The organism is Microbacterium enclense, assembly GCA_038182865.1.
Lineage (GTDB): Bacteria > Actinomycetota > Actinomycetes > Actinomycetales > Microbacteriaceae > Microbacterium > Microbacterium enclense_B.
In genome coordinates this window covers 2,624,879-2,682,549 of the sequence record CP116226.1, presented here as the reverse complement: position 1 = coordinate 2,682,549, position 57,671 = coordinate 2,624,879, and the positions used below count along the sequence as shown (strand labels likewise).

The 57,671-nt window shown below is 61.4% G+C and carries 51 protein-coding genes (2 of these 51 running past the window's edge); 35 read left to right on the top strand and 16 right to left on the bottom strand.

From position 1 onward, the window contains the following. Positions 1-294, bottom strand: the 5' portion of a protein-coding gene (locus PIR02_12605) for a hypothetical protein (GenBank protein WZH35615.1). 15 nt of this gene lie to the left of the window's left edge; the window shows 294 of its 309 coding nt (coding positions 1-294); the start codon lies at positions 292-294; the stop codon falls past the left edge of the window. A gap of 132 nt (positions 295-426) precedes the next feature. Between PIR02_12605 and PIR02_12600 the strand changes: the two genes are divergently transcribed. From PIR02_12600 to PIR02_12590, 3 genes are all read left to right on the top strand, one after another. Beyond that, positions 427-1,398 carry a hypothetical protein gene (locus PIR02_12600; protein WZH35614.1) on the top strand — a complete coding sequence of 324 codons (972 nt, stop codon included), beginning with the start codon at positions 427-429 and terminating at the stop codon, positions 1,396-1,398. A gap of 147 nt (positions 1,399-1,545) precedes the next feature. Continuing rightward, entirely contained in the window at positions 1,546-2,265 is a 720-nt protein-coding gene (locus tag PIR02_12595; protein ID WZH35613.1) for a hypothetical protein, read from the top strand. Next, positions 2,265-3,206 carry a ThiF family adenylyltransferase gene (locus PIR02_12590; GenBank protein WZH35612.1) on the top strand — a complete coding sequence of 314 codons (942 nt, stop codon included), beginning with the start codon at positions 2,265-2,267 and terminating at the stop codon, positions 3,204-3,206. The genes PIR02_12595 and PIR02_12590 overlap by 1 nt, the downstream gene beginning before the upstream one ends. A gap of 30 nt (positions 3,207-3,236) precedes the next feature. Here the strand turns inward: PIR02_12590 and PIR02_12585 are convergent, their stop codons facing one another. Further along, entirely contained in the window at positions 3,237-4,040 is an 804-nt protein-coding gene (locus tag PIR02_12585) for a hypothetical protein (protein WZH35611.1), read from the bottom strand. 234 nt (positions 4,041-4,274) lie between these two features. On the opposite strand from PIR02_12585, the gene PIR02_12580 reads away from it, so the two are divergent. The 4 genes from PIR02_12580 to PIR02_12565 all read left to right on the top strand — a co-directional run bounded on the left by PIR02_12580 (position 4,275) and on the right by PIR02_12565 (position 7,602). Then, positions 4,275-5,165: a radical SAM protein gene (locus PIR02_12580; protein ID WZH35610.1), complete on the top strand. Its 891-nt coding sequence runs from the start codon at positions 4,275-4,277 to the stop codon at positions 5,163-5,165. Between the two features lie 546 nt (positions 5,166-5,711). Continuing rightward, positions 5,712-6,299, top strand: a complete 588-nt coding sequence (locus PIR02_12575; GenBank protein ID WZH35609.1) for a methyltransferase domain-containing protein — start codon at positions 5,712-5,714, stop codon at positions 6,297-6,299. Positions 6,300-6,334: 35 nt separating this feature from the next. Beyond that, complete coding sequence (locus PIR02_12570) at positions 6,335-6,763, top strand: GreA/GreB family elongation factor (protein ID WZH35608.1); 429 nt, start codon at positions 6,335-6,337, stop codon at positions 6,761-6,763. Continuing rightward, positions 6,760-7,602 carry a class I SAM-dependent methyltransferase gene (locus PIR02_12565; protein WZH35607.1) on the top strand — a complete coding sequence of 281 codons (843 nt, stop codon included), beginning with the start codon at positions 6,760-6,762 and terminating at the stop codon, positions 7,600-7,602. Before PIR02_12570 ends, PIR02_12565 begins: the two co-directional genes overlap by 4 nt. A 376-nt stretch (positions 7,603-7,978) precedes the next feature. Here PIR02_12565 and PIR02_12560 read toward each other — a convergent pair whose 3' ends face one another. Continuing rightward, on the bottom strand, positions 7,979-8,545 hold the full coding sequence (locus tag PIR02_12560) for a CYTH domain-containing protein (GenBank protein ID WZH35606.1): 567 nt from the start codon (positions 8,543-8,545) through the stop codon (positions 7,979-7,981). Positions 8,546-9,557: 1,012 nt separating this feature from the next. On the opposite strand from PIR02_12560, the gene PIR02_12555 reads away from it, so the two are divergent. Together PIR02_12555 and PIR02_12550 are read left to right on the top strand one after the other, a co-directional pair. Then, entirely contained in the window at positions 9,558-10,703 is a 1,146-nt protein-coding gene (locus PIR02_12555; protein WZH35605.1) for a hypothetical protein, read from the top strand. Between the two features lie 356 nt (positions 10,704-11,059). Next, positions 11,060-11,407, top strand: coding sequence for an Lsr2 family protein (locus tag PIR02_12550; protein ID WZH35604.1), 348 nt, complete (start codon positions 11,060-11,062; stop codon positions 11,405-11,407). A gap of 150 nt (positions 11,408-11,557) precedes the next feature. Here PIR02_12550 and PIR02_12545 read toward each other — a convergent pair whose 3' ends face one another. Further along, complete coding sequence (locus tag PIR02_12545; GenBank protein WZH35603.1) at positions 11,558-11,740, bottom strand: hypothetical protein; 183 nt, start codon at positions 11,738-11,740, stop codon at positions 11,558-11,560. Positions 11,741-12,179: 439 nt separating this feature from the next. Between PIR02_12545 and PIR02_12540 the strand changes: the two genes are divergently transcribed. Further along, entirely contained in the window at positions 12,180-12,530 is a 351-nt protein-coding gene (locus tag PIR02_12540) for a hypothetical protein (GenBank protein ID WZH35602.1), read from the top strand. A gap of 1,571 nt (positions 12,531-14,101) precedes the next feature. After that, positions 14,102-14,365: a hypothetical protein gene (locus PIR02_12535; GenBank protein ID WZH35601.1), complete on the top strand. Its 264-nt coding sequence runs from the start codon at positions 14,102-14,104 to the stop codon at positions 14,363-14,365. A gap of 105 nt (positions 14,366-14,470) precedes the next feature. Here PIR02_12535 and PIR02_12530 read toward each other — a convergent pair whose 3' ends face one another. Both PIR02_12530 and PIR02_12525 read right to left on the bottom strand, forming a co-directional pair. Beyond that, entirely contained in the window at positions 14,471-14,677 is a 207-nt protein-coding gene (locus tag PIR02_12530) for a hypothetical protein (protein WZH35600.1), read from the bottom strand. After that, positions 14,674-15,402, bottom strand: coding sequence for a hypothetical protein (locus PIR02_12525; protein WZH35599.1), 729 nt, complete (start codon positions 15,400-15,402; stop codon positions 14,674-14,676). The genes PIR02_12530 and PIR02_12525 overlap by 4 nt, the downstream gene beginning before the upstream one ends. Before the next feature lie 145 nt (positions 15,403-15,547). On the opposite strand from PIR02_12525, the gene PIR02_12520 reads away from it, so the two are divergent. The 4 genes from PIR02_12520 (at position 15,548) to PIR02_12505 (ending at position 18,600) form a co-directional block, all read left to right on the top strand. Then, positions 15,548-16,099 (top strand): TetR/AcrR family transcriptional regulator, encoded by a 552-nt coding sequence (locus PIR02_12520; protein ID WZH35598.1) that lies wholly within the window; start codon positions 15,548-15,550, stop codon positions 16,097-16,099. Further along, positions 16,096-16,656 carry a dihydrofolate reductase family protein gene (locus PIR02_12515; GenBank protein ID WZH35597.1) on the top strand — a complete coding sequence of 187 codons (561 nt, stop codon included), beginning with the start codon at positions 16,096-16,098 and terminating at the stop codon, positions 16,654-16,656. Before PIR02_12520 ends, PIR02_12515 begins: the two co-directional genes overlap by 4 nt. A gap of 693 nt (positions 16,657-17,349) precedes the next feature. Beyond that, a complete protein-coding gene (locus PIR02_12510; protein WZH35596.1) occupies positions 17,350-18,030 on the top strand; it encodes a GNAT family N-acetyltransferase in 681 nt (226 codons plus the stop codon). 108 nt (positions 18,031-18,138) lie between these two features. Continuing rightward, positions 18,139-18,600 (top strand): SRPBCC family protein, encoded by a 462-nt coding sequence (locus PIR02_12505; GenBank protein ID WZH35595.1) that lies wholly within the window; start codon positions 18,139-18,141, stop codon positions 18,598-18,600. 735 nt (positions 18,601-19,335) lie between these two features. Here PIR02_12505 and PIR02_12500 read toward each other — a convergent pair. Continuing rightward, the gene (locus tag PIR02_12500) at positions 19,336-19,668 is read right to left on the bottom strand and encodes an META domain-containing protein (protein ID WZH35594.1); all 333 of its coding nucleotides are present in this window, start codon (positions 19,666-19,668) and stop codon (positions 19,336-19,338) included. A 68-nt stretch (positions 19,669-19,736) separates the two neighbouring features. Beyond that, positions 19,737-20,027, bottom strand: a complete 291-nt coding sequence (locus PIR02_12495) for a hypothetical protein (protein WZH35593.1) — start codon at positions 20,025-20,027, stop codon at positions 19,737-19,739. A 656-nt stretch (positions 20,028-20,683) separates the two neighbouring features. Here PIR02_12495 and PIR02_12490 point away from each other — a divergent pair. The 7 genes from PIR02_12490 (at position 20,684) to PIR02_12460 (ending at position 28,837) form a co-directional block, all read left to right on the top strand. Next, entirely contained in the window at positions 20,684-21,514 is an 831-nt protein-coding gene (locus PIR02_12490; protein WZH35592.1) for a hypothetical protein, read from the top strand. A 2-nt stretch (positions 21,515-21,516) separates the two neighbouring features. Further along, positions 21,517-23,862 (top strand): DUF1906 domain-containing protein, encoded by a 2,346-nt coding sequence (locus tag PIR02_12485; protein ID WZH35591.1) that lies wholly within the window; start codon positions 21,517-21,519, stop codon positions 23,860-23,862. A gap of 1,220 nt (positions 23,863-25,082) precedes the next feature. Continuing rightward, entirely contained in the window at positions 25,083-25,442 is a 360-nt protein-coding gene (locus PIR02_12480; protein ID WZH35590.1) for a hypothetical protein, read from the top strand. Between the two features lie 205 nt (positions 25,443-25,647). Continuing rightward, complete coding sequence (locus PIR02_12475; protein ID WZH35589.1) at positions 25,648-26,007, top strand: hypothetical protein; 360 nt, start codon at positions 25,648-25,650, stop codon at positions 26,005-26,007. A gap of 297 nt (positions 26,008-26,304) precedes the next feature. Beyond that, positions 26,305-26,652 carry a hypothetical protein gene (locus PIR02_12470; protein WZH35588.1) on the top strand — a complete coding sequence of 116 codons (348 nt, stop codon included), beginning with the start codon at positions 26,305-26,307 and terminating at the stop codon, positions 26,650-26,652. A 171-nt stretch (positions 26,653-26,823) separates the two neighbouring features. Then, entirely contained in the window at positions 26,824-27,330 is a 507-nt protein-coding gene (locus tag PIR02_12465) for a DUF3846 domain-containing protein (protein ID WZH35587.1), read from the top strand. Positions 27,331-28,234: 904 nt separating this feature from the next. Further along, positions 28,235-28,837, top strand: a complete 603-nt coding sequence (locus PIR02_12460) for a hypothetical protein (GenBank protein ID WZH35586.1) — start codon at positions 28,235-28,237, stop codon at positions 28,835-28,837. Positions 28,838-29,667: 830 nt separating this feature from the next. Here the strand turns inward: PIR02_12460 and PIR02_12455 are convergent. Next, positions 29,668-29,925, bottom strand: coding sequence for a hypothetical protein (locus PIR02_12455; GenBank protein WZH35585.1), 258 nt, complete (start codon positions 29,923-29,925; stop codon positions 29,668-29,670). 109 nt (positions 29,926-30,034) lie between these two features. Here PIR02_12455 and PIR02_12450 point away from each other — a divergent pair, with 109 nt between their 5' ends. The 5 genes from PIR02_12450 (at position 30,035) to PIR02_12430 (ending at position 36,155) form a co-directional block, all read left to right on the top strand. Further along, positions 30,035-31,702 carry an N-6 DNA methylase gene (locus PIR02_12450; GenBank protein ID WZH35584.1) on the top strand — a complete coding sequence of 556 codons (1,668 nt, stop codon included), beginning with the start codon at positions 30,035-30,037 and terminating at the stop codon, positions 31,700-31,702. Between the two features lie 4 nt (positions 31,703-31,706). Beyond that, positions 31,707-32,636, top strand: coding sequence for a hypothetical protein (locus PIR02_12445; protein WZH35583.1), 930 nt, complete (start codon positions 31,707-31,709; stop codon positions 32,634-32,636). Between the two features lie 8 nt (positions 32,637-32,644). After that, on the top strand, positions 32,645-33,796 hold the full coding sequence (locus PIR02_12440) for a DUF262 domain-containing protein (protein ID WZH35582.1): 1,152 nt from the start codon (positions 32,645-32,647) through the stop codon (positions 33,794-33,796). 233 nt (positions 33,797-34,029) lie between these two features. After that, the gene (locus PIR02_12435) at positions 34,030-35,124 is read left to right on the top strand and encodes a hypothetical protein (protein WZH35581.1); all 1,095 of its coding nucleotides are present in this window, start codon (positions 34,030-34,032) and stop codon (positions 35,122-35,124) included. A gap of 80 nt (positions 35,125-35,204) precedes the next feature. Then, positions 35,205-36,155: a hypothetical protein gene (locus tag PIR02_12430; GenBank protein ID WZH35580.1), complete on the top strand. Its 951-nt coding sequence runs from the start codon at positions 35,205-35,207 to the stop codon at positions 36,153-36,155. A 168-nt stretch (positions 36,156-36,323) separates the two neighbouring features. Here PIR02_12430 and PIR02_12425 read toward each other — a convergent pair whose 3' ends face one another. Both PIR02_12425 and PIR02_12420 read right to left on the bottom strand, forming a co-directional pair. Next, positions 36,324-36,611 carry a helix-turn-helix domain-containing protein gene (locus PIR02_12425; GenBank protein WZH35579.1) on the bottom strand — a complete coding sequence of 96 codons (288 nt, stop codon included), beginning with the start codon at positions 36,609-36,611 and terminating at the stop codon, positions 36,324-36,326. 148 nt (positions 36,612-36,759) lie between these two features. Beyond that, the gene (locus PIR02_12420) at positions 36,760-37,191 is read right to left on the bottom strand and encodes a hypothetical protein (protein WZH35578.1); all 432 of its coding nucleotides are present in this window, start codon (positions 37,189-37,191) and stop codon (positions 36,760-36,762) included. Between the two features lie 412 nt (positions 37,192-37,603). On the opposite strand from PIR02_12420, the gene PIR02_12415 reads away from it, so the two are divergent. The 3 genes from PIR02_12415 (at position 37,604) to PIR02_12405 (ending at position 43,837) form a co-directional block, all read left to right on the top strand. Beyond that, positions 37,604-41,749, top strand: a complete 4,146-nt coding sequence (locus tag PIR02_12415; protein WZH35577.1) for a DUF5695 domain-containing protein — start codon at positions 37,604-37,606, stop codon at positions 41,747-41,749. A gap of 64 nt (positions 41,750-41,813) precedes the next feature. After that, positions 41,814-42,437, top strand: coding sequence for a hypothetical protein (locus PIR02_12410; protein WZH35576.1), 624 nt, complete (start codon positions 41,814-41,816; stop codon positions 42,435-42,437). Between the two features lie 56 nt (positions 42,438-42,493). Continuing rightward, a complete protein-coding gene (locus PIR02_12405; protein ID WZH35575.1) occupies positions 42,494-43,837 on the top strand; it encodes a hypothetical protein in 1,344 nt (447 codons plus the stop codon). A gap of 672 nt (positions 43,838-44,509) precedes the next feature. Here the strand turns inward: PIR02_12405 and PIR02_12400 are convergent. The 4 genes from PIR02_12400 to PIR02_12385 form a co-directional block, all read right to left on the bottom strand. Next, entirely contained in the window at positions 44,510-45,322 is an 813-nt protein-coding gene (locus tag PIR02_12400; protein WZH35574.1) for a hypothetical protein, read from the bottom strand. Positions 45,323-46,162: 840 nt separating this feature from the next. Then, a complete protein-coding gene (locus tag PIR02_12395) occupies positions 46,163-46,987 on the bottom strand; it encodes a carbohydrate ABC transporter permease (protein WZH35573.1) in 825 nt (274 codons plus the stop codon). 5 nt (positions 46,988-46,992) lie between these two features. Next, a complete protein-coding gene (locus PIR02_12390) occupies positions 46,993-47,769 on the bottom strand; it encodes a sugar ABC transporter permease (GenBank protein WZH35572.1) in 777 nt (258 codons plus the stop codon). Between the two features lie 200 nt (positions 47,770-47,969). Next, a complete protein-coding gene (locus tag PIR02_12385; protein ID WZH35571.1) occupies positions 47,970-49,229 on the bottom strand; it encodes an extracellular solute-binding protein in 1,260 nt (419 codons plus the stop codon). A 217-nt stretch (positions 49,230-49,446) separates the two neighbouring features. Here PIR02_12385 and PIR02_12380 point away from each other — a divergent pair, with 217 nt between their 5' ends. The 3 genes from PIR02_12380 (at position 49,447) to PIR02_12370 (ending at position 54,033) form a co-directional block, all read left to right on the top strand. Beyond that, positions 49,447-50,949: an alpha-L-arabinofuranosidase C-terminal domain-containing protein gene (locus tag PIR02_12380; GenBank protein ID WZH35570.1), complete on the top strand. Its 1,503-nt coding sequence runs from the start codon at positions 49,447-49,449 to the stop codon at positions 50,947-50,949. After that, on the top strand, positions 50,946-51,959 hold the full coding sequence (locus PIR02_12375) for a LacI family DNA-binding transcriptional regulator (GenBank protein ID WZH35569.1): 1,014 nt from the start codon (positions 50,946-50,948) through the stop codon (positions 51,957-51,959). Before PIR02_12380 ends, PIR02_12375 begins: the two co-directional genes overlap by 4 nt. A gap of 160 nt (positions 51,960-52,119) precedes the next feature. Then, a complete protein-coding gene (locus PIR02_12370) occupies positions 52,120-54,033 on the top strand; it encodes a glycoside hydrolase family 127 protein (GenBank protein WZH35568.1) in 1,914 nt (637 codons plus the stop codon). A gap of 349 nt (positions 54,034-54,382) precedes the next feature. Here PIR02_12370 and PIR02_12365 read toward each other — a convergent pair whose 3' ends face one another. Next, positions 54,383-55,300: an ROK family protein gene (locus PIR02_12365; GenBank protein ID WZH35567.1), complete on the bottom strand. Its 918-nt coding sequence runs from the start codon at positions 55,298-55,300 to the stop codon at positions 54,383-54,385. Between the two features lie 231 nt (positions 55,301-55,531). On the opposite strand from PIR02_12365, the gene PIR02_12360 reads away from it, so the two are divergent. Together PIR02_12360 and PIR02_12355 are read left to right on the top strand one after the other, a co-directional pair. Beyond that, entirely contained in the window at positions 55,532-56,314 is a 783-nt protein-coding gene (locus PIR02_12360; protein WZH35566.1) for a hypothetical protein, read from the top strand. Between the two features lie 41 nt (positions 56,315-56,355). Continuing rightward, on the top strand, positions 56,356-57,671 hold the beginning of the coding sequence (locus PIR02_12355; protein ID WZH35565.1) for a discoidin domain-containing protein. 1,780 nt of this gene lie beyond the right edge of the window; the window shows 1,316 of its 3,096 coding nt (coding positions 1-1,316); it begins with the start codon at positions 56,356-56,358; its stop codon lies beyond the right edge, outside the window.

Here is a 57,671-nt window from a genome sequence, read left to right as displayed (position 1 = left end):
CTTCGCGGCCGCGCCCATGGCGTAGGCGTCGACGATGTGCTTGTAGCGGGCTTCGCCGAGCGGGGCGACCTGGATGAGGTGCTGCTCCAGCGACGTCAGGGCACCGACGTTCTGCAGCATCGTGTGCGCGATGAAGCCGCGGGCCTGCTCGTGCACCTCGGCCACGATCGCCTGACCCTGCACGCGCTCCACCTCGCGGCTCGTCTGACGCTGCGCACCAGCGCCCATCCGAGCCAACCCGGTGGAGCTGAACGCGCCGCCGAGCGGTGCCAGCTCCTTCTTGTTATCGAACATGGTGTGTTCGTCCTTTCTCCTGAGACACTCCCGGCGAGTGTCGGTGAGATGACGGTAAGAGCGGACGTGGCCCGTAGCTGAAAGTGGGAATAAAGTAGGAGTTGCAGCCCATCCGAAGGACGAGGTGCCGCTATGGGCGACGAGATCAGCCCCGCCGACCTTTACGCCGACCTGGAACTGCTGCGCAAGAACGAGGGTTTCGTTGCCCATCGTCTCGACCGTGTTGATACTGTTGCTGAACTTCTCCGCGGCGCTGACATCGACTCCTTTGATCGCATGCGGCATCGCTTTGCCTCGGCGATTTACGCGTTATCCGAGAACGATGCGAGTCTCCTTCTCGACGTCTTCGCGCTCAGCGGCGACACTGTCGGTGTAAACACCCTGCGAGAACGACGGCGAATCCATGGAGAGAAGATTGGGCGAAAAATCGACACGGTCGCTGACCGCGAACCGGCCGCACTGAACCAGCTCGCATCGCGTCTGATCCGCGGGACCTACCCTCAGTCCCCGCTCAGGCTCGACGTCGCCGAGATGCACAACGGCATCATCTACGAGAGCATCAGCACCCTGGTCGTCGTCGAGGACCGCCGATGGAAGAGAACCTTCGAACACTACAGATTCATCGCGACGTTCGATGAGATGGATTACCTCACTGTCACCCGTTCGTACGACGGAACGGTGTATCCCGACCCGCGCGGTGCTTTCAAGGTCAATACCCGTCGCGTAGAGGGCGCTGGGTGGAATGACCACTTCTGGCACCTCAACAGCGCGCGCACCGCCACGGCACCTATGAGGCGCAACGAAACCTACGATCTGAAGTTTGCGATCCACGCCCCCGCTGCCGATGAGCTTCCTCCGATGACCTTGGCGAGCAGGGCTTTTCATGAGCGCGCGTTGCTCGCGAACATCCAGGTTCAGTTCGTAGGTGAGGTACCAGTGGACGTTTGGAAGTTCGAGCGCGTGAGCGGGTACGCCAGACCATCAGTCCCGGCCGACGACGATCGTGTTCCGTGTGATGACCGAGGGTGTGTCGGCGTTCGGCTTCGCGACGTGCACGGCGGGCTGTTCAGTGGATTCGGGTGGAAATGGGAACCGCGGGACTGATCTGACTACCTCGGAGAGTTTGCGCGAGAGCCATATCGCGGGGCGTTCGCCATGCCCGGCGTTGGCGTGGACTCCAACTTTGTTCCGACTTTCTAAGTGAGCCGTTGGCCGTTCCTAACGTCGAATCATCCCGACGAAAGGACCACCATGGCAACCTCAAACCTGAGAGTCCCCAACGCTGACGTCATTCCCGCGGTCCGTGCGCAGCCGTTTTCTCAGAGCCCCGACAGCCGTTTCGCGATCATTGCTCTCGGGCGCGGTCTGCGAGCTAATCCGCTCTACACGGCATATCTCGAGCTCCGTACGCGTGTGTACACCACTCAGACCGGCATGCTCGACGCGGATGCACTTGAGTACGGGGTCGACATTGACGATGATGACGACCGGTCCGTGGCGTTCCTCGTCGTGAAGAACCGTTTCCCTGAGTCGGTGGCGGTCGCTTGCGTGCGTGTCATCGAAAGGCTCGGTTCTGATAACCGGCCGCTGCCTGCCGATGTCCTTTATGGCCTGGATACTGGAGGCGGCAGCGTCGAGGTGTCGCGCTACATCGGGCGTCTAGATGATGCCAAGGAGCAGGCGCGTGCGTTGGCAGAGCTCCTGCGCTCGACGATCGCTCACATCCGACAGGTTGGTGCCGACGACAACGTCTACGCGATTGTCGAACGCCCGCTGGAACGCGTCCTGCGCATTATGGGCGTGGGAGTCGCGCGTATCGCTGAGCCGGCCTGGTTGGAGGAGTACCAGGGAGTTAATGTGGCCATCCAACTTGATCCCGTCGCATCGTCCCAGAGCCTCGGCGGGCTTGACGAGATCGACGAGCTCGACGTCTCCGAAGGCGCTGTCCGCTTCTGGGGAACGGCGAAGTGATGGTGCGTGAGCAGAGTGCGGATCGGGAGCCGATGCCCGCGGAGTTCAGTAGGAACCTTGGTTTTTGGCGACGCAGTGAACAAGAGCTCCTTCGGGAGTCGACGATTGCGATTGCTGGCGCAGGCGGAGACGGCTTCGACCTGGCGGTCGCGTTGGCCATGATGACCGGGGCTGCCGAGGTGCGCATCGCCGATCCGGAGACCTTCGTGCCCGAGAACTCCAATCGGGTCGCCTGGGCGAATGCGGACACATACGGACGACTGAAGATCGATGCCCTGCGGGAAACGATTGGGAAGATTCGCCCGGAGACGCGAGTGGTGTCGTTCGCCGAGGGGGTCATGACCGAGAATGCGGACGAGTTCGTCGCGGGGGCTGATCTTGTGCTCGACGAGTCAGAGTTGCGTTACCTTCACGTCGGAACGGCCCTGGCTCGCGCTGCTCGTCGACACGGCGTTCCCAATCTCCTTGTGATGAACATCGGGTTCGGCGCGATCGCCACCTCTTTCGCACCGCGAAGCCCCTTCACGTTCGAGCGGATGATGGGACTGCCTGCCGACATCACGCTGGACGATGCCGCAGCTCGTGAAGTGGATTTGACGCGCTGCGTGCCATACATCCCGAGGTACGGCGACTTGGGAACATTCCGGGCGACGGTCGCAGGCTCACCCCTGCCGTCTGTCGTCCAGGGCGTGAAGGCCGCCGTCAGCCTCGGCACGACGGAGGCGCTCCTTCACCTCACTCGAACAGACCAAAATCGGCGGCGCTCACCCGTCTTCGCTCCCCGATGGGCGTACACCGACCCAATGGCCCTCGTGTCGGGGCGCATCCGTTACGCGCGAGCTCGTCATCGGATCGGCGCAACCGTCTTGGCGACCCGATCGGTCCTCGGCTGGAACCCCCAGGCCTCTTACGCCGAGGAGCTCGCGGCCGACCCAGAGTGACCAGTCGCGGCACGACAGATGCGCCGGGGTTCAGTCTGCTGAATCTCGGCGCATCTCCAGGTCGACAAGCGCCTCGAGGATCCCCCAGAACCCAAGCGAAGCGGGATGCCATTCGACGAGCTCACCGTCAATACCCGGCTTCATGATGATCGTGTCGACGAGGTCAGGGTTTACGAGACGCCGCTGCGCGAGACCCTCGACCACAGCGGCGCCGAGTCCTGCGAGGAGCTCCGCCGAGGCCCCCGGGTAGAACGAAAACCCCAAGCCCGCAAGAGCAGTCCCATAGAACCCGGCAGTTCGCTCGATAAAACGGCGCTCCGTCTCCTGCAGCGCAGCAGCCACGCGGTCTCGATGTTCCGCGTCAGCAAGACTGTTTGCGGTGGCAACGAGAGTTACGTGACTCCTCCACGACACGGACTCGCTGAAGTGCTCGAAGTTGACGCGGGTAGCCACTCGCGCCACCTCACGCAGCACAGCCACACGCCCATCGTGCGTTGCGAGAAGACGCTCGTACTTCTCGATGACCCCGTAGGCGACATCCTGTGTCCCCGGATAGAACATCGCGTCGTTCGACTCGGACGTGGTGGCCAACTCGACCAGCAAGTCCGCAAAGAACCGGTCCTTCGCTGGCCACAGCCTGTAGAAAGCACTGCGAGGCACATCCGCCGCACGGATCAGATCCTCCAGATTCAGATGCTCCAAGCTGACCGTCAGGCCAGTGCGCTCCAGCATCCCAACTGCGGTGCCCATCACGCGTCGCCTGGATTCCTCACTCGAGAGCCTTGGGGCCCGGGCGACGGAACCCCAGGTCTTGTCTTCAGAGTGCTCCGGCATGAAAACCATCCTCGCTTCTCCTGGCGGGCATGTCGCTACGAGACACGCACACCCTTAGCGATCGATACGCGCCGCTGGCTACTTGCGACTGCAAGTTGCATGTAGCTAGTCTCGATCTATAGGCAACCCGAAGCGTGCGCGCAGGTCGTGCACGGTGCCGGGTCACGGACGACGGCGGCCACATCGCTGAGACCTCGCCTAGATGGTGCGCGCAGCGCTGAAGGAGGAGTAACCGTGATCGGGCAGGAACTGGGCATTCGACGTATTGACACGCTCTATATCCAACTGCTGTATCGATGCAACTTCAGTTGTGGCCACTGCTTCCACGGCGAGAAGCTTCAGGACCCATCAACAATCGGCCGCGAGGACGTTCGAGAGGTGATGGACCATTTTCGCGAGAACTATGCCACGTCGCACGTCGTTCTCCTTGGTGGGGAGCCGTTTCTCCATCCAGATCTTCACGACACGCTGCAGTACGCGCGAGAAAATGGAATGACCACAGAGATTTGCACGAATGGTCATCGCTTCACTCAGGCGAAGATCCGAAGTATGAGCCAGAACATCGACGACTTGCGCGTATCGATCGACGGTTTGGAAGATGTTCACGATCGGCTCCGGCGACGGGGATCGTTTCGGCACGCGCTCGAAACCGTACAAATCAGTGCGCGAGAAGGTATCCGAACGGGCGTGACCTCGACCGTGACGAGCGAGAACATACGTGAGATTCCTGAGCTCGCGCGCACCGCTGCGGAGAACGGGGCGACCTTGATGAAGCTTCACCAGCTTCGGGCCGTTGGGAATGCCGCAGGTCGGCCTGGTCTCGTATGCGACGATCTGGGTCTGTTGGAATCCCTCGTTGCATGGGCACGTGAAACCGAGATCATCCAGGTTGCGTTCGACGACGATCTCGATCCGAGCAAAACTGTGGGCTGCGCCCCGCGTGGTGCGTCGTCGATCGACCGGATCGAGATGGACCCAGAGTTCGGTCTCACCATGTCGTGTAAGGCCGTAGGCACCGGAGCTCAGGCCTTCCGTTGGAGCCGTGTAAACAACAACGTTGTCCGCGTTTCAAACGATCGGAACGAGGTCGTTCTGGGCATTCCGGATGTTCGCTATGAAAACTGAGGTTCATCCGTCACGATTCCTAGTCGTCGAAGGAATGTCCGCGACCGGGAAAACAACCGTTGCTCCGCTGTTAGCAAATCGAATCCGCGCAAAGTTCATGCCGTCAATCCCATCTGAATTCACGCCAGCAAGGAGGGTTGCGGAGGCCGCGAAGGACGTCAACGTGAGGCATTTAGTGTACTTAGCCGCCTTGGGCGTGTCGCAACTGAGAGTCAAAGACGAGCTACAGCAAGGATATTCTGTGGTGCTAGAAAGCTACTTCGATCGCGCCAACGCGTATCACCGAGCGATGGGCTCGACTCTGGAAGATTCCTCGAATCTGTTTCTCCGACCTGACGTCGTCGTGGTACTACATTGCGACCAAGACGCTCGGCTCCGTCGAATGCGCGGACGAGGTCGAACCGACTCGCACTGGATGAAAAAATCGGAGGAAGTGTACGAGAAGATTGAAGCGTACTACGAGCAACTTCCTGGGATCCATATCGATACGAGTCATCTTGCCCCTGCCGAGGTCGTTGAAGCGATTGCGAGCCGACTATCATGAGGATGAACGCCGATAATAGAACATCATGGGCCGGAACAAGGACATTTTTCCCGCTCGTACGAGAACTCGCGTTATCAAACGGCGTTCGCAACGCGTTAGTTGCAGGCGCATCGGATGGAAAGTTTGTATACCCACTCCTTGAGGCCGGCATGAACGTCACCGCCCTCGATATCGATGCAGAAGCCCTGGCCCGCATCCGGCCTGAGCTGGAAGCCTCCGGCACCCTAACAATTCTTGTTTCAGACATCGCGGATCTACATCAGGATGGACGGTTCGACCTCGCTTGGACAAGTTGCTCGTGGCACTATTCACGAAATTTTGCTACTCCTCTTTCGACAATCATCGGAAATCTAGCAAATTCCGTGACACCCCGGGGAATCTTCGCTGCCGAGTACATGATGCCCGTAGACGTGAAGCATGTAGATCACGAGCATTACCTTGAGCCCGGCGAGGTCTGGGCGCATCTGCCGGGCTGGAAAAAAGTGTGGGAAGCATACACACCTACGTTCGTCGAAGACCCGCATCCCGGCCAGCCGTACCGACATGTCCACCGGATGGGCTTAGCCATCGCAGCAAGGGACGAGAGTTAGATCGTGTCACAAGTTTTTTTCTTAGCGAAGATCTCGTGGCCCTCGACGAAGCGATCCGAGACGCAGACGAGAAATACCGAGCGGCCCTATCTGGAACGCACGAATCTACGACGCAGACGTCGGAGACTTGGCACGATAATCCTGCTTTTGATGCCGTCCAGCAAGACGCGAAGATGTGGTATCGACAGAAGATGGAACTCGAAGAGATCCGGAAAAACGCGATCAGAATCCTGCCCGGAGCGACGGAAGGCGAAGTACAGATTGGATCAACGGTCGTTATCGAATGGGAGAAGTCAGAAGAGCAAGAAACGGTAGTGATCGGTAGCTACATAGTGCTCGGCGCGAGAGAGGGACGCATCTCCTATGTTTCACCTCTCGCATCTGTGCTGCTCGGCGCAAACGTCGGCTCTCGGCGCGAAGTTGGCGAGCGACGGACCCGTATAAAGGTGATTTCGATAGCATGAATCCACTGGAGTTGATCCGCATGTCCGAGCCAGCAAGCGGAACGCTAACCATCGAAGTGCCCGACGATCCGCTCGCGCGAGCACTCCGGGCCTGGCCTGACCGCCCAGCTCTCGCGCTACTCCGCGCGATCGAGGCGGCGCTTTACGACGCTCCCCCTGAGGGTGTGCTTGACATTGGGTGTGGCAATGGAAAGTTCGCCGCCGTTATCAATTTGAGCAAAGCAGTGGGAGTGGATCTCCTAGCGCGAGACATAGCTTTAGCACGTGACACGGGACTCTACCGGGATCTTTTGCACACCGACGCACGACGCATGCCATTTGCGGATAACTCGATACAGTACGCAATCTGCAACTCGACGCTTGAGCACATTGCCTGCGACGGAGATGTTGTCAAGGAGGTGTCTCGAGTACTGAGGCCGGGAGGTACGTTTGCTTTCACTGTTCCATCTGAGAACAAGGAGAAGACGCTTCTTTATGGTCGTGAAAGCGTATCAGTAACCGCCGATGAAGCTCGACGCTACAGGGAGTGGTTCACTGACCGCTGGCATCATTGTCATTACCGCGCTCAAAGCGAGTGGAAGAATCTCCTGCGCGACAACCGTCTTGAGGTGGTTGAGCTGCGACGATACGAGACACTCCGATCAGGTTTTATAGGCGACGCACTGGGTTACACGCGGATCGTTCGAGAACCAATACCTGAGCTGCGAAAAGAACAGTCAACGGCGGACGAGGTCCGTTTGGCAATCTTGTATCAAGCGCTTGTCGACTATTGGCGGGATGATGTTGCTTCGCCTGACGATGGTGTGGGCGGATACTACGTGCGTGCTCGCAGAATGTAGAAGTGAACTTTGGTGTTGACCTCGTCTGAGATTGCGACCCAAGCCCTCCGCGATATTTTAATCGGAACCAGTGTCACCTCGGCGCCGACGGAATCGGTGCGCAACGCGGCGGCGCGTCCGAGGAATGAACCGGTCGGCTACCTGCCATTTGGTCGCTCGTTATCGGCGGGATAGCGGCATACGCTCCGAACAAGTCACTCGCCCTCGAAGACGCTCGCGGGACCGGATGGCCCGCGCACGAGAGCCGAGAACGGAGTGTTTCCCTCGACTGAGACACTCAGCTGGACCCATCAGGCCTCCCGGTCTGGGAGAATCAACGGACGAGACATCTCACAAATTTCGGCGAATTTCTGGGGTACCGAACCTTCGCGGCAGGTCAGCGCACCGACGTATGGAAATCCAGGTTCGATATTGCCAGAACGTCAACTCCAACAACGTCATCATATAATTGTACGACACCTTTGTCTGAAAAGCGATCTACAGGCACTCCCAACTCCGATATAACGTCGTGAACGCGAGTCAAGCTAAGAGTTGACTCTACTTCTACGATAGTTCCCAAGAGAGGCCAGGTGTCGAACGTTACAACAACCTCGTCGAGACTCCACTTTTCTCGCAGAGTCAGTTGGTGACGCTCAGTGGGTAAACCAGCGCGATTGAGAAGTTCGACGGCGGAGCTAGCGTCCGACACCTTCACACTCACTTCGGTCGATTCTCCAGGCGCGGCGTCAGATTTCAATGTCATCTCATCGCCGTCTGGGTTCGATCTTATCCTTAACCATTGATTGTTTGCCTTCTCAAGACTTGAGTCGCGGGTCTTCAAGATCCAACGCTCGATGCGCGCCTCGTCGTGAATTTTCCGAGCATGCAAATTAATTAGAGATAATCTAACTTCCTCGATCTCGTCTTCTGATAGAACGGTCCGCAATTCGTATTCGATAGTCATTCTCTCATTAAATCATGCAACAATTGTTTCATCAAGCGAAAGCCATCTGTTACGTTTCTATCCGCGCAATTGTTCAGAGAGTGATCGACTCCACTCATGCTGGATCGCGTGAGATGTTCTGAGGTCGCATCTCCATGCTAGTCGCGGACTCCTGCGCGGCTTATGGTTTCATGCGAAGTTCAGCTACTAGCCCTCCGCAGGCGAAACTCTGCGAGTTTCTCGCGCGACCGGCTTGTCAACCTAATCCCAGATGGATGATCTTCGCGCGCTCGATAAATGCGCGAAGACGTCGCCGACCTGAATAGAGAATTTGAGGACGATCGTCGCTTCAGTGCTCTCGGCTCAGAACGCGCATTTCTCCTCCATGACCCGTTCTGTGGCGCAGGGCTCACTTCTACTGCGAATGAAGCCGCAGCGCTGAAGGTAGGAGGTCCTGGATAGACACATCCAGCACGCCGCAGATCACCATTACCGTCGCCAAACGCGGATTCGTCGCGGCTCCGCCGCGCGTAACCGCCCCGCGCTCATACTGCTGGTACGCGTACAGCGAGATGCCCGCCCTTTCAGCGACCGCCTCCTGCGTCAGACCAAGCGCGTTCCGTCGACGTCTGAGATTCATCCCGAGCTCCCGCGCGAACTCGGCCCACTCGGGCGTGCTCGCGGGGTTGGTACTCACTACTCAACCCTGAAACCAAGAAGAGTTGGCTGTAACCAATAGAAATTGGTAATCTGCGAACGTACCCTGCCTGCCGTCCTAAGCAGGCGCTCGCCGGCCAGCCCGCCCGGCGCTCACTCACACCCTGGGAGAACCGCCTTGACCCGACCCGCACTCACTCGCCGCGCCAGACGGGCAGGCCACGCATTGGCCGCCGTCCTCATCACGTCTGGGCTGGTCGTCCTCGGCCTGGGGGGAGCTGCCCAGGCATCGACAACCTCGACAACCAACGCCGAGGCGCAGTCGCAAGACCAGGCTCGCCTACCGAACGGAACCCCGTGGTCGTCCATCTCCCGCGTGGGAGTCGACATCGACACGCCACTGACGGCCACGATCAGCTTCGACTACGAGATCACACCGGGCGTGGACGAGACCAACCTGTTCGTTCAAATCCCCACGGCTGACGGCCCGCCCCTGAAGTCCTGGGATGTCCACTTCGCGAAGGACGGCACCTTCTCCGAAACAGTGTCCCTGCCCGCCGGAACGTACCCCTTGAAGATTGAGGGTTCGTTTGAATGTGGCGTGGACTGCTCCGACGTCCTGCCCCTCTACGAAGGGGCTTTCACAGTCATCGCCGTACCTTACGGCGACACGTTCGTCATGATCACGAGCGGTCCCGAGCAGACCGTGAACGACAACGGCGACGTCACCCTCACCCTTGGATACGACCTCCGGCCCGACGTTGAACAAACGGGAGCCAGCGCGCTCCTGGAGTCCTACGTCGATGACGAAGCCGGTAACCGCACCTGGTTCCACCCGCCGAGCGGTTCGCAGTGGACGAACGTCGACGGCCCCGGAATCTTCACGGACACCATCACCCTCGCCCCCGGCACCTACACGCGCCACATCACCAGCTCGTTCGTCCAGCACTGCGACTGCTTCGGCACCAAAGACATCATCGAGCCGTACACCTTCACGGTGCCCGAGAAGGTCGACCCCACCCCCACCCCGACACCAACGGTGACTCCGACACCTGAGCCCACGGCCACGCCGACAGCAACACCGACACCGCAGCCGACTGACGCCCCTTCCCCCTCGCCCACCGCTACCTCGACGCCGATCGCTATCTCGCTCTCGCCGAGTACGGTCGTGCGGGGGAATCAGGTCACGGTCAACGCAGCTGGCCTCGCGCCCGGCGAGTCCGTCGAAATCTGGCTGCATTCCACGCCGGTCAAGCTGCTGTCGACTGCGGCCAGCGCAGAAGGCACGATCTCAAAGACCGTGACCATCCCATCCGCGACGACAGTCGGTGCACACAATGTCGAGGTACGCGGCGCGACAAGCGGTTCCGCGTACGCGGCACTGACCGTCAGCGACGGTCTGGCAATCACCGGCTTCGACAACACCAGTACCGCGGCTACCGGGGTCGGAGCGAGCATCCTTATCCTCGGTGGCATCGCTGCACTCATCATCGCCCGTCGAACGCATCGACAGCAGGTCTGACGCTCTTTACCGCGCGAAAGGCCAGCCCCTTCCTAAGGGAGGGGCTGGCCTTTCGTTCTGCCAGGTTTTCAGCGCCTCATGGGGAGTGGGACTGGCACCGTAATACTCCCGTTCGCCGGGACGGGCGCGCGTATGTCTCGTGCCGCCCCCAGACGCTGGTAAGCACCTCGCGCCGGGTCGCCCCCACCTCCGGTCTGAGGTGAGGGCGTCCTCCGTCTCAGCGCACCGACTGCACGAGAACAGAAGACGCGCAATATTTCGGTTTCGCTCCCGAACGAAAGACCTGGTACTCGATCGGTATGAGCTAACGCGTGCGCAACTAACGATGTGGGTCATAGCGGTACAGCGTTTCCTACATGGCAATTCGACGCGTTACACAATTGGTCGACGATCTCGACGGCACCGTCCTCGACACCGGAGAGGGCAAGCAGATCACCTTCTGCGTCGAGGGACGTGCATACGAAATTGACCTTTCCGAAGAAAATGCCGACACGTTCTACAAGGCACTCGCCCCGTTCGTGAATGTTGCCCGCTCCGCCGGATCCGCCGCCGCGCCGCGCACGGGGCGTCGGGCCACCCGGGTCAAGAGCGACGTGGATCTCGGAGCGGTCCGGCAATGGGCCCGCGAGAACGGACACACCGTGAGCGACCGGGGACGCGTGCCTGTCTCCATCGTAGAAAAGTACAAGGCCGAGACTGCGTAACATCTGTATGCGAAGAGGTCGACGTTACCGCTCGAGTGCGGGGACACCGACCTCTTTCTTTCACAGTGTGACTTACGACTTAGATGCCGAGCTCGCGGCTCGATCCCGTCTCGGATCGTCGCTGTTGCAACTGGCGGCGCCGACACCGCATCACTTTTCGAGGCCCAGTTCGGTGCGAAGTTTTTCGACGGTGGTCTCGTGCGCTGGATGGACGTAGAGGGCGTGAGGTCGCTGGAAGTAGCTGTCCACCGTGACGGCTGTGCTGTAGTGGATCTGTGTGTGCGGTGCGGTTTGCAGGGTGCGGCGGATGACTGCGTCGACGCGTTCGGGCATGGTCTCCTCACCGCCTCGTGGTTGGCCTCGGATTACACGTTGTCGCGCAGGTCACGAATGAGGACGTCGACGTGCGGATGATCCTTTGTGCTGACCCACAGCACGCCGCGCTGCACCGAATACTCACCCGGACGAATGGCGCTACTCCCCCGCGCGACGAGTCCCCGGTTTACTTTCAGCAGTCGCTGCACTGCGGTCGCAAATTCTCGCGAGATTCCCACATCGCTCCCGTCTGACCACACCTCGCTCTTTCACAGGCGTACGCTCGGAGTGAGGCTCTCACATCTCCCCGCGCACGCGCAGTATTCAGTCCGAGGTGGACATTCCACTCCTGGTATGCGTCCGGCCCCAATGCCGTCGTTCCTAACTCGCGTCGGGGAGCTAGTGAGGAAAGCTACGGCGGGTGGCGCAAACCTCGTAGCAGGTAACGACGAACAGAGTGGAGTTGGTGGTGTGCGATAGGGAGACGCTGCAGGGCTGGGTCGATGAATTCCTCTCAGCGGGGTATGTCGTGGCGGGGTCGATCCGCGTGCTTCCCCACGACGCCGAAGACGGTGACACGGGACTCATCAAGCTGGAACTCCGCAACGCCCACACCACCACCGTGCTGCATCCGTCGGATGACGATTCCGGCCGATGGCACGTTGTTTTCGAGGCCCGGGAGACGGACCTTTCTCTCACCGCCGCGCAGGCCCTACAGCTCGGTTGCGAACTCACGATTGCAGGCGTGCTGTGCACCTTCCTAGAGACCAAAGCCGTCGTCAAACTCAGCCTCGACGCCCAGAAGTAGTCTCTTTCTCGAACGTCCGTAGCAAGGTCTACTTCCTCGACGCCCCCGACGAAGAGACCGCATCGGCTATCGCCGCCACCAACCCCGCCAGCAAGAGAGCGGGTGGCGTCGAAGTGCACCTTGTCCACAGCCGCGGAACTGTTGAGTGAAACAGAGGCCGCCGGGGGTGTTCGTCCCCACGTCGATACCCGTTAGAACAAGCCCGATACGTCTGGCCTCGGACTGTGGCCTGCGTCGGGATGGTGCTCAGGGGTAGGAGCGGTGCTCTGACAACGCGATCTCGACCTGATGCGCGGGTGTTGTCCGAACTATCTGGGGTGCTGGTGGCAGCACCCTCTCGCCGCGCCTTCGGACAGCGATGCGCACCGCGGCCGCAATGGCACATAGCGCGAACACAACCAGCAACGCCGCGACCGTCACCCCAACGACCGGGACCACCACCCCTCCAGGGCGTTCCGCGTAGTTGTACGAGGCGAACTCAGGATCCCACTCGAGAGACTCCACCCCGTATGTCGTGGCTCCCCAACAAATCATCGGGGCGACCATGAGAGCGACCGCTGCTGCGCAACCCCATCTCCACGCGGTATTCATGCGGGCAGGATAGCCGTCCTGGAAGACGAGAAGATGAACAGCCCCGGCTACGCCCGGCCTCTGGGGCCGCTGCGGCGTAACGCTAATCAGACGTCGTCAGTCGCTCGCCGCCACTGCCTCGCCCGTTCCACCGGTCTCGACCAATGGTTGTTCCATCAAACGCACGCCGTGGTCGCAATACGATAGCGGCGTGGGCCAACTCCAGTACGAAACCAAGACAACCTTCGACATCGACGACCGTGAGCTCGCGCACCTCCGCGTCGTCGTCATGAACAAATTACGCCGCGGCGAATCATTCATGCTGCAAGTCCCAGACCCCGGCCACGGATACCGCTCCGTCTGGCTACACCCAGCCGTCCCCCTCATGTTCAGGTTCTACGGCAGCCGTCCCGCAAAGCTAGAGCACGCCATCATTGAAGAATGGCTCACCCAAGCCAGCAGCCCTGACGGACTGTCCCTCACAACCCGTCACTAGACGGAATGCCTCGACGCGAGAAAGTCGCATCGCTGAAAGACACGCCTGAGCCGATCCCCGTCCACCGAGCGAGGCCCAGTCACTCAATCGGGTCGCCGAGGCGTCCTCTCCTATGTCTTGGCACCCCCTCGATTAGGTAAGATCCTTCTGTTCATGAACGCTGCGGCGGAGTTCTTGCAACGTCCAGATGAGCTGCGCTGACTGGAATATCAGCACAATTCCAAAGCCGATAGCAAGCGCCGTCTGTCCCGCGACAACTGACATGACGATTGCCAGAATCGATGTAGCAGCAGCTACCCCAAGGACGATTGCCGATCGCCGGCGCGTGCGGGCTTTGGCCATTCACGACGTTTATCGTGGAGCTGACCGCCGGATAAGTGGACTGAGGTTTCACGCCTTCATTCCCATCCGCCCCGCTGACAGACTTTCAGCCGGGCCCACCGCCGTCTGGTGCGGAATATCGCCGCAGCCGAGAGGGCCAGATGCGGAAGGCTAGGCTGATACCGTGGCCAACCAGCTCTACGGGATGACGAAGCGAAGGCATGAAGTGTTCGTGGCCTTCTACAGCGTTCTCCTCTTGCTCTTTATTGCTCTCGGTGTGGTCAGTGTGTTCGTCGCGGATTACACACCGGGGCAGTGGGCTGTCGCGGGGTTTCTCATCCTCACGACAGCGCTAAGTCTCGTGTGGGAGATACACGTCGTCCGACTGTTTCGCAGACGCCACAAGTCGGTCGACGAGCCAGGAGAATCACCGAAGGGATCGGAGTGACCCCAAATTGCCGTAGGAGGGCACGGTCAGGCGAACGCGGACATAGGCGATCGTCGCCCTGGCCCCCATCATCAGCAGATCGGGTATACAGCTTGAGCGACGCGACTACGGCAGGGGTCGTTCGAGGTGGGCTCGCGCTTCGCGCTCGATGAAGAGGGGCACGAAGTCCTTGATCCTTGCACGGGAGAAGTGATCCCTGGCCGCGTCAACCGCGGCTCGTACGGTCTGCGGCGAGATACCAGGGAACTGCTCTTTGAGGCGTTCCACTATTTCGCTGATGGCCGATTCCTGGCCGCTCGACGCGTTCATCATGCGCCGATCATATTCTGCTGCACGAACCGCGCAGTGCCTTCACGTCGGCGTCGCCTACGCAGGGCTGAGACCATCGCGGCGGTCATCAGGACGAAGGCGGCAGCGGCCGTACTCGTGGCGACGACCGTCTCCGTGTGCGGGGTGGTGTCGTAGGACTGCGTGCCGATCACGGCGGGAGCGACACCCATGGACGCGAAGAGGTACCCCGGCACAGTGGTGATCAGCAGCAGGATGCAGGCGAGAGCCGTGAGCGGTGATGATCGGGCGTACACCAATGCGGTACCGAGAAGCGCGACGGGCCCGACAACGGCGGACAGAGCGAGAGGTCCCTGCAGGAATGTCGGCTGACCCAGCACTCCTGACAGAAACGCATGCACACCGATCAGACCGGAAGACATGGCCGCCACCACGGCGGACACTTTCGAAAGCTGGTTCCCGGACCCGCCTCCAGTGCCTGCGAGAGCCAGGACCCCCAGCGCGAGCATGACGTACCCCACTCCGAACCACTGGGCGGCAGCTCCGATGTTCTCCCAGGGGTCAGCTGGGTAGGAGTAGTCGAACAGATGGTCCTCCACCCACCGGTCGGAGCGCGTCCACGACGCCGGAGCGACCAGCCACCTCTCAGCCGCCGCAACATACTGCAGGATTGCGGATCCCAGAAGAAGCGCGGCTGCGACTACCTGTCGACGCGGGCTGACGGCCGGTGACGTGTGAAGAGTGGGCATGAGGTCAGGCTACGAGCCGCAACCCACCACGCAATGAACATTGAGGGACGCTTCAGCCGTGCTCACGCGCGTCGCACACCGGCCTGCAGCATATAGATCGTCCGCGCACCAGACCGACGTTTGTAAACTGTGGTTTACTAACGACATGGTTCGTCCTCGCCGTTTCGCCGACGAAGAGCTACTAGCGCGCATCGTGACCGCGTTGGAGCAGCGCACCGAACTGACGCCCTGGACGTTGGCCGAGGTGGCACCAGCTGCGGGTATCAGTCCGGCTGGTCTCATCAAGCGCTTCGGGTCGAAGGCCGGTCTGCTGCAGTCTCTGGTGCAGCGTTGGGTTGAGCGCGCCTCGAAGGAGTTGCTCGATGTCAGCGACGACGCCGGGTGGGCCCTCGCTGAGTACGTCGGTCGCGAGTTTGGTGCCAGTTCAGCAGCTGGTGCGGTCTACGCGTTGTCGGAGGTGCTCAGCGAATTGGAGGATCCTGCACTCGCTTCGCTTCTGGCTAAAGGATGGACTCTGCAGGCTCAGAGGATCACGCAGTTACTCCAAGCGATGGACCTCCCCCGACTTCACGACCCGACGGTGGGCGGCATGCTGCTCCTCGACGCCTTGCACGGGTCGTTGTTTCGGTCAGCGGTCGGTCTCGATAACACGTCGCCGCTGATCACCCTCGAACGATTCCTGGAGATGTGGAAATGACAATGAGAACCTGGCGCGGACGCGTGTTCATCGGCACGAGTGTCGACGGCAAGATTGCCCGCGAGGACGGCACCCTCGACTGGTTGACCAACCTACCCACAACCGGTCACACAGTCGACGAGTCGAACGCTCATCCCGCGCTCATCTGGGAAACGTTCTACGACACAGTCGACGCAATTGTGATGGGTCGCGCCACCTACGACACCGTCCTTCGCTTCGACACGTGGCCGTTCGACGGCACACACGTCATCGTCCTCACCACCGGTGGCACCATCGACGACCCGCGCGTTCGCGCCGCGGCATCAGTCGACGATGCCTCTCGACTCCTCGGTTCTCTCGACGTTCGCGAGGTGTACATCGACGGCGGGCAAACCATTCAGGCATTCCTTCGGGCGGATCTCGTCGACGAGCTCACGATCTCCACCGCGCCGATTGTGCTCGGATCGGGGCGCTCACTCTTCGGCACGCTCGACACCGAGTTGCGCCTCACGGTGCGAGGCAACCACGCAACAGACAACGGACTCATCCGCACCACCTACGACGTCGTCCGTGCGTAAGGCTGGCCCATCACGGCTCAAGGCATGTTGCGTCGGCACCGTGATCGAGGACCACCCACAGCCGGACAAGTGGGGACGAGGGCTTGCTGTCACGACGGAGGACCTGCAGTCATACGGGGCGAAGGCCGCCGTCTAAACTCACCGGGTGAACGCACTTCCTGGGAGACAGCCCCATGCCCCGTTGTATTGCAATCAGAAGTGAACTGGCGCGCGTTGATCGGCCCGGAGTGGCTTTCGCACTGGGATGTGCGTCAGGCAGTATCGTGTCCCCGGAGCGGTGTCACCCCTGCTCCTCGCCGGCCACTGCCTCCCCTCAATCGCAGTGGTCGGCGATTCCCTCTTCGCAAACCCAGCGACAGCAATTTGAGCCGGTGCGCGAACAGAAGATGCCCGGCGCGATAGCACTTGTTCCTGCGCGCGGTAACGCCGATGGTGCGCGTCGGGTGGGTCTGGTTGACTGCTGCGCAAGCCCATCTCGGCGCTGGATCTTCGCAGTGCTGAGTTTGTTCGCGACGCGTTGCGTCTTGCGAGATCACAACGTAGCCAGACTACGAGCACGGGGATTCACAATGGTGAGAGCTGGACGCGGACCTTTGACACCCACCAAATTTTTCTGAGATGGTCTTTGCCGAACGCATGATCTTCCGAGCGTGAGGAAGAGGCCCCGACGACAACCAACCAGCTGAAGGCACCGTGACGAATACGACGACGGAACTCTCCCTCCGCCTGTTCGCTCGACAGGACTGGGCCTGGGTCCAGGCATGGTTTGGTGACGAGACGTTGAGCGCGACGCTCGGCCCGCTCGAGGAGGAGTGGTTGCACGCCGCTGTCAGCGGCATAGACGGGCCGCAGCTCGTGGTGCACGACCACAACGGCCCGGTCGGTCTGGTCGGTGTGGTGTGGGATCCGGACGGCCGACGACACGTCGTCACGGACCTTGCTGTCGACCCTCGTCGTCGCCGGACCGGTCTTGGACACAGGGTGCTGACCGCGGCGCTCAGCTGGTCGGGGCATCCGCCGGCCCGGGGGTGGGCTGCGTTCGTTGACGTGGACAACCGTCCCGCCAAAGCCTTCTTCCAGTCTGCGGGGTGGCGCAACAACGGACTCGACGACGGAATGAACCGCTACACGCGCCCCTGCGCGACGAACACCTCACCCCACAGCAAGCGGCGAAACACCCACACCGGATCCCCTGCACCCGACGAGGCCGAGTCGAGCGAACTACGGGGAAGACCGCGGCGCAAAATTTCACCGGAACAGATGGCGCACATTCGGGAGCTGATCCGCAAACAGGGCCGGACAGCACGAGAAGTGGCAGCGCAGTACGGGGTTACTGAGAAGACAATCCACCGCCGGATGCGGCAGGGGGATTGAACGTGACGCGCGTCGTCCGCAACGTCGTCACAATAGCTGGTTACCCGAGCAGACGTCAGAAGCCATCACGATGGTGGAAGCGCGAAGACGACTGCTCTAAGGGCTTTCGTGAGTGAGGTCACGGTCGTCACGTGCATTCCCGCTAGTCCCGAACGCGCATTCCTCCTCGCGACGGACATCGGATTGCACCAGCGGTCGATGGTCGGTACCGAAGAGCGAGCTGTGTCGGGCGTGACGTCGGGGAGTATTGCCCTCGGTGAGCATGTGCAGTGGAAGGCGAAGCACTTCGGCATCTGGTGGGCGCTGACAAGCGAGATTACCGAGATGGTCGAACCCGTCTTCTCCCAAGACGAGCAGACCTCTGGCCCGTTGGCCTACTTCCGGCACTGGCACATCTTCGAACCCTGCGAGGGCGTCACGCGTATGACGGATGTCGTATCTTTGTCCGCACTGGTCTGCGGTTTCATCGTCGACCGTGTCCTGCTCGTTCCCTGCATAAAGCGTCTCCTCACCCGTCGTGGTCTAGCCCTCGCACAGATGTGCAACGAGCCTGACGTGACACCGGAGTGAACACCTGCAGGCTCAAGGACCGGTGTCGTCTCGATACGCGGCGGATGCGATCTGCGACGGAACGGCGTCTGGTGCCGCTGGACGAGCAGCAGGTACGTCCCGACATACTGGATCGGTGGGGAGTGAGTTCGTTCTTGTTGGGGCCGATCACCGTCTGATTCTGCTGGGTGATGTCGATGCTGCGGAGTGGCCCGAACTGACACTTGCGCGGGAGGTGCTCGAACCCCACCCGCCGCTCGGGTTATGGCTCAGCACCGGGACACACACCGGACTTGTCGGGATCTGCCTCCGGTACCGCTCAACGGAGCCGCCGCTCGACTCTTTGGTGTGGCCCCACCACGATGTGGTCCGCGTGTACCTTGCGAGCACGACGCTGCAAGCGATTCCACCCGGCGGGCTCGGGGACGTTGCCGGAGTGACCTTGCCGCGACCGGGTGAATACGTCGTCCGCGCTGCGTGGTCACGGCGGCCGCGCGAAGACCACAACGACTCCGCCGACGACGGCGAAGAGCGGTACCTCATCGACGTCTGGCCCGCCTAGGCGCGATCCCCACGCGCCGAACGAACGGCGCCGCCTGTCCTCTTGCGTCTGCCGCACATCACGGGCCTGAGACCCGTTGGAACTTCCTCGACACCAACGCGACACGATCACAGGTTCGGCTGGATTATCCCCGAGTGTCGGCCGCGGTTCGTCAGATCACGGCAACATCATCGCCGTTGCCGCCAATGAGCGCGTCACGGCCTCGAGAGAGCCCCAAGTTCAACGCCGACATCATCGAAGAAGACGAGTCGATCGCCATCTACTTTGGCTGTGCGCGCGGAGCCAAGCCATTGGGGAGGTCCGCCCAGGCATCCCACCAGGGTGGTGGATACCTCGGAGAACACCGCCACGTCGCCCTCGTCCTCCCACGTGCCGGAGAACGAATTGCACCCGTCATAGCCGACCAGCTGACCGCCGACGCGCAGATCCACGTACGGTTCATCTCTTTGCTCGCTGCCCCACCGCCCGGAAGCTGCCGGGGCGGCACAGCCGCTGAGAAACAGCGCCCCCGCCAGAACAGTGACCACTCCCGCGCGTCCAGCTCTCCCTACGCAGGGAGCGCAACTCGTGCCCCCGCGCACCTGTCCGCCGCCGCTCACCAGCGTTGAGCGGGTGGTGCGATGAACTCGTTGAACTCACGTGCCAGTTGTTCGCAGTCGCCCGCGGTGACATCCACGTCGTAGGCGACGGTAAGAAGCGAATGAAGATCCGCACGCAGGTCTGAGAGGGTGGCGCCGTGCAGGAGTGCGGTGACGACGCACCCGCTCATCTCATCTGCGACACGTATCCGGGCATCCGCAGGGAGATCACCGAGCACCCGCGCGTTGACAAGAACGCGTCGAACATCGTCCAGCCTCGCAACAGATCGATTGGCGTCGAAGTGCATACGCGCAGTATGCCCGACTCGGATGGACAGGAGGTTTCATAATGACGGTAGCTGGCCGCACGTCTCCCCAGCCAAGGCATGCCGAGAGATGATGGCCTTCAGCCACTCGGGCGGAGGTATCAACCCAGCGACTGCGTCCAGACGTGTCGACGCAACTGGGCTTCACACGACAGCCGCGGCCCTCCTGAACGCGACGCTGTTGAATGCGACTTGTGAATGGTCAGTCATTGACGCCGCGCCCGCGCATCCCTCCAGAGACACTGAGGCCGGTACAACTGAGGTGACAGCACCGTATGGGCAGTCATGCGACGCTGTGTATGACGAAACATGCCTCGGGTCTTTAAAAAGCGGAGTTCTGAGGCTCAGGTGTCAACGGGGTTGACATTCGCGAAATCCACCCGTTTGGGGGACAGACGCATGTTGGTGCGGCCGATAATGTCGAATCAACTCCCGCAGGATCACCGCATCATCCCGAGCCGGAACCCGGGAGCCAGTCAACGGGGGTGACTATGGTCAGGGCTACCCCGCGCAAAATTTCAAGGCGCGCAGCTCTGCAATTGCTGGGTATAGGCGCTGCGGTGCCGACACTGCAGGTGTCCGAAGCTGCGATGGCTGCGAGCGATTCGCCGACGGCTGCGCCCTCACCCTCCCCGTCAGTGCGTATCGACGTTTTGGAACGTGTTACTGCCACCGTCTTCGGCACGGCCGGCGACTCTAGGTCAGACGTTGACTTTCCATGCTTGATCAAGATTGACGCAACGGGAGGACCCACGACCCTCACGGTGTCCTGGGATGGACGGATCTGGACCGCTTCCGACCGAGCAGTGATCGAAGACCGGAATGGCCAACTAAGCGTGCTGACTGCTTCCAACAGCACTGCCTCATCCGTGACCTTCACGATCCCCGCCGAAACAGTCCGACTCGCGCCTCAGGCACGGGTGGCGGCCATCTATCCCTCGGACACGTTCGACGACCCAGTGGCAACACGCATCGAATTTGGAACAGTCGAGACGACGCTGGAGGTCCGCGCGGTCTCGGTCCAGGCATGGGGAGCGGAACTGGTCGTTGCATGGACGCTTCTTGATAGCCAGTACGTACCTTCGATCGTTCAGCTTCGGAACGTCGGGCCCGGCAGTGTCCCAGAAGGGGTAGAGGTTGAATACTCTCTGACTCCGTCGGGCGCAGACCTTGTCGAAGCCACGCCTGACATCACCTCTGACGCAAAACAAGGCGTTGGAGCCTCCGAACGACGATCATGCCGCTTCGGCGTCCCGTCGTCGACGCCCGTAGGCGATGTTTACGAAGTGAGCTTCGCGCTCGCTGACGTCGATTCGACACGGCCGAGCCTCACCCAAAGTCCGACAGTGACCGTGGTGATCCCCGACAATGGCTTGCCTGGGTGTCGAGCAACTGGTCTCTACTCTTCCGCTCCGGTCAGCAGCTCCGGTACGGCTCTCTCCGACTTCTCTGAACCCGAAACTGCGTAACTATGGCGAATCCGAAAGTCCTTGAGTTTCAGAAATGGCTGAATGCCACATACAAGACGAACTCACAGTGGATCAAGGTCCCGGAGAACGAGCAACCGGGATGGCCGACGATGTACGCGGCTACAAGGGCGCTGCAGATAGAACTCGGCATCACCTCCCTCTCGGATAGCTTCGGCCCCGCAACCCAAGCGCGTTTCACGTCTCAGTTTGGATCCCTCAGCCCAACCACAACGGCAGGGAAGACACGGGTCATACGAATCCTCCAGGGTGCGCTGTGGACGAAGGGGTATACCGGCGGTTGGGAGAACGGAAAGTTCGACGCCGCCGTTAGCTCAAGCATCTCTACCGTCAACGCCGACCTCGGCTTGTCATCCGCGGTGATGACAGTGAACGCGAAGCTCATGAAGTCGCTGCTCACCATGGACGCGTACATCTTGATCGGCGCAGGTACGGAGGCAAAGCGAGCCGCTCAGCAGTGGCTCAATGCGCGATACTCGTCGCGGGCTGACTTTCCGTTACTACCCACGGACGGTCTGTATTCGCGCAACACCCAGATCGGCCTCATGTACGGCATCCAGTACGAACTGGACATGAAAGACGGCGTCGCGAACGGAAACTTCGGACCTGGAACACAGTCCGGCCTGAAGGCAAACGCTACCGTTCAGCTCAACTCTGTGGATAGCGGCAAACGATGGGTGCGGTTGTTCCAATGCGCCTTACGATTCAACGATTATCCAGCGCCGCTGTCGGGAAAATTTGACAGTGCGACCCAGGAATTCACCAAGTCATTTCAGAGGTACGCAGAGCTTCCGCAAACCGGCGTAGGCAACTACACCACGTGGGCTGGTCTCCTTGTGAGCACTGGAGATGAAAATCGCGCTGGCGCGGCAAGCGATATGAGCACGCAACTCAGCGCGGCACAGTGCGCGCTCATATACCAAAAGGGGTACCGCACTGTTGGGCGTTACCTGACCGTCGACGGCAAGAGATACGCGCCCGGAGAGTTGGAGCGGATTTTCGCGGCGGGACTGAAGACGTTCCCCATCATGCAGGAAGACAACACGAACGAGAATGAGTTCAGTCGTCCCAAAGGGCTCGACCATGGATTCCAAGCCGCGAGACGACTTCGACAACTCGGCTTCAAGGAAGGGACAACGGTATTCTTCGCCGTTGATTTCGACGCAATCGATGATCAAATAACCTCGCGTATCCTCCCGTACTTCCGCGGCGTGAAGTACTACCTCGACCGACTGTCCGTGAAGTACAAGATTGGCGTCTACGGAACAAGGAACGTCTGCACGAGAGTCATCAAAGAAGGTCTTGCGTCAGAGGCCTTCATTGCCTCAATGTCCTGGGGGTGGAGCGGAAATCTCGGCTTCAGCCTCCCTCCATCTTGGTCATATGACCAGATCGCTGGGTTAACGTTGAGCGATTCCTCCGCTTCGGTGGAGATTGACAAGAACGTTCAGTCAAGTCGAGCCACACCAGCTGGGAGCGACAGCGTGTACCCGACGGCGTTGCGGACCACGTCAGCCGGTACACAGTTCGACGAAGACTACCTCTGGTACTTTGCGGAGAACATCGTCAAAGCCGAGGCAGCCGATCCCGACGGTTTCCCCGTCGACTACGTTCTTCGCTACATACAGAGGCTCGAGCCAAACTACCAAGCTCCGGTCTGGACGTTGTACGCCCCGGCGTCAGAGAACGACCCCATCTACCTAGACCGGCCGGTTGGCTGGGCGCAAGCGCGACGAGACGCCCGCGCTGCATTTGAGGCGATCGCCACTGCGCCCGCCGACTCGCAGATCCCGCGTATGACACATTTCGCAGCATCCCTGCGTGGCTACCTACGGTGGGTCTGGGAAGAACCCACAGTGTGGGCCCGAACAGCAGACCTCGCCGGGTGGGCAGGTGACCTCGTCAACGCGTGGAACGACTATTACGCAAACTATAGAGCGTCGTCGCCCTCTATTCGCGATTGGTTCAAGAAGAACGTTGGGGGTCCATCCTCGGGGCGGTTCTCTCAGGAGGATCTACTCTGCGATGTCGACGCTTACTTGACGCGGTCGCTGATGGCGTCAGGGATGAGTTTCTTAGAGAGTGTTCGTCAAATTGAGTATGAGTGCTCTCGGGACTCGACGTGGCGCTACCGAGAGTTTGCGGCCCGTCGCTTCGGTGGTTCGAAGGCGAACGCAGCAGAGGGCGGGGCGAGCCTGTTCGTGCACTGGATTTGGGTCGAACGTGCCTTGAAGGAGTTTTTGGACGAAGGGGTTCCTGCGCCGTCGGATGCTGAGTCGAAACAAATCGGTCTGGGTTTCGCAGATGCACTTTTCGCTCGATTCAAGTGAGAGTAGCGCCATGAGCCCTCGCAACTCTGATGTGCAGGGCAGAGCCTCGAAGGCGCTGGGATGGCTCTTCACCGCACTATCGCTCCCGATATCAGTGGCAGTGTGGTGGAGCGGACTAGTTTTTTGGCAACAGCTTCACTCTTGCCCGAGCGGGCTGGCAGCGAGCGTCTTGCTGATTGGTGCGATTCTGGCGTCAATCGCGGTATCAGCTATCAGTCTGTTTGCGTACGTCGACTTGCGTACTTCTGCACTATCACGCGTCGTAGCCACTATCCTGCCCGGCGTCGTCTTGCTCCTGTATGCGTTCGTGCTGACCGCTTCGCTTGCGTACCCGGCGATACCACCCGGAACCCGCCTACCCGGGGCGATAGTGGAGTCAGTCCTCACGTTGTTGCCATCCGTCGCGCTCTTTGGAGCTACATGCATTGTCGCGTGGTTCTCTCATACTCGCACGGCGCGGCTAACCATGCTCGGTGTGTGGTCCGGCGTAGTCGCGCTAGCCGGCCTCGTATCACTCGCGCTTTATTACCGGATTATTTGTTGACCTGGATGTTTGCAACAATCAATGACCATCCACTTCACGTCATGGAGGAAAGTATGCACAACAAGCGAGGGCGTGCCGTTTCTCGACGCACGCTGATGATAGGCGTCGCTAGTGGTGTCGGGATGCTCGGTTTGTCGACCGGATCCGCATTCGCGGCTGACGCGAACACCAGTGCCGAGCCCGAGCTTCGAAGCTCTGAGGAGTTCCTTCGGGCGATGCCCAGTGCCGGAGTGACAGATCTGGAGGGCATCCACGCGGAGTATGTTGAGGCGGTGGCAGCATTCCCCTTCCCGCTCCCGCCCGGATTTGCATTTTCCTGCAAAATCTGGCCTGGAAAACATCGCGCCGAATTTCATGCCGAACGATGTTCCCGTGGTGTGGCGCCGAGGGAATGGGTACGCCGAAGTCTTCATGTACTGGCAGAGTGCCATGGCGACGGCAGCGCTGAATGCGCATTCGCGGGATGACGAAGAGGAGGTGCGTCGGATCCTTGACTCTCTTGAGAATGGATGCAATTCTGCGGTTCGGCGTGCTGTTCTTGAGGATCCGGACAACGCGTTCATAAAGAACCACCTTGCTCCTGCTCGCGGCGGTGACTTCAGTGAGCTCGAAAGTTTTCGCCTGGCGTAACTGTTCGAATCTCAGGCAAAAGCGGATCATCTAGAAAGGCAATATAATGGCGTGGACTACGTACCGTGTTCCAGCACAGAACGAGCAGTGGCAAGGCAGTGGGTACGAAGAGGGCTTCGATACGTACCGCTATATGAAGGGGAACGTCCAGGCTCGGCTCATAAGCGTGACTTTGCCAGGAGATGCGTATTGGGAGCACGCCCAGTTGTTCGTGCGGCTGCTCGACGCTGGTGGCACCCAGTACGGCGCCCACTGGATCAACAAGACCTACGGGGTCATGCCGGGGTTCGCCCGCATTGGGGTCGTGACGGGGGGCAGGAATATCCGATTGCGGACGCAGGCCAACTTTGTTGCTCCGTCGTGGTGGGTCATGGAGTTGCGCTATGACGGTCTCAATGTCTCCTAAGCTTCGTCACACCAGAGTGACACCGACCCTCCTGGTTATCCTCTTCAGCGTCGGCGCACTCGCAGGCTGTACATCGTCGGATGGCGTTGACGTCACGGAGTCGGTGGTGCCTACGCAGTCGAGTCCGCCGACTCATTCCGCTTCTCCGTCGAGTGAAGGCTCGTCGACCACGCAGGGTCGAGACCGCTGTGATCCTGATAGCACCATGGTGGCTCACGCGAACCCCGGACGGATCGAGGCCGAATCGTTTGTAGGTATGCGAGATCTCGGTCCGCGGCCGGGCGCGATGGGAACGGCTGCGTCGGGCGAGGAGGGCAGACCCGCTGCCTACGTCGTCGCAGCGAATGACTCCCAGATCGCGGTTGCCGAACGTTTCTGCCTGATTTCCGGCGAACTGTCGCTGCTCAACGAAGTGCGGCGGTTCGACCCGACCGCATTGGAGCCAGACGTCCTTTATGCCGGTGACACGCTCAACCTCGATCCATGCACCATCGCCACGGTGGGCGATGTGAACGGGAAAATCAACGACAACGAACCAGCGTTCCCTCTGCCGCAAGACTGCTGAGCGGGTCTTTCGCGGCAATCGCGCCGGTCGGTCGGGCAACACGGGCTCTTCCGCAGCTTGCTGGCACAATGCGGCCTAGGTGGCGGCCGACTCATATCGGCCGCGCCGCGCCTGGTCTTCGATAGAAAGTCCGCTCGATCGGACGGTTGGCCTCGGGCATGTTCTGTCGTTCACTGGGGACAGCGGGTGTTGCAGTTCAGTCCTGGCACCCGCTCCATAGCTTCGTTGCCGGTATGCGGTCTTGGAGAGAACCATCCGAGTTCTCGGGCCGCACCCGTCAAGGAAGGTGACCCGCCCATGAGCGAGTCCAACACCACCGCCCCGCCCGCCTCGGTCTCGTCCGCTAACGGACTCGGCTACGGCCCTATCAAACCCCTCGCGGTCAGACTCAACGAGTCCACCCGCATCCAGCTGGACATCATCGCCCAGCTCAACGACCGGACTGTCACCGACGAAGTCCGCCTCGCCATCGAAGCCTGGATCGACAAGGCCCGAACTGATCCGCACATCCAACGCCGCGCAGAAGACGTCCGCGATGAGATCGAACGCGAGGCAGCGGGCAAACGCGACGCCATCGCCGCTATCTTCGACGCGACACCGGCGCCGAAGACGCCGCGGACGCCGCCGAAGCCCCAGGGCACCTGACGGCTCCACCTCACCCGGGCGGTCGGCTCGAGCTTTCGTTCATCCGGACGCTTGCTCGCCGGCCGCCCGCCTCACCCTCGCCGCGAGCGATGAACGTGCCTCGTTGGTGCTCTGCGATTCCACGAGAACCATCCCGGTTCCCGGTCGCACGCACAAAGGAGGAACACCACCATGGTGCAGGGCATCATCATCCCGGCAGACAACACCGCATCGCTCAGAGCCGTCAGGTTGGATTCGCTTGAGGACTTTCAGCGGGCCGTCGGCGGCTGGATTGAAGCGGTCGACATCCCCGACCTCGGCGTCACGATGTACGTCAACGAGGAGGGGCTCATCCGCGACTTACCGTTCAACCGGCGCGCCACGTTTCTATGGCGATTCCACGTCCCGCAGGCCAGCGACGCCCGCCTCGTCGGCGACGTCGCAGTGGTCGGACTTACCGACGATGAGGGCGAGAACGGCGAGCTACCCGAGGAGCTCCGGAGCAGGCTGATCGAACCGGGGATCTATCGAGTCCGCACGCGCGAGCAAGGCAAAACCCGGTGGCACGAGGAGCCGATCGACCGAGACGATTACGTCGAAACGATGGTCTGGGCGGCGCTTCTGCAAGAGATGTCACCCGCGCTGGAGGTGCGGATCGAGCGCGTTGACGGCAGCGGTGACGTGAATAGTCGACCTTGACGAAGGGCGGTGGTCATCCGAACCACCGCCCTTCTTCCGTCGGCGTTCTTGGCTCTTGCGAGCGAGACGAGTAGGTCTCGCTGAGGCCCTGGCGATGCCGCCAGACGGCCTAACTTGCGGTGGACAGCTTGGCAGGGGGATGGTTGTACGACGACGGTCGCCCTCATCAAATGGTGCGCCACGTCCGGCATAGCAAGCGCCCGATGCCTGTCGGATGATGCAGGAGGAGTTAGCACGATGAGCGTGACAGCGGACGTCAACGAACCTGACACCATGCAAGTGGTCGCTGAGGGCCTGGTGCCGTACGTGACGCGGTTCATCCTCAATGACTGGGACTGGCGGCGATGGATGACAGAGCCGCCAACCATTCGCCCAGGCGTCGATGAGCCAAGGGCGTTGCCGCCAGGCTACGTGTCGAATTCAGCTTGGTCGATCGCCTTCGAGGGTGCGTATCCTTGGGCTATATCTTTCGCTGCCCTCCAGTTCGAAGATGGCCCAATTAAGGACTACGTGGGTCCCCATCAGGTGTTCCTCGAATGCGAAACGGGGTACGCAATTAGCGTTCATTACGACAGTCGCGAGTAACGGGGCTGTGCCCGTCTCTTTCGGCGGCGGTGTCCGGGGGAGCAAGCTGCTATGGCTACGGGTAGCCCTTCTTGGGCGAGTGCTAGCCCTTCGCGCTTGTCTATTTTTTGCGGTCTACGGTGGTCACTGAGCGAGGTTACCCGTTATCTATAAGGGGAAGAAGTCCCCGGGGGAGGTGAATGCCGTGGCGGAGTCGCGTGTATCCGTTCAACCAAGGCCACTGTCAGTGCGTCGACTGGAAGCAAGGGTAAAAGCAGTCCTACGGTGTCGGATCGAAGATCTCCCGGCAACCCCCGCAACGCAATTGGCGGTGGGCTGGTTGCGTGCCCTGCACCACCAGATCCTTGCTCTGCTTTGCCTCGCTCGCACCGGTCTCGACGGATCTGCATCACCAAACGCGCGAACCCTGGCCGAGCTTTCCGGGCGCCTGGTGTGGCTGCACGAGCTAGAGGATCGCTCCGCCGCGATGCCCAGCCTCGTGGCGGAAGCAAAGCGGCTCGACACGCGCCGCGTATCGCATCTGGCCGCGATGGGAGCCGACGCTGAGCTTGACCCACTTCTCGCAACCTTGGATGTATCGATGCTTGGCGTCGTCGATTCCTCGATCGACAACGAAGCTCGGGCGTTCGTCGCCGCTTTGAAGAGGACGAAAGGCCCTGCGCTCTATGAGATGTGGCAGGAGGCATCTCAGTTCACTCATGCCACCGCCCGACTGGCCATCGACTGGGCACCGATCGAGAACGGCGGATTTTCCGAGTCCAAGCCTTCCTACGACTGGACCAGCGTTCTCCATATCACCTCGCTCTACCTGTGCGGCATTACAGGGAGCATTGTGCGAGACGAGGGTGCAGAGCTAAAGGATGCGATGCGCTTTGCCCGGGCGATGCGGTGCAGGCAACGAGGAACTGGATTGCTCTTATGAACTGCCGGCGGCGTCACGGTCTCGCGGACGAGTGGCGAGCTTCGCCCGGCGCCTGTCCTGCCACACGGCCCTGCCGTAACGCCACGCGGTGTCAGCCGCTATGTTGGCCCCGATCGCGATAAACGGCACAGTCAGCTCCGCGGCAAGGGAGGCCTGACCACCCGTGCGGCTCAAGGCAATCCGGCCACCAGCTATACCGAGACCGCCCTGACGTTTCGGTCCACCCCCGAGGTTCGAATAGATTGCGTTGGTACGCGGAGGACCGTGGAGGGTGGGAATCGGGGTGCCGGTGCTCGCGAAGCCCTTGGCCGCACGGTCGAACATCCACTGCTGCGCAGCGCGGTTGGCGGCGTCGCCCGTACCCGCAGCTGCAGCTACCGATGGAAGGCAGCCGACCAACGACTCCTTGAAGGCTGCGACCAGGCGGGGATCCAACATGGCGCAAAACATACCAGTTCGACGTCGGATCTACTTAGACAGTGCGAGATGTCTATCGCTCTTCGATCCGAACGTCCGCAAACTCGTCTGACCACCACGCTGTGTACTTGATGCCGTTTTGGTCTCGCCACCGCACCCCATGCTCGGCAGCGCCGGGAATGGGTAGGCGCGCGTGATCTGCAGGCAACGAGCAAGCGAAGTCGCCGTTACGAGCGCCACATGCCGGTGTCGATGTGCTCATGCGAGCAACTCTGCCAAACCCTTGGACATAGGGCCACCCTGCTGGGGCGACAGCACGTATCAGCCGCACTTCGCGACCCCCGTGACGACTGCTTGCGCCGAGAGTGCTGCTTGGGGCGGGCTGCATCGACCTGAGTCGTAACGCCGACCCTTCAGCTAGCGAAAACTGCAACCAAGCGCTCTTGCAGAGCGGCCTCCGCAGCGGCGCCTGCAGCTTGCTTGGAGGGGAAGGCCTGATCGAGCTTGATCACAGTCACGCCGAATAACGTCACCCTGACGCGCCAGCGTTCGGGGGTCAACGAATCGAGGGTGGCGATGATTTCGAACTTCGGGGTTGCAGAGTTGTGTTGGATTGTCCGCCGTACCCCCGGTTCCAGTCTGCCGTGCTCGTCATAGAACTCCTGGATCATGCGTCCAGGGTACGTCGGCACCCCGATCGTGAGGGAGTTCTACCGTAACTATGTTCGATTCGGCGTGCCGACTCGATCAACGTCCGAGGCCCCCCGTAGAGTGTCCAGCGTGGACCTCCTACCCGGCGACAGCGCGACTTTGCGCAAGGCTCGTGGGGCGTTCTTCACACCAGAACCGATCGCCGAGCATCTTGCTGCATGGGCGATCCAGGACGATCCCAACGCTAGGGTCATGGACCCCACGTGTGGTGACGGCGTCTTCTTGCTCGCCGCGGGTCGGAGGCTTCGTGCACTCGGCCAGGCAGATGACCTGGATAGCCAGCTATTCGGTGTCGATCTCCACGCGGCATCCCTCGGCGAGGCGGAGCGTCTCCTTGCGGAAGAGTCCCTCGAAGCACATCTGATTGCCTCGGACTTCTTTGAGTTGCAGACGCCCGATGTGCTGGATGCGCCAGTGCCCTACCTCGACGCGGTGATTGGCAACCCGCCATTCATCCGGTACCAAGAGCACACTGGAACGTCCCGGCGTCTCAGCGCCGAGGCCGCGCTTAAGCAGGGCGTTCGCCTGAGTGGGCTCGCGTCGTCGTGGGCGGCGAGCCTTGCTCATGCGGCGGGCTTCCTGAAGCCCGAGGGTCGCTTAGCGATGGTGTTGCCTGCGGAACTTCTTACTGTTGGGTACGCTGAGCCAATTCGCGCCTGGCTGCGATCGCGCTTCGAGCGCGTGAACCTCGTTCTGTTTGAGCGACTGCAGTTTCAGGACGCCCTCGCGGACGTGGTGCTTTTGCTCGCAGAGGGGCGCGGAGGCTGCGACTCCTTCTCGCTGTGGCATGTCGAGACTGCCGATGACCTTGCCAAGGTGCGGCCTTACATGCAACTCAACGTCACACCGCCCGAGTCGGGTAAGTGGACGGACATTCTCGTGCCGAAGGCTGCGCGCGGTCTCTACCGCGAGGTGCTGGCGCGTTCATTCAGCCCGCTGAGTGAGTACGGAACATCCGAACTTGGTGCGGTGACGGGCGCTAACAAGTTCTTCGTCATTTCAGAGTCGACGCGTCTGCAGTACAAGCTGTCTGAATCGCAGCTTGTTGCGGTCAGCCCGCCAGGTACGCGGCATCTTAGGAACCCGGCGTTCACTCGTGCGCAGTGGAACCAGCTTCGTGATGCCGATGAGCCTGTGTGGCTCTTCAGGCCTGAGGCGACTGACACATCAGAGGGTCGGATTGCGTACACCGCTTACGGTGAATCGCTTTCTATCGACCAAGGGTACAAGTGCCAGATTCGCACGCCCTGGTGGAGGCCGCCTGCGCCAGCAACGCCCGATCTCTTCTTTACCTACATGAGTCACAACTACCCGCGGCTAATCACGAACTCCGCCAAGGTTGGTTTCCTCAACTCGATGCACGGCGTCCGCTTGCACGCGTCGGCGCCGACCATCGCCGCCGCCGCACTCCCTTACATGTGCCTCAACTCGGTCACCATGCTTGGCGCTGAAATCAACGGACGTTCCTACGGTGGAGGAATCCTCAAAATGGAGCCCAGGGAGGCGGCTCTGCTTCCGTTGCCGTCACCGGAGGTGATGGCGAAGGCATGGCAAGCGCTCGAGCCGCAGCGACGCTCGCTCGATACTCAGCTTCGCAACGGCCAATGGACCGAAGTCGCCAAGCGAGTCGACGAGGCTGTACTCGGTGCTGGGGCGGGTCTGTCTACAGATGAGATTGCGCTACTGCTCGATGCGGCACGTCAACGGAGAGAACGGCGACTCCGTCGGGCAGAATGAGGCCATGGCTTCATCTGCTGATCCCAATGATCAAGCGCGCGTAGAAGCGCTCGTGGGCAATCCTTGGGACAAGGTGGAAACGCTCCGGGACCGTATCCAGGATCAGCTCGTCAAGAGCTTCCGGGAGGTCGAGTCTGACTTTCTAGATCTGCTCTGGACGATCGATACGTACCGCGTCGAGCAGGTCACGCCGCGCGCGGCGTCAGGGAGCAAGCTCAAGAAAGGTTCTGAGGGTGGCGAGGGAATCTATCGGAGCAAAGGCAACTTCTTCTCGGAAATCATCACTCTGATCTTGAGCAACAAGACCTCGAGCCCACTCGCATCTCGAAGCAACGTTCAGGGTTTCTCCCAGCTGCATCAGATCGACATCGCTTGGCCGGCGCGCCCGGGCAAGGCGCTGCAAGACCCCCTCATCTGCTGCGAAGCCAAATTGACCGGTGCGCCAGGCTTTGGTTCCACACCGGATCGCAAGGGACGTGCAGATTGGAGCAACCGTCGCAAGGAATTGAAGTTTCAGGCCACTGACCTGAAGCTCTATCGACAGCAGGAGAATACTCGCATCCAGCACTGGGATCAGTGGCGTCGTAAGGCTCCTCCTCTTGTCTACACGCTCTGGGCTGCGCGGCTATCGACACCCGAAGAATTTGCGAAGATGATCCAAGATGCGCAGGCCCTGACAGCCACATACCTCGACGGCGTTGGCATCTACGGCTTTATGAAGAACTCGGCGGGTGATGGGTACGTCGCCGCCTCAATATCGCGGGGTGTCTCGGAGCGGGTGACGAGCCTAGACAACGTGCTCGACCTGATCGCTGCCGAGATCTCCGACGTCATGGAGTCGCATAACAATCGAGTGCCTGAGCCAGTGATCCCCAGCTCCTTCGCGGCGGAAGCTTCCAAGATCGACGACATCGATGCGTCCAAACTCTTCTAAGGAGATCCGTGAGGCTAACGAAGACAGATCCTGATCTTGAGTCGCTTGTGCGCCGAATCCGCGAGGGCGAGCTTGATCTCCAGCCTGACTTTCAGCGCGATGAGATTTGGGACACTCCGCGCCGGCAACGTCTGATCGACACCATCCTGCGCGCGTGGTATGTACCTGCGATTCACGTGGTCGTGGATTCGGAAGGCGAGGATGTTGTGTTGGACGGACAGCAGCGGCTAGCTGCTATCCGCGACTTCTTCGCGAACAAGATCAGGGTGAATGGGTCGACGGAGCCTCCCGACGAGCGAATACGGCGGCTCGACGGCTTGACGTACGAGAAGCTCCCCGCCGAAGTTCGCCGCGCCGTGAACGGCTTCTCGATCTCTGTGATCAAGCTGGATGACTACGAGCCACAAGAGCCGAATGAGCTCTTCTTTCGACTCAACCAGTCTTACAACCTCACACCCCCGGAGAAGCGCAACGCTCTGCACGGAGAAGCTCGCGACCAAGTCAAGGAGTTGGTCGAGGACCTCAAACAGAGCGGACTTCTGACCAAGGAGCGGATCGGCTTCAGCAACAGTCGACTTGCCTACGATGACGTCATCGCGCGTGCGTGCGTGGCTCTCGAGATCGACGACATGCGCCGCCATATTAACAACAACGTGGTCGAGGCCCAGTACAGGAGCGGCGCGTTCGCGGAGACAACTATATCTGGGGTCCGATCTGCGGCGGCGCAACTACTTAGGTTGATCGACACGACGAAGAATCGCGTCCGATTCAACAAGGGCACGTTGCAGACCTGGTTGGTCTATTGTGCGTGGGCTCCCATTGATACGGGATTGATTCCCGATGATCTCCTTGCTCGGTTCGAGGAGCTCCGTTTCGAGGCGCGTGCCGACCGCAGTACCGACTTCCTCGGCCCACTTGTTGCGCTTTACGATGATCGTGCGTCGTATCGAGTGACCGACGTCTCCTCTGTTCTGATTCGAGACCTCGTGATCCATCTCGTTTCTGTGCACGAGTTTGATACGCGGCCGAAGCGAATGTCGGACAGCTTGATCCAGCAGCTTGAGGAGAGCCCGTCCAACTTTGTTCAAGGATCTGTGTCGGCCTTTATTGAGCAGGAGGACTGGGGGAACCCGATCATTGATGGGGATACGTCAGTATGAGGCGAGCCGACGAGCTCCGAGTTTGGCGCGATCTTCAAGCTGCATACACCAACGCGGCCCCGAACCTCTTCCCGATCGGGGCCGCCAGCGCCATTGATCTATCGCGCCCTTGTACTGTCCTTGGCGGACGAAACGGTTCCGGTAAGTCACGTTTGCTTCGTTCTATCGCTGTAAGCCTCGGCGAGGCGGCAGTTTATCTGGACCTTCATCACTTGTGTGAGCAGGCTCTCATCGTGCTCAGGTCGCTCAACAACCTCGACGAGATGAAAGACGAGCTGGGCTTGATCGGCCCAGACGACAAACGGCTAGACGACGTGCGACGGGTAGTAGGCCGCGGCTATGACTCGGTCGAATGGTACGCGCTTGACGTCGGGCCCGAGGGGGAGGAAATCGCAGCGAAATTCCGATGGGGCCGCGACCCCGATGACGATCCGCTGACGCCGTACTTCACGGTGAGCTATGCCGGCGTCACATACGATGCGTTGGAGATGGGGCTTGGCGAGTTCTCGGTTCACTTCCTCCTCTGGATTCTCGAGCAGTTCAAGGACCAAAAGAATCTCACTCTGCTGCTCGACGAGCCAGACGCATATCTCCCCCCAGTCGGTGTCGAAGCTCTTCTATCGCGACTTCTGGCGATCTGCCAGAAACGCGGTTGGCGGATGGTGATCTCAACGCACTCGGAAGAGATGATCGCTTCGGCCGTCGACCACGGCGCCTTCCTCCTCCTACGCATGGGTGAGAGCGGCTCGACTGACGCTTATCATTCCCGTGACGACCTGGCGGTTGCCGATACTCTGCTCGCCCGACCGCCTATCGAGCGCGTTCTGTTTGTCGAGGACGAGTCGGCCTGGTATCTATGCCGTGCCCTGCTCGATCAGGGTGACCGATCGCTGTCCAAAACCACCTCGCTTGTCTGGGGCGACGGCAATGGGTTCATGACGCGTCTACGCAGTAGTCTTCCCCGGCCCCCTAAGGCCGAGTTGGTGTTCGCTGTTGTGCCTGACGGTGATCAACGAGGGAAGATGTCTGACCGCCCGATTGACGGTCAGTGGCCGCTTCATTTCCTGCCTGAAACAGATGATCCCGATGAACTCTTCAGGACGCTCAAGAACGATCCCGTCGCACTGGCTGGAGCTCTGCACGTCGATTCTGCGGAGCTTCAGCGAAAGCTCGACGAACTAGAGGGCGAGGACGCGCACGACTGGGTCAACCGTCTCGGTGACGCGTACGGCAGACCACACGTTCTGACTGTTCTCGCTGCGTGTTGGGCCCAGGCGCACCCTGACGAGTCTGTTCGATTCGCCCTGATGGTTCGAGCCGGGGAATGACCGGAATGGGCGGAGCTAGCTGGATCTTCCTGTCATTTGTGCAAGAAGGCAGTTTGGGCTTCCGCGGCTAGCAACCACGTATGACAGAGGAGGATGCAATGAAGAAGCCGGAACTCGTTTGGCACTATACGGACGCGGAGGGCCTTCGGAGTATTGTCACTAACCGCGTCTTCTGGGCAACTTCTCACCGATTCATGAACGACTCCCAGGAGCCAAAGCACGCAACCGCGACGTTGAAGCAGGCGGGCCTCGTCGCGCGCGAGACGCTCGACCATGACCAGGCGCTTCGTTTCGACCAACTAATGCAATACGCCGAGCGCAACGGACTTGAGGCGTTCCTCCTCTGCGCTGCGCTGCAACCTGATCTGTTGACGGTGTGGAGGGGCTACGGATCGTCTGTCTCTTATGCGATCGAGTTAGACGCCAGTGTGAATTTTTTGCCAGTCGCGCAAGCTTCGGCTGACCGTCATCCCTTCCCGCCCGCATCTTGGAAGCGTGATGAGATCGATGAGGACGATGAGGGTGAACCCATCTATGGCCCTGATCCTGACGAGGTGAGGATTGAGTCTGACGGCTGGTGGCCAGTCCAGTACGACTCAACTACCGCGTTGAAGCGTGTCGAGCGTATCGCCGACCTAGCCCGCCGAGAGCCACATCCTCTCTCCGATACGCTGCTTCCTTGGGCAAATCTCGGAGGCATTGATTTGTTGCAACTCAAGAATCCGGCTTTTGTCGACGAGCGTGAAGCTCGCTTGGTGTTCGAGGTCAATCCCAGGTGGAAGTTCGTGAAACACCGATCGACGCGGTTCGGGCTCACTCCCTACATCGAAGTTTCGCCAGCAGACGGCGAGAACCAACGTGCGGCTAACGATCGATTTGTCACACACCCTGCCCGCAGGCTGCCAATACGCGCAGTACATATTGGACCGAGTCCTCTCGGCGACGAATCGGTGGACGCTCTACGCGAGTTCCTTGAGTTCAACGGCTACCCCGATCTTCCAGTTCTCAAGAGTGAGACCCCGTTTCGCTGAAGTGCACGCGGCGAACCAAATCTCGTCGTAGGGCGAAACGGCCAACACTCTGTTCCTTCAATCCTCTTGAGCCGTTACGAGACCGCCGCGGAGTCCGTGGAGAAGCTGACCTTTAGTTGTTTGTCGTGGTCGGTGGGTCCTAGACAACGATGATCTCACGATGCCTTACTAGGGCAGCGATTGTGTCACCGTTCGAGCGCTGCGAACAATCTTCGCGATAGTCGCTGGGTTGCGGCGGAGGACCTTGGCGATGTCCTTGATGTACGCGCCTGAGTCGTAGAGTTCCCTCGCCCGCTGCCGCTCCGCGTTCGTGATGGTTCGGCGGAGCGTGACGCCGGCTTCAACCAGATGGTTGGTGACTGTCTGGCGGTGGATCCCATACTTGTCCGCGATGGCGTAGACGCTGAGGCCTGTGCGGTAGTCCGCCATCACTTGTTCGAGCAGCACGGGGGTCATCTGGCGGAGGGAACGCGTTCCGGGCACATGCTCACGGATTCGTCCTCGCAGAGCACGACGAATCTCACCGTTTCGCAGTGCCTCGCGGAGCGCCGACAGGGGTCGTGAATTGTTCGCGAACGCTTCCATTGGGGCCACCAAACTTGCCTTACTCGAACAAATTACCGACATAGTAGTTACTCGGGGCGGAGTCCAGAGCGTCAGCGGTATCGCTGGCGCTCTTTGCGTTTGTGGCTGCCCATTCGGCTGCTGCAGCTTGGATCCGAGCGATGGGCTCGTGGACCTGGCCCTGAGCGCGCACCTGATGAGACTCATCCTCGATCCAAAGGACTGAGAAGAAGGCCTCGAGGATGCGCCGCTTGATCGGTTCGGATGCGGAGACGTAGAAGCTGTAAGGGCGCTCGAGCAGGTCGAGGTACGCCAAGACCACGTCCGCGTGACGCTGGATCTGTTCATCTGAGCGAGCGAGTTTGTCGACGATAGTCCGGCGTTGCACTGCGAGACTACGCAGCCGAGCTTCGACTGCACCCGCGGCGAGTGCTCCATCAGTAGCGATGTCGAGCAGATTCGACTCCTGCACTTCGAGCTTCTTCAGCTATGCAGCCAGCCGGGCTCGCGCCCTCCGCTCCCCCTGCTCCTGCACGGTGAGCGCATCACGCACGTGGCGCCTCATATCGGCGGCGAAGCCAAAATCAAGCGCCAGCCCGCGCACTTCCCGAGCAACGGCGCGCTCGAGCTCCGTGACTGGAAGGTGCGGAAGGTCGCATGGCGCGTCCTGACGACCGCGACACAGCGAGGGCGAGACGTTTCATCGAAGAACACAATGCAGGGCGGAGCCGGCAAGCGGAACGATGAGGGCTCGAGGAGATCCCCATTTTTTGATTGACCTGATAATGGCTTACGCATACGCTGTGCATGCCACTTTTTAACCGGCGTATTTCATCGATGAAATCAAGTGCCCCTCAAGGAACCCAATGAAGCAACGTTCGAGGATGAACCTCCTGGCATCGATCGGCACGGTCGCGGTGATCGCGGCCGCTAGCCTGACTGCCATCTCAACTCCCGCGTGGGCTGCTGTCTCCACGCCCTACACCCTGCAATCCGACAAGTTGAAGGTCGGTTTCGGTGCTGATGGCAGCATCCAGTCGCTGAAGCTGGCTGGTGACTTGTTTGACACCGAGTACGTGATGAACCCGGATGTCGCACCCGATCAGGGCAACGAGCCGAACAGCAAGTACAAGCAGTGGCTTGGGAATCTGATGTTCTCCTACGCGAACGGCACGGGTGCTGTATCGCAGGCGGGCGTTGGGAGCAATCCGTGGAAGACCGCATGGACGACTCAGTCCGCCGACTCGCGCACGGTCACGGCCACGGCGAACGAGGTGAAGGTCGTTTACGGCACCTCAACCAACGCGGAGGGAGTGAATGGGTTCACTGTGACCCAGACGTTCTCCCTCGCCGAGGACGGATCGCTCCTCTGGAAACAGGATGTCAAGAACACTTCCGGCACCCGGCTGGTCATCGGCGACTGGGGCGTTCCCATCCCCGGTAATGAGCTGTGGAACAGCGGCGGCGAGATCTACGAACAGCGCGCCGTGACTCACTCGTACGTTGGGAAGAACGGCTCGTACGTCACCCTCGAGCGTCCCAGCGGTCAGGGGCCGTTTGTGATGCTGGCGCCTGACACCGATTCCGGCATGGGCTTCGAGTACCAGGACCGGTGGCGGACCGAAGAGGTCGGCAACACAAGCTGGGCGTGGAACCAGGCGCAGGAAGGCTCCAACATCAAGGGCCTTAACGTCTACTACGCGCACTCCGCGGCCATTCAGAAGACAAACCGCGGGTATCTCGGGTCCACGAGCACCGCGATCGAGCCGAACGCGACGAAGAGTTACTCCATGCGCATCGCGAAGGTGAACGATGACCAGCAGCTGAAGGACACGCTCTTCGCGCAAAACAGCTTGGACTCCACGGTCGTTCCCGGAATGATCGTGCCCTTCGATCAGACCGCAGACGTCGCCCTACGCGTCAAGGGCACGATCACGTCGGTGACAGCTCGCAACCTCAACGATCTGAAGGGTGCGTCGCCTACCAATCCGTCTGTCGCGGCGGACCGCACGAACGGCGATTACAAGATTTACCGAGTCGGCTTCGATCGCACACAACTCGGTGCTAACCATCTGACTGTGAAGTGGAACACGCCCTCGGGCCAGCCTAGGGAAGGCGTCCTGCAGTTCTACGTCGTCGACAAGGTCGCCGACCTCCTGGACGCTCACGCCAACTTCATGACAACGAAGACCCAGTGGACACCCGCGGATAACCTCCCCGCCGGTGACGTGCGTCTTTACACGTTCGACGACTGGATGATGAACGCCTCTGACGGGGCCGTCCCCACGTCTTCCAACCCGCCGCAGGGTCGGCGGAACTCCTACGGCGGCTACTGGGGTCTGGGCGATGACTGGGGTCTCCCCCACGGCGAGTTCCTGGCCGAGAAGCTCGTTGCCCTTCCCGTCGCATCACAGGTCGAAGCCCTGAACAAGTACCTCGACGTCGCTGTATGGCAGACGCTCATGGGAAACACCGACGCAAATGCCGCCCCGAAGTACACCGTGTACGACTTCTGGGAACAGGGAAAGCCTGGCAGCGCCAACACCACGCCGGCGTACCGCGGATACGCGTACCCGCACGTCTACAACACCTTCTTCAGCATGTACAAGATCGCCAAGCAGAACCCCAACTTGATCTCGTACGCGCACACCCCTAAGTGGTACCTGCAGACCACCTACGGCATCTTCAAAGAGCTCTACGACGGCCCCGTCGCCTACAACTGGCACACGGGCTTGATGGGCGAACTGACGACACCGGATCTCATCCGCGCCCTCCGCGCAGAGGGGCTGAATACGGAGGCCAACGACGTCGAAGCGAAAATGGCGACGAAGTACTCCAACTTCTCCTCGAACAAGTACCCCTACGGGTCGGAATACAGCTATGACAACACCGGCGAGGAGGCCGTCTATACCCTCGCGAAGCTGAATCTGAACGGGGACACCGCCAACGGCCTCCGGATGATGCGTGACATCGTCGCAAAGACCGAGGCAGCCCGTGGACGCCAGCCGGTCTGGTTCGGCTACAGCAACCCCGTCACGATCACCGGTGAGAATTGGTGGCAGTTCCAGTACAGCGCCTCACTGGCCGGATACACCCTGGACGATTACATCAACAACACCGCAGCCCTCGAGACGGGGAGCAACGCCGTCTCGGCCGCGCGCCGTGCTGAGATGCAGCGACTGAACTACGGAGGAAAGGTCGCCATGTTGGCGACCATCAACTCCGGTCAGATCAGCGACCACCCCGCCAACATCGGCGCCTCCGCATGGACGTATCAAGCCGAACGAGGCAACCTCGGCACCCTGGGTGTGGGGGGCGGACAGAACGTGCAGCTGCTGAACGGCTGGCGCGGAATGACCGGTGAAAGCGACCTCGGGATCTGGGGAGCGCTGCAGACTCTCAGCGCTGACGTGATCACCGATGACCCGATCTTCGGGAAGGTCGCATATTCCGCAAACACCACGGAGGATCAGTACTCGACGACGGTCATCCCGCGTGATGGCCTCCAGCGACGGCTGAACATGGTGACCCAGCAACTGTCGGTTGACCTCAACAACGACCAGTACACCGAGGCAATCGTTGCGAAGAACAACAGTGACCTGCGTCTGACGATGCGCAACGTCACGGGCGCCGCTCACTCGGGCAGCGTCGAGGTCAAGGGACTCGCTCAGGGCTCCTACGCCGTAGTGGTGAATGGTCAGGCTCAAGGCAAGGTCAACAACTACACGCCCGCCGGTACCGCTCTGGCGTCACCGCTGACGGTGAACTTCCAGGCCCCGGCTGGGCAGTCGTACATCGTCCAGCTCGTCTCGGCAGCGCCCGACGCGAACAAGGCACCGACGGTGGACGCCGGCCCGGACCAGTCAGGACTCAAGCTGGGTCTGGACGCCATCAACCTGAACGGCACTCTCTCGGATGATGGTCTCGGCTCCCCCAACGGGACGCTGGCAGCGCGTTGGACGGCGACGACCGTGCCCTCGGGCGCAAATGTCACCTTCACGAATGCTGATTCGGCACGTACCGGCGTCAGCGTGAATGTCGCGGGAACCTACGTCTTTACGCTGACGGGGTCGGACGGATCGTTGTCCTCGACGGACACTGTCAAGGTGACGGTTGACCCGCTTCAGCCGCTTCCGGCGGACTGGGTGACCTATACCTTCGACTCGTCCTCGAATGGAAGCGTTCCTGACACGTCGGGCAACAACAACGCGCTTGCGTTGAAGGGCACGGCGGCGACCGCAAAGGACGGCAACGCCACGATCCTTCGCCTGGACGGATCCAACGGTTCGTACGCGCAGTTGCCGGCCGACATTCTCTCGCGATCGCAGGACGCCCTGGCAATCTCCATGCGAGTCAGGCTGGGCCGGACGGGCATGTTCGATCGCATCTTCGATTTCGGAAGCGACACGCAGAAGTACATGTTCCTGACGCCGAAGCTGCCGAACGGCAACCTTGGCTTCGCGATCTCGAAGAACGGCAACGGTGCGGAAACACAGATCACCACCGACTACGTGTTCCCCGCCAACACGTGGGTCGATGTGAAGTTGACCTTCCAGCGCAATCAGGACGGCACGACGACCGGAACCATTTTCGCGAACGGTGCTCAAGTGGGCCAGAACGCGGCGATGTCGCTGGCTCCGAAGGATCTGGGCCGTACAACATCCAACTATCTCGGCAAGTCGCAGTTCCCCGATCCCTACCTTCTCGGCGACTTCGACTCCTTCGAGATCGACGGAACCCTGTCGCCGCTGCGACTGGAGGCGACCGCATCCACCCGCAAGGTAGGCGGCAAGGCGTACGTCACGGTGAACACGGTCAACCGCTCGACAGTTCCGGTCAAGGTGGACGTCGTCACCGCGTACGGCAAGAAGTCGTTCACAACGGTTCAGCCGGGGCAGAAGGTGAGCGTGTCCATCAACTCGACGCGCTCCTCTATCCCGGCCGGCACAGCAACGGTGACGGCGACGGCGACCGTCGACGGTAAAACGGTCACCTCGAGCGCCGAGGTCTCCTACAACGCACAGAACTGACTAGGAGAGGGGTGGGGGCGAGGCCATTCGCTCTCACCCTTCTCTCCCTACCCGAAAGAAGAATATGAAGAACACCACCCGTCTTGGACTTGCGGTCTTGGCCGCAGCGATCATGACGACAGGCGGAGCGGCCGTCGCCGCCGTCGCTGCCGACCCCGTTGACGAAGGCCAGATCGGCGTAGACGTCGTGGTAGAGGCCCAAGAAGGGCCGGGCACCCTTGTCATGACCGTCGCGCCAGGCCGTGCAACATTGACCGAGCAAGGCTCAACCGGCGACGCTCGGCAGTTCACGGGGGTGCTACCGCAGGTAACGGTGACCGACACCCGTAGTGCTGACCAGATCCCCGACGGGTCTCACTGGTCGGTGTTGGGCTCGGCGAGTGACTTCGCCGCGAGCAACGGAGGGGTCATCGAAGCGAAATACCTCGGGTGGAGCCCCCGCCTCGTGACCGGCGACGACGAGGCCATCTCCATCGGCGGTGATGTTGACGGGGTCCTGCAAGGGACGGATGGGAGCGAGCCGGGGCGCGGGCTGAAAGATCAAGAGCTGCTGTACCTCAACGATGCCAACGCCCTACCTGCCGGCGGCGCCACCTCAACCGCAACAGCTGACCTGACCCTGCGCGTGCCCGCAACGGTCACCGCGGGTCAGTACTCCTCCACGATCACCTTGTCCCTGTTCGAGTGACTCTCCCCCGTCCGTCCCGGCTACCCGAACAGCCGGGACGGATGCCTCGGATCCTCATGACTTTCCATCGCCTTTGCACCGCCAGTGTTGTCACGCTGCTCGCTCTCCTGATCAGTGTCATCTGTGTGCCCGACGCTGCGCAAGCGGCCGCGCCGAGCAACCCGGCCAACGACGTTTCATGGTCAGTAGAGCCCTCCAGCGAAACCGGTGCGACAGGGCAAGCATGGATGGAGTTGACACTGGATGCCGGGCAGTCAGTGACCGAGTACATGCTCATCACCAATCGCGGCGCCACCGACATTACTTTTCACCTCAGCGCTGCGGACGGGTACTTCACTGCCACGGGACGCTTCAATATGCTGCGCGCCGATGAACAGTCGGTGGATGCGGGCACATGGATCACCTTGCCCAACACCGCTGAAATTGCAGCCGGGAAGAGCATCATCGTGCCCTTCCACATCGAGGTTCCCGCCAACGCGACCCCCGGTGACCACGCAGCCGGTGTCGCCGCGGGTATCCGCACGGGTGATGACACAATCGGCGTGGAGTCACGGGTCGGTTTCCGGGTCATGACCCGCATACGCGGCGACCTCACCCCCGCCCTAACGATCACCGATCGGACCGCGGTCTATGCTCCCTCCTGGAACCCATTTCTACCCGGTTCCCTCACCGTGACTGCCACCGTGGTGAACTCCGGCAATACCCGACTCGGAGCGGTCCCGTATGTGGCATCGGTCGGACCACTTGGAACCTTTGCCGCCAGCACGACACTGGGCGGACTGTCCGAGTTCGCACCCGGCGAGTCGCGAACGATCACCGCACACATCGCTGACGTCTGGCCGTCCTTCGTCACCACCGTGCACACGCGCGCCACGCCCGTGACAGTCGACCAAACCGGACCCGTGCCCGCCGCCACCGCCGACATTGTCGTCGCAACTGTTCCGTGGAGTCACATGGCGCTCGCTTTGCTCTTCGCCTCCGCCGCAGCACTGCTGACGTGGCGCAATAGAGCAAGAAGGAAGGCGCTGGCACGCATGATAGAGGATGCTCGAGAGGAAGGCCGGCGGCAATCGGCGGCGACGAACGCCGGCCTCGTTGTCCTGCTGATCTCGGCCATGGCCTCTGGGCTCATTCTGGCTCACCCATCGCCGAGCTTCGCGGACGAGCGCTTAGGCGCAATCTCTGTCGACGTCGAAATCGCACCGACGGAATCCGTGTCGACTCCGTCGCCCACCCCGGTAGCAACCTTTTCCCCGTCCCCCACCCACGTGGATGGCCCCGCTGACGGGGGGCTGGCACTGACGGGCATGCTTTGGAATCCCGTGCTTTTCGTGGGAGCTCTTGCACTTATCGTCGGAGGTGCAGCGATAATCACGCTCTGTAGAAGCAGCCGGAAGTGACCCGTGGCAACCCGAGGGAACTCGCGGCGTTTCCCGAGAGATCGTGGCCGCCTCATGGAGGGCTCAAGATCGCCACCTGCCGCTGCCGGAGGCTTCGCAGAGGCACGTCGTGGAGCAGATGACTGGTGCCCATCACACGATGGCCATCGCCAAGACCGCCCGCAGATTGCCGCCTACGCTCCGCTCAGGCTATAGACGGACAAAGGAGTTGCGGAACCTTTCCTGCACTTTGGCCCAGACGGACACAGTTCGAGCCACATTCCTGAAGGAGAATTCTCATCGAATCGCGCGGAAGGGATGACCTGCGATGGAGGTAACCGCGATGCCGGGTCCGCTTCGGTAGTTGCCGCCTGATCAACGCTTACGCGATGTCTTCGATGCCACCCCCGCGAGGGATAGACTCGCCCACCCCATCGCCCACAAAGAGGTCCAGGAAACGCTTGCGCACCGCGTCGAAGCGATCTCCACGAGCCGCGCCGCAACCCTCTCACCCGAGGCCAGGGCTGCTTCCGCCAGCGCCAGCCTAAGCCCCAAGCTGGTCCTCGTGCTTATCCGCACGCGATCTGAACTGTTCTTGCTCGTGACGGTAAACCTTCAAGCACGCTTTCAAGGCAAGGCGTAGGCAACGCCGAGAGCCGTCTCTTATGGCATGTCAATCGCTGACAAAAGTAGTCACAGCCCGCTGCCACCAAAGAACACGGCTAGGGCGGGAGCGGTGTCCGCCACCGTGGACAGATTAGCCAGCAACAGCAGTCCCAATGCCGGCAGTAGCATCGGTGCCACCAACGCGCCGGTCAGCAGGATCCGCCGCGTCTCCCTGTCTTCCCGAGGCAGGCGCGCGCGCCGCACGAACATGACCACCGTGGCGGCGACCACTCCCAGGATGGCGATCGTCAGACACGCGACGAGCGCTGCATGGTAGGTGCGGAAGTCCTCCATCAGGGCCGTCGTGACAGAATCGGGTGCACCCGCGGCCAGCTGGGCCTCCACCTGCGCGACCGCGGGGGTGGGGTCACCGGGAAGGAACGTGAGCACCGACGACAACGGTGACGCTGCACCCTGAATGTTCGCGATCACGACCAGAAGCACCAGCATCGGCAGCCACGCGCCAAGAATCCCGACAGTGCCCCAACCGAATCGGGCCGCGCCCGACGGGGACCGGGCCACGTGCGACCAGATACGCACTCCCACCATGACCAGCGCGACGAGCAGCAGGGTCGCAAGTGCTGCCTTGACGACGTGGAACACCGCCCAGAACGTCACCGCGCCCGACAGGGCAGGACTAGACGTGCCGGTCAGGACCCATTGCTCGAATCCTGCCTGGACTTGCCCACCCAGATTCGACATGAGCACCTGATCACCCGATGACCATCCCGCCACCACGCCGGGAGCTACCGAAACCGCAGCTACGAGGCCGGCCGCAGCCAGCGCCCACGCCGCCGTCCTTCGCCTCGACACCACCGGCCCGAGAGTCACTACAGACATGCGCGGATCCCTTCCAGAATAGGAGGCCGAACACCGGCATTACAGGAAGGCTAAAGAAAATCTCGCGCCCCGCGCGTCATCCAGCAAGACCACTACGGGGCTATCCCGTCATACCTGAGAACGATATGTCGCGACCGTGCTGGCTAGCCTCAAGAGCGTTCCAGTAAGCGAACCCCAAACGGCTACCTCTCGCACCGGCTTTTACGTCAAACGATCGCACCGGAACTGAAGCGGCCTTTGGCCTCGCTTGCCCTGTCTCGTATTCAGAGCTATGAGCAACACGACAACAGCACTGAACGCAACGCCTATGGCGAGGGAGCTTGAACCGTATTGCCGGACACCTGAGTCGGAGCGATGATCGTCTCGGAAGGAGTCCGTGAGATGTCTGCTATCCACCCGCCGGAGTTCCGGCGTCGCGCCCTCGATTTCGTCGTGCAGGGCAAGCCATCGCCCATACCGCGCGTGAGCTCGGGATCAGCAAGTCCTGTCTTGGCAACTGGTTGAACCGCAACGCGACCGATGGCGGCCGAAAGCCAGGTCTGACGACCAATGGGCACAAGGAGCTCGTCGAGCTGTGCCGTCGCCTGCGGGTCTTGTAGATGGAGAACGAGATCCTGTCCTTGTCTCAGTGCGCCCCGTAGAGCCGAGCCACCCTCGCTGGCTGTTCGGACTATGGACGCAAGGTCCCGAAATGCGGTTCGGCTTGGGAACCCTCGTATGGGCTGCGGAACTCTTGAGGTGGGCACCGAACGTTCTTTCCTCCTCTTTCGCCCTGACATGACATGCTGTGGGCCTCCGTCGAGAAATCGGCGGAGGCCCACAGCATGTTCGTTGCTGGTGCTATTTGACAGCACCCAGGGTCAGCCCGGTACGCAACAGCCTGTAGCTGAAGACGTATACGGCGAAGACGGGTAGCGAGGACACAACGGCGAAGGCCATCATCCGCGGCCAGTCGATTCCGAATGCTCCTGCCTGTTGTGCGATCAGAGCACTCATGGGGTACTTGTCAGGAGTCAGCATGAACGTAATTCCGTAAAGGAACTCTCCCCAGGAGACCAAGAAGATGATTGAGCTGACGGTCAGAATCCCGTTTCGCGCGAGCGGAAGGGCGATGGAAAAGAACGCTCGGAAACTGCGCGCGCCGTCGATAAGCCCTGCCTCTTCGATGGCGATGGGAACTGCCGAGAAGAAGGGGCGAAGGAGCAACACCGCCCATGGGAGGAACATTGTGGCGTCCGCGAGGATGAGTCCGACGTTCGTGTTCAACAGACCCCATTGGGACAGGACCCAGAACAACGGAATCAAGTTGGCAGTTTGCGGGATCATTTGAAGTACGACGAGCAGGGCGAGTGCCGGTACGACGATGCGGTTGTTCACTCGAGCCAACGCATATGCAGCGGGGATTGCGAACGCCAAGCATAGGACGGTCGTGCCGACAGCGATGATGGCGGACTGGCTGAGTGAAGCACCAAGCTGTCGATCTGCGAGCGCCGAGGCGTAGGCGTCCCACGTGGGCGCGAAGAAGAGTGACGCTTGGGACGAAAGAACCTCGTTTTGACTCTTGAAAGACGTCAACACGATCCACAACAGCGGCAGACCGTACAGACCGTAGAGCAGGACCCTGAATGAGAACGCGACGGGTTCGCGGCGTTTGCGGATTGCCATGGTGGTCAGTCCTCATTTCGGCGCACGTCGCGTGCATAGATCAGGGCGAAGATGATGACGACGACGAGCGACAGGAGCGCTGTGGCGGCGCCGTTGCCGTAGTTCAAGGTCGCAAATGCTTGAACGTAGGCGAGGTACGGGAGCGTGGTCGACGCGGTGCCCGGTCCTCCAGCGGTCATGACGTAAATGAAGTCGAAGCTGCGGAAGGCGTACACGATCGTGAGAACCGTGAGGACGGTCGCGGCGGAGCGAGCGTGAGGCGCGAGGATATAGCGGGTGCGGTGCCAGGGGCGCGCCCCGTCCACCTCGGCCGCTTCGAGGACGGACTCGTCGACGCTCAGCAACGTGGCGCGGAAGATGAGGGCGTTGAAAGGGATGACCGCCCAGGCGTTCACGAGCGCAACAGACCACAAAGCCAGCGCCGGGTCATACAGGAATCCGACGCTGCTGTGGGTGAGTCCCAGCCCTCGCAGAATCTCGTTGACGAGTCCGCTTTCGCCGAGGAGGAACTTCCAGATGGAGCCGTTGATGACGGGGGGAAGGGCCCAGACGAAGACCATGATGGCCAGGAGGATGGACCCTCCACGTGTGTTGGACCAAAGAGAGACCGCGACTGCGAAGCCACCCACCATCCCCAAGATGGTGACGGCGATGACGAACGTCAGGGTATTGAGAACGACCTTGCCGAATTCAGGATCGGAGAAGAGCGCTACGTAATTGTCGAATCCGACAAAGTCCCACGCCCTGTTGAGCGTTGCACCGCGCACATCATGCACGCTCATCCGCAGTAGCTGAATGAGCGGCCAAACGGCTAGTGCGGCGAGAAGCGCAGCTGCGGGGAGCGCGAAAGCGAGACGTGAGGAGTTGGCGGGGCGACGTCCACGACGGGGTTTCCCCGGCGAGCGGGTGCTCGCCGGGGAAATGGGGGACGATGCCGGGCCGCGACTCACGTGAACATGTGTAATCGACGAACCCATGGGTGTTAGCCCTTCAGCAGCGGCTGGAGTTCCGTCATGAGATTCTGCGAAAGCAGGTCGGGCGATCCCTCGCCGGCGATGGCCTTGCTCCAGTAGTCGCCCATGAGCGTCTCAACGGCGTTGACGTTCTTCGAGGGCACGGCCGGGCTCGGCGACGGGCGCCCCTGCTTCTGCACGATGTCAGCGAACACGCTCAGGATGGGGTCACTGCTGATCTCAGACGAGGATGCAGCGTCCGCGCGAGTGGGAATGGCACCGAAGCCGGACAGCAGGGCCAGCTCGCCGTCAGTGGAGAAGAACGTCTCTTCCAGGAACTCCTGAGCGAGCTCCTTGTGAGCGGAGAATGCGCCGACGTTCTGCACTTCTCCACCGAGCAGGACACCTCCCTCGGACGACAGCGGCAAGGGTGCCACTCCGTACTTGAAGGACGCCTCTTTGGCGGCCGAGACCTGCCAGTTGCCATTCACGGCGAACAGAGACGACCCAGCGGCGAACTGCTGGAACGGGATTGTCTGATCCCACGTGGTCGCTTCCTTGGACAGGTAGCCCTTGTTCACCCAGTCGCTCAGCATGGAATAGGTAGCGGCCATCGGCTTCGCCTGGGCGTCGGCGTAGTCGAAGCCGTTCGAGGTGAACCAGGGGAATCCCTGCCACTGGCTTTCGAGACCGGGCTTGCCGGTGAGCGTGATGCCCTGCTTGCCGGCCGCCGCAGCGAGGGCCATGTCGTCCTGCAGTTCGGACATGGTCTTCGGCGGTGCGTCGATGCCGAGTTGCGTCATCATGTCCTTGTTGTACCAAAGGCCCAGCAGGTTCACGAAGCCCTGCACGCCGTACAGCTCGCCATCGATGTTCTGTCGAGCCCCGTCCGGAAACTGGCTCGCGTCGGCGAAGTCGTTGAACCAGTTCATCGGTTCGATCGCGCCAGCCTGCGACAGATCGTAGGTGCCGGAAGCACCGAAGACGAGCACATCGGGACCCGTCTTGGCCCCGGCGGCCGTGACAGCCTTGGTGGTCATTTGGTCCACGGGCACGTACTGGAAGTCCACCGTGACGTTCGGGTGCTTCGCCTCAAAGCTATCGGCAAGCTTCTGGAGGGTGGCCAGCTGGCCGTCGGTGTTGTAGTAGTGCCAGACGGTCAAGGTCACGGGACCGTCCGAGGCGTTTGCATCGCCGCTCCCGGCTGAGCAGCCGGTGAGCGCCAGCGTTGCAGCTACGGGGATGGCGATGAGTCCGGCGACGGCGCGCCAGCGAGGAGTGAGCTTCATTGCGTGATTGCCTCTCAGATCTACGGGTAAGCTAATTTCATCGATGAACATACATCGTGAACACCAGCTCGACGCATACTGCAACAAGAACCACGCTCGCGTCAAGTCGCCCCAAAGCGGTTTCACGGCGCCACCCCTTGAACTTGCCCAAATTTGACAGGACGCGGACGCGGCTCATATGTTCTCCCTGTCTTTCACCGATGAAATGGAGCCTCCCATGACCAATGGTCACCTTCTCGCCGGGCCGGCTGCGGTGTTGGTGCACATCAACGCTGACGATGTGTTGGGGGTCGCGGAACCGACTCTCTTTGGCTCCTTCGTCGAACACCTCGGTCGCGGTGTATACGGCGGTGTCTACGACCCAGAGCACCCCAGCGCTGATGAGAACGGCTTCCGTAAAGACGTTCTCGGACTCGTTCGCGAGCTCGGCGTGACGACGGTGCGCTACCCCGGCGGCAATTTCGTTTCCGGATACAACTGGCGCGACGGAATCGGGCCACGTTCTGAGCGGCCCCGGCGGTTGGACCTCGCATGGAAGTCGATCGAGACCAATCAGTTCGGCACGGATGAGTTCATCGACTGGTGTCGCGCCGCGAACGTCGAGCCGATGCTGGCGCTCAACCTCGGTCTCGGGAACATTCGAGAAGCGTTGGAACTCCTCGAGTACGTGAATCATCCTGAGGGAACCGATCTCTCAGACCAACGGGCCGCCAATGGACACCCCTCGCCGCACGATGTGAAGTTGTGGTGTCTGGGCAACGAACTGGATGGACCATGGCAGCTCGGAGCGAAGTCCTCTACGGAGTACGCCGCGCTCGCCGCTTCGACCGCCAACGCAATGCGGATGTTTGATCCAGACCTCAAGCTCATCGCTGTCGGAAGCTCCAACGCGGAGATGCCGACGTTCGGCTCGTGGGAGCGCGACGTCCTGGAGAAGAACGTCGCGCTGGTGGACTACCTGTCCTGTCACATCTACTTCTATGACGCCGGCGACACCACCGATTTCCTCAAGTCGAACGACAAGCTGGACGCATTCTTATCCGAGATCGAGGACATCATCGCGGACGCCAAAGCGGCAAACCCGGATGCAAGGGATGTGAAGATCAGCCTGGATGAATGGAACGTGTGGAACTACCACGCGTACGACGAACAGGCGCCGTCTCGCTCGTTCGAGGTAGCCCCTCGCATCCTCGAAGACGAGTACACGCTGCTGGACGCCGTTGTAGTGGGATCCCTTCTGCAGACCATCCTCAGCCACGCGGACACTGTCGCCATCGCAGCGATCGCACAACTCGTGAACGTCATCGGCCCCATCCGGACCGAAGCCGATGGACAAGCTTGGCGCCAAACCACGTTTTACCCCTTCTCCGCAGCCGCCCTCTCCAGTGGCTGGAGCGTCCTCCGAACAAGAAGCTCGGATCCTGACGTTCAGGTGACCGTCACGCAATCGCCGGACTCCTCGGCGTACAACATTTACGCCACCAACAAGGACGAAGTGCACGAGAGGACTGTCGAGGTGCACTTGCCTCCCACCCAGTTGGTGGAGGCCTGGGTTCTATTTGATGAGGATCTCCATGCGACAAACACGCAAGCTGACCCCAGCAGAGTCGTCCCGCGCGCTCTGAAGACCGAAGCCGTCGATGGCGGTGTCCGTATCCACCTACCCGCCGTATCATGGGCTTTCGTGCAGCTGCGGGCACTGGAGGGGGAAGCGGCGTGAACCAGACGGGCGCCGTGACCATGGCGGATGTCGGAGCGCTAGCCGGTGTGACGGCCCGCACCGTATCCAACGTCTTGTCGGGCAACACCCACGTACGACCCGAAACACGAGACCGTGTCCTTCGGGCAGTAGACGAACTGGGATACCGAATCAACACCGCAGCTCGGAGCCTGAAAACTGGGCGAACCGGCACGATCACCCTTGCCATCCCGGACCTCGGCATCGAGTACTTCTCCGCGCTCGCGCGCCGGATCATGATCCAGGCTGAACGACATGATTGGGCCGTCGTCATCGAACAGACTGGCGCCAGACGGGACCACGAGCTCAGCATCCTCTCAGGTGCTCAGCGTCAACACTCGGACGGCCTCATCTTCCAACCCCATGCTCTAGGGCCTGGCGACGAGCGGCACCTCGTCGGCAATGACCGCCTCGTCATCCTCGGCGACCGGATCTTCAACGGGCCCGTCGATCACGTCACAATGGCGAACACGTCCGCCGCTCGCATGGCGACGCAGTATCTGATCGACCGGGGATACCAGCGCATCGCTGCGATCGGTTCCAACCCACGCGTGCGCACGGTCAGCGCCGCATCGCTGCGACTCGACGGATACGTTGACGCTCTCGCGGCAGCCGGAATGCCTTACCGGCCCGACTACGTCATCCCGGCCGAGGAATGGCACCTCCGAGACGGAGCCGTCGGAATGGCCCAACTCCTCGCACTGCCCGAACGCCCAGACGCGGTGTTCTGCTTCAACGACACCCTCGCCTTCGGAGCCCTCCAAGCCGCCTACGCCGCTGGCCTCCACGCCCCCCGAGATCTCGCGGTAGTCGGCTTCGACAACGTACCAATGGCGGAATTCTCCATCCCGCCCCTCACCACCATCGAACCGGGCACCGAGGAAATCGCAAAACTCGCGGTAGACCTCCTCGCCGCTCGTGTAGAAGGCCGCGCCAGCACGCCCGTAGAGCTCGTAGCAAGCTCGTCGCTCGTAGCCCGCCAGTCTGCCTAACACCAGCGCCACCGAACCCGCACCGCGCTGGCCCTTCGGGCATCGCCACTACAGCGTTGACTCAACCAGATCCCGTCGCGCTGACGTGGAAAGTCCCGTTCCTCATCCTTCGATGTCACTCTGTGCAGCCTTGAGCTCCGCTCTTTCCAAGGGATAACAAATGACCGTCACCACTCCCCCACTGGCTCAGCCTTTGGCGCCTGTGGTGCCCAGCAAGGGCATCCTCACGCCGCTTGGCCTCAACGAAGTCCGCATCACCGGCGGATTCTGGGGCGAACGCCAAGACACTAACGCCCGAAACACCCTCACCCACATCTTCGGACGCCTGGAGTCGGAAGGCTGGCTTCCCAACTTCGACCGAGGTTCCGCTGGAACCCTCCCAACTGGGCGACGCGGGCGAGAATTCTCCGACTCCGAGGTCTTCAAGTATCTCGAAGCCGTCGCCTGGGAAATCGGACGAAGCGACGACCCCGCTCTCGAGCGCACTTTCCGCGGGGTCGTAGCCCGCGTAGCTGCCGCGCAGGAAGCGGACGGCTATCTCAACACTAAGTTTGGTCGACTCGGTCAGGAGCCCAGGTGGTCCGACCTCGAATGGGGACACGAGCTATATTGCCTCGGTCACCTCTTCCAAGCAGCGGTCGCACGCGAACGCACCCGCCCCAACAGTGACGACGGGCTTCTCGACGTCGCACGACGAGCCGCAGACCTCGTCTACACCGTCTTCGGCCCGGATGGACGCAACGCGGTTTGCGGACACCCTGAGATCGAAGTCGGCCTCGCCGAGCTGGCCCGCGTGACGGGCGAGGAACGATACCTCGAACAGGCCCGTCTCTTCATTGATCGTCGAGGACATCGCACCCTCAACGACATCGAATGGGGACGCTCGTACTTCCAAGACGAGATTCCTGTCCGCGACACCACCGTCTTGCACGGCCACGCAGTCCGAGCAAACTATCTCGCCGCAGGCGCAGTGGACATAGCAGTCGAGAACGACGACGCAAGCCTGCTCGACACGTTGCGTCAGCAATGGGGAAACACTGTCGCTCGTCGTACGTACATTACAGGCGGACAGGGATCACACCATCAGGACGAAGCATTCGGCGAGGATTGGGAGCTCCCCCCGGATCGCGCCTACTCGGAAACATGTGCAGGAATCGGCTCCATCATGTTCTCGTGGCGCCTGCTTCTCGCCGAGGGGGACGCGAGGTACGCCGACCTCATCGAGCGAACCCTCTACAACGTCGTCGCCACCTCCCCCAGCGAAGACGGACGAGCGTTCTACTACTCCAACACGCTCCACCAGCGCGTACCCGGAGCGCCCGCAGATCCGGAAGAAACATCCCTCCGGGCCTCGTCGTCTCTCCGCGCTCCCTGGTTCGAGGTCTCCTGCTGCCCCCCTTACGTCGCGCGCACCTTCGCCACTCTCGGGACCTACATCGCCACCGCGGACGACAATGGCGTACAGATTCACCAGTACGCACCGTCTGAAATACGAACCACCCTGAGCAACGGGCAAGACATCGCGCTCAACATCGAAACGGACTATCCTCGCAGCGGCACCGTTCGAATCCGTGTGATGAAAGACTCCGCGCGACCATGGACCCTGTCACTGCGAGTACCCGCGTGGGCTGAGGGAACGAGTATCAAGGTCAACGGACACGAACAGACCGCGAATCCTGGAATGGCGGCCGTCCGTAGGGCTTTTAACGCGGGTGACATCGTCGAACTGAGCTTGCCGATGATCCCTCAGATTCGTTCAGCTGACTCTCGCATCGACGCCATACGCGGCTGCGTAGCAATCGAGCGCGGCCCTGAGGTTTACGCACTCGAGTCCATCGACACGGGCGATGCAGACTTCACATCGATACACATCGACCTGACTGGCGGAATTCATGAACGCGATGGCAAGCTCTGGATCACCGCGGCTGAACAGCCCGCCAAGGACTCTCCCTGGCCGTACAAGCTATCCGGGGCTCAGGCAAAAGAACAGGTCGGAGAAGTGGCCCTGATCCAGTACCACAACTGGGCTCAACGAGGACCGACGAGAATGCGTGTGTGGATTCCAACCGAATAGTGCGACATCTGTCGAGACGACACGAGGTCGACGCAATGACTCCCCCTGCCTTGAAGGTGGCGTCAACCCTGGCAGCGAAGGTTGCGTTGCCGCGAGTTGCGGCGATGCGGAACGCACCGAGCGGCCGTAGATGGTGTTGTCGGCTGCCAAGTGACGCGCTCACCGTCGCGGCCGAACAAGCGACCCTGGCCAGTTGACCGCACCAGCGCCTGCTCCAACGAGCCGGTCGGACGAGTACCGCCAGACCCCCTCCTCGCGGATCGGCGGTACTCCGTGTTGACAGACGAATCGGAGACAACGCGCGCCTCACTTCGTCCGCAGCAAGGAGCCAGCGGAGTGACGTCGTGGGCTATGCGCTGTCCCGTGCCCAGCGCGCTGCGCCCTCGGCCGCGAACGACGAAGTATCATCGACGATGCGAAGGCGCTCAACGATGCGTAGGTCTCGCAGGAAAGATGATGAAGCGGCCTGGTCTTCGATGATCGCGCATACCCGCGGCATGAACGCCTCTCTCGAGGCGAAGACGCCGCCGCCCATGGCAACGGTTTCGACGTCGTAGGCCTGGACCACGATGCGGAGTCCGAGTGCGAGAGCCGCGCAGAATGCTTCTACCGCGGCCGCGCTGGACGCGTCCCCGGCGGCGGCGTCGACGAAGAGTTGAGGGACGGTACGAGCTCCTGCTGCCCGCGCCAGAGCACCTCCCGAGGCCGAGAGCTCTAGACAGCCGATCAGCCCGCATCCGCACCGGCTTCCCTTCGGGTCGAAGGGGAGGTGACCGATCTCGCCGGCGGCCCCTCGATGACCGCGCAGAGCCGCGCCGTCGATGACAACGCCGACGCCGAAGCCCGTTCCGAGGTTCACGAGCGCGAGCGAGGACGTTTGCTCGACACTGCGGGCGAGGCCCCGTGCGGCCAGGGTCACGTCGTTGTCGACGCGCACGGGGACGCCCAGCGCGGCCGTTGCGGCATCGGCAAGCGCGAAGCCATCGAGAGCGATGTTGACGGCACGTCCGACGTAGCCACGAACGGGGTCGACGGCGCCCGGCACGCCGACGGCCGCGGCGCGTAGCGGCGACAAGATGCGTGCGGCCTGGCGTGCGTCGGCTATCGCTTCGACGACGGACACCACGACGCCCGTCTCACCCAACCGGGTGGGACTCTGAGATCGACCGATGACCTCTCCCTCCTCGTCGACGAGGACCGCCGCCGTTTTCGTCCCTCCCACATCGACTCCGGCGTAGATGCCTCGCTCAGTTGCTCGGTCGATCATCGGTACCCCCTTTAGCCTTGTTTAATCATTGTTATCCATATCAATTTGTGTCATCATCATGCCACTGATGGAAGGACGATGATGCCCCACCTCGTAACGCCCCCTCGCCGCGTTCGCTTTCCAACCCGTCTCACCCTGGCTGTCACGCTTGTTGTCGCGGGCACCCTCGCCGGAATCGGCGGCGTCATCGTGAGCGTCGCGGCAGCGCATGCTGCCCCTCGAATCGACGACGTGCGTCTATCCGACGAGGAGCTCGCACTTGGGGCTGCGCGGGCCGAGCGGGCCGGTGCCATCGACCAAGACGCGCGTCTTGAGGTGCTCCGCGACGACTTTGCGCTGTTCTTCGTCGCCCGCTCCGTCGGCGCAACAGACGTGACTCGCCCGGACGACATCCTCGACATACGAGACGACGTCAACATGCAGCGCTCGTCGACCGCAACGGCGGGCGGCGTGCTCTACGGACCCGTCACCTACGAGGCAGCGTCGTTCTACGGCAAGGCCCTCAGCGACATCCGCCAAGCCGCGCTCTCCCGGCTTGAGTCGGGGGCGGCCGGGGTGAGTGTCGGCGACGCCGAGGTCCGCTCGCGGTTCGATGCCGATCCCGCGCAGTGGGCCGATGCCGCCACGAGCTACCGCCTCACCCGCATCACCGTCCCCACCGCCGTCGATGGCGGCCCCGACCCCGCCGTCGTCGCGGCTCTCGGCACCGCCGGTGCCGCGGGCGTCTTGGACGCGTGCCCCAGGGAGGCCGTGACCCTGACCCCCGACGAACGGGCGGCTGCGACGCTCGGCCCCGAGGCCACCGCGGCCGTGGTCGCCGCCCCCGACGGAGCGTTCCTCGGCCCGTTCCCGGAACGCGGCACCTGGGTCGCCTACCGCCTCGACGGGCGCTCCGTCGACGCCGAGGAAGCCTTCACGCACTACGCCACGCGTATCCGCACGGTGCTCTTCAACGAGCGTCTCGACGCCCTCATCGCCGAAGCCCGCTCCGCCCAGACCGTCGTCGGCCCCTGACCTGCTCCCCCATCTGCACCCCCTCACCGAAGGAGATTCCCGTGACACACGCACGACGACGGAGCCGCTGGCTCCGCTACGCCGTCGCCACCGCCGCCGCCTCAGCGCTGGCCTGGGGCGCTGCCGTCCCCGCCGCCGGCGCCGTCGGCAAAGACGATGCGGCCACGTGGGCCGGCAACGTCGCCAACCCCTACGGTGGCACCGACTATTTCGTCGACGCCACCGCCGGAGTCGACACCGCCGCGGGAACCTCGCGTGATGGCGCGTGGAAGACCCTCGCCCGGGTGAACTCGACGACGTTCCAGCCCGGCGACCGGATCCTGCTCAAGGGCGGCGAGACGTGGGCGGACCAACAGCTCTGGCCGAAGGGGTCGGGCGTCGAGGGCAAGCCCATCGTCATCGACGCGTACGGCGACACCACCGCCGGTCTCCCCTACATCCGCACCAACGGTAAGGTGGCGTCGCCCTTCTCGTCGAACGGCCAGAAGAACCCGGACACGGTGGGTTTGACGGGCGCCGTGAACCTGCGCAACCAGGAGTACGTGCATATCGCGAACCTCGAGCTGTCCAACGACGACGATTTCGCCACCGACATCACGAGCGGGAGTTACGTGCGTGATGGCGTCTCCGTGTCCATCAACGCCGACAAGCTGCCCGCCGGCGCCGACACGGTGATGGACGACATCCGTATCTCGAATCTCGATGTACACAACATCGACGGTCCGAGTACCTGGCAGAAGATCCACTACGGCGGCGTCAACTTCCAGGTCTTCGGATCGAAGCAGTGGACGGAGTACGGCAAGGGCGGCTACCACTTCGAGGACATCCGGATCGAGAACAACACCTTCACGGACGTCGAGCTGCACGCCGTGCAGTTCGCCTTCAACTGGTTCGGCGACGCGCAGGGGCGTGTCGATGAGACCGGGAAGTTCCACGAGGGATGGGAACAACTGTGGGTCCGAGACCAGGACTTCTACAGCCGTGACGTGTACATCGGTCACAACTACGCCGAGAGCATCGGCCAAGGCCCCTTCCAGTTCGCGAACACGCAGCGCCTGCTGGCTGAGTACAACGAGGCGAACGGCTGGCTGGAGCGGTACAACCAGGTCTCGGCCGGCCTGTATCTCTGGGCGGGCGCGGACTCGATCATGCGCTTCAACGAGATCTACGGGGGCCCGGCGAACGAGTACGACGCCACCCCGTGGGACCTGGAGTTCACCAACTTCAACGTCACCTACGAGTACAACTACTCGCACGACAACAAGGGCGGCTGGATGGCCTACATGGGCAACAGCAGCAACTCGATCGCGCGCTACAACCTGTCGGTCAACGACAACGGCGTGATCTGGAAGAACAT

What these genes read in the sequence shown, in the direction of transcription:
- PIR02_12495 (WZH35593.1), bottom strand. Translation starts at nt 20,027, where the DNA reads ATGCACTTCGACGCCAATCGATCTGTTGCGAGGCTGGACGATGTTCGA.
- PIR02_12600 (WZH35614.1), top strand. Translation starts at nt 427, where the DNA reads ATGGGCGACGAGATCAGCCCCGCCGACCTTTACGCCGACCTGGAACTG.
- PIR02_12530 (WZH35600.1), bottom strand. Translation starts at nt 14,677, where the DNA reads ATGATGAACGCGTCGAGCGGCCAGGAATCGGCCATCAGCGAAATAGTG.
- PIR02_12410 (WZH35576.1), top strand. Translation starts at nt 41,814, where the DNA reads ATGAAGAACACCACCCGTCTTGGACTTGCGGTCTTGGCCGCAGCGATC.
- PIR02_12455 (WZH35585.1), bottom strand. Translation starts at nt 29,925, where the DNA reads ATGATCCAGGAGTTCTATGACGAGCACGGCAGACTGGAACCGGGGGTA.
- PIR02_12565 (WZH35607.1), top strand. Translation starts at nt 6,760, where the DNA reads ATGAATCCACTGGAGTTGATCCGCATGTCCGAGCCAGCAAGCGGAACG.
- PIR02_12400 (WZH35574.1), bottom strand. Translation starts at nt 45,322, where the DNA reads ATGTCTGTAGTGACTCTCGGGCCGGTGGTGTCGAGGCGAAGGACGGCG.
- PIR02_12475 (WZH35589.1), top strand. Translation starts at nt 25,648, where the DNA reads ATGGTGGCTCACGCGAACCCCGGACGGATCGAGGCCGAATCGTTTGTA.
- PIR02_12545 (WZH35603.1), bottom strand. Translation starts at nt 11,740, where the DNA reads ATGCCCGAACGCGTCGACGCAGTCATCCGCCGCACCCTGCAAACCGCA.
- PIR02_12385 (WZH35571.1), bottom strand. Translation starts at nt 49,229, where the DNA reads ATGAAGCTCACTCCTCGCTGGCGCGCCGTCGCCGGACTCATCGCCATC.
- PIR02_12595 (WZH35613.1), top strand. Translation starts at nt 1,546, where the DNA reads ATGGCAACCTCAAACCTGAGAGTCCCCAACGCTGACGTCATTCCCGCG.
- PIR02_12415 (WZH35577.1), top strand. Translation starts at nt 37,604, where the DNA reads ATGAACCTCCTGGCATCGATCGGCACGGTCGCGGTGATCGCGGCCGCT.
- PIR02_12390 (WZH35572.1), bottom strand. Translation starts at nt 47,769, where the DNA reads ATGAGCGTGCATGATGTGCGCGGTGCAACGCTCAACAGGGCGTGGGAC.
- PIR02_12560 (WZH35606.1), bottom strand. Translation starts at nt 8,545, where the DNA reads ATGACTATCGAATACGAATTGCGGACCGTTCTATCAGAAGACGAGATC.
- PIR02_12405 (WZH35575.1), top strand. Translation starts at nt 42,494, where the DNA reads ATGACTTTCCATCGCCTTTGCACCGCCAGTGTTGTCACGCTGCTCGCT.
- PIR02_12445 (WZH35583.1), top strand. Translation starts at nt 31,707, where the DNA reads ATGGCTTCATCTGCTGATCCCAATGATCAAGCGCGCGTAGAAGCGCTC.
- PIR02_12550 (WZH35604.1), top strand. Translation starts at nt 11,060, where the DNA reads ATGGCAATTCGACGCGTTACACAATTGGTCGACGATCTCGACGGCACC.
- PIR02_12520 (WZH35598.1), top strand. Translation starts at nt 15,548, where the DNA reads ATGGTTCGTCCTCGCCGTTTCGCCGACGAAGAGCTACTAGCGCGCATC.
- PIR02_12470 (WZH35588.1), top strand. Translation starts at nt 26,305, where the DNA reads ATGAGCGAGTCCAACACCACCGCCCCGCCCGCCTCGGTCTCGTCCGCT.
- PIR02_12525 (WZH35599.1), bottom strand. Translation starts at nt 15,402, where the DNA reads ATGCCCACTCTTCACACGTCACCGGCCGTCAGCCCGCGTCGACAGGTA.
- PIR02_12485 (WZH35591.1), top strand. Translation starts at nt 21,517, where the DNA reads ATGGCGAATCCGAAAGTCCTTGAGTTTCAGAAATGGCTGAATGCCACA.
- PIR02_12430 (WZH35580.1), top strand. Translation starts at nt 35,205, where the DNA reads ATGACAGAGGAGGATGCAATGAAGAAGCCGGAACTCGTTTGGCACTAT.
- PIR02_12480 (WZH35590.1), top strand. Translation starts at nt 25,083, where the DNA reads ATGGCGTGGACTACGTACCGTGTTCCAGCACAGAACGAGCAGTGGCAA.
- PIR02_12365 (WZH35567.1), bottom strand. Translation starts at nt 55,300, where the DNA reads ATGATCGACCGAGCAACTGAGCGAGGCATCTACGCCGGAGTCGATGTG.
- PIR02_12465 (WZH35587.1), top strand. Translation starts at nt 26,824, where the DNA reads ATGGTGCAGGGCATCATCATCCCGGCAGACAACACCGCATCGCTCAGA.
- PIR02_12370 (WZH35568.1), top strand. Translation starts at nt 52,120, where the DNA reads ATGACCGTCACCACTCCCCCACTGGCTCAGCCTTTGGCGCCTGTGGTG.
- PIR02_12585 (WZH35611.1), bottom strand. Translation starts at nt 4,040, where the DNA reads ATGCCGGAGCACTCTGAAGACAAGACCTGGGGTTCCGTCGCCCGGGCC.
- PIR02_12380 (WZH35570.1), top strand. Translation starts at nt 49,447, where the DNA reads ATGACCAATGGTCACCTTCTCGCCGGGCCGGCTGCGGTGTTGGTGCAC.
- PIR02_12575 (WZH35609.1), top strand. Translation starts at nt 5,712, where the DNA reads ATGAACGCCGATAATAGAACATCATGGGCCGGAACAAGGACATTTTTC.
- PIR02_12590 (WZH35612.1), top strand. Translation starts at nt 2,265, where the DNA reads ATGGTGCGTGAGCAGAGTGCGGATCGGGAGCCGATGCCCGCGGAGTTC.
- PIR02_12515 (WZH35597.1), top strand. Translation starts at nt 16,096, where the DNA reads ATGACAATGAGAACCTGGCGCGGACGCGTGTTCATCGGCACGAGTGTC.
- PIR02_12425 (WZH35579.1), bottom strand. Translation starts at nt 36,611, where the DNA reads ATGACCCCCGTGCTGCTCGAACAAGTGATGGCGGACTACCGCACAGGC.
- PIR02_12395 (WZH35573.1), bottom strand. Translation starts at nt 46,987, where the DNA reads ATGGCAATCCGCAAACGCCGCGAACCCGTCGCGTTCTCATTCAGGGTC.